The organism is Hyalangium ruber (assembly GCF_034259325.1).
Taxonomy (GTDB): domain Bacteria; phylum Myxococcota; class Myxococcia; order Myxococcales; family Myxococcaceae; genus Hyalangium_A; species Hyalangium_A rubrum.
In genome coordinates this window covers 113,971-170,516 of the sequence record NZ_JAXIVS010000009.1, presented here as the reverse complement: position 1 = coordinate 170,516, position 56,546 = coordinate 113,971, and the positions used below count along the sequence as shown (strand labels likewise).

Annotated in this window: 50 protein-coding genes and 1 tRNA gene (2 of these 51 only partly in view); 30 read left to right on the top strand and 21 right to left on the bottom strand. The window is 67.8% G+C overall.

Features of this window, described 5'->3' with window-relative positions; all coding sequences use genetic code 11:
* On the bottom strand, positions 1 to 492 hold the 5' portion of the coding sequence (locus tag SYV04_RS25580; protein WP_321548511.1) for a hypothetical protein. Its footprint begins 105 nt before the window's first position; the window shows 492 of its 597 coding nt (coding positions 1-492); the start codon lies at positions 490 to 492; the stop codon falls past the left edge of the window.
* A gap of 398 nt (positions 493 to 890) precedes the next feature.
* Between SYV04_RS25580 and groES the strand changes: the two genes are divergently transcribed.
* From groES to SYV04_RS25530, 10 genes are all read left to right on the top strand, one after another.
* The gene (groES, locus tag SYV04_RS25575) at positions 891 to 1,181 is read left to right on the top strand and encodes a co-chaperone GroES (RefSeq protein WP_321548510.1); all 291 of its coding nucleotides are present in this window, start codon (positions 891 to 893) and stop codon (positions 1,179 to 1,181) included.
* Between the two features lie 39 nt (positions 1,182 to 1,220).
* Entirely contained in the window at positions 1,221 to 2,870 is a 1,650-nt protein-coding gene (gene groL, locus SYV04_RS25570) for a chaperonin GroEL (RefSeq protein ID WP_321548509.1), read from the top strand.
* A gap of 151 nt (positions 2,871 to 3,021) precedes the next feature.
* Positions 3,022 to 3,279, top strand: coding sequence for a glutaredoxin 3 (gene grxC, locus SYV04_RS25565; RefSeq protein WP_321548508.1), 258 nt, complete (start codon positions 3,022 to 3,024; stop codon positions 3,277 to 3,279).
* A 91-nt stretch (positions 3,280 to 3,370) separates the two neighbouring features.
* Complete coding sequence (locus SYV04_RS25560) at positions 3,371 to 3,775, top strand: hypothetical protein (RefSeq protein ID WP_321548507.1); 405 nt, start codon at positions 3,371 to 3,373, stop codon at positions 3,773 to 3,775.
* Between the two features lie 66 nt (positions 3,776 to 3,841).
* A complete protein-coding gene (locus tag SYV04_RS25555) occupies positions 3,842 to 4,873 on the top strand; it encodes a PDZ domain-containing protein (RefSeq protein ID WP_321548506.1) in 1,032 nt (343 codons plus the stop codon).
* Positions 4,874 to 4,973: 100 nt separating this feature from the next.
* Positions 4,974 to 6,362, top strand: coding sequence for a sigma 54-interacting transcriptional regulator (locus tag SYV04_RS25550; protein ID WP_321548505.1), 1,389 nt, complete (start codon positions 4,974 to 4,976; stop codon positions 6,360 to 6,362).
* 36 nt (positions 6,363 to 6,398) lie between these two features.
* A complete protein-coding gene (locus tag SYV04_RS25545; RefSeq protein WP_321548504.1) occupies positions 6,399 to 7,589 on the top strand; it encodes a hypothetical protein in 1,191 nt (396 codons plus the stop codon).
* A 204-nt stretch (positions 7,590 to 7,793) separates the two neighbouring features.
* Positions 7,794 to 9,935 (top strand): cation:proton antiporter domain-containing protein, encoded by a 2,142-nt coding sequence (locus tag SYV04_RS25540; protein WP_321548503.1) that lies wholly within the window; start codon positions 7,794 to 7,796, stop codon positions 9,933 to 9,935.
* A gap of 7 nt (positions 9,936 to 9,942) precedes the next feature.
* Positions 9,943 to 10,761 carry a helix-turn-helix domain-containing protein gene (locus tag SYV04_RS25535; protein ID WP_321548502.1) on the top strand — a complete coding sequence of 273 codons (819 nt, stop codon included), beginning with the start codon at positions 9,943 to 9,945 and terminating at the stop codon, positions 10,759 to 10,761.
* Between the two features lie 117 nt (positions 10,762 to 10,878).
* Positions 10,879 to 11,670, top strand: a complete 792-nt coding sequence (locus tag SYV04_RS25530) for a peptidoglycan-binding protein (RefSeq protein WP_321548501.1) — start codon at positions 10,879 to 10,881, stop codon at positions 11,668 to 11,670.
* A 7-nt stretch (positions 11,671 to 11,677) separates the two neighbouring features.
* Here the strand turns inward: SYV04_RS25530 and smc are convergent, their stop codons facing one another.
* Positions 11,678 to 15,277 carry a chromosome segregation protein SMC gene (smc, locus tag SYV04_RS25525; protein WP_321548500.1) on the bottom strand — a complete coding sequence of 1,200 codons (3,600 nt, stop codon included), beginning with the start codon at positions 15,275 to 15,277 and terminating at the stop codon, positions 11,678 to 11,680.
* Positions 15,278 to 15,583: 306 nt separating this feature from the next.
* Between smc and SYV04_RS25520 the strand changes: the two genes are divergently transcribed.
* Positions 15,584 to 16,261, top strand: a complete 678-nt coding sequence (locus SYV04_RS25520; protein ID WP_321548499.1) for a TapB family protein — start codon at positions 15,584 to 15,586, stop codon at positions 16,259 to 16,261.
* 99 nt (positions 16,262 to 16,360) lie between these two features.
* Entirely contained in the window at positions 16,361 to 18,028 is a 1,668-nt protein-coding gene (locus tag SYV04_RS25515) for a LysM peptidoglycan-binding domain-containing protein (RefSeq protein ID WP_321548498.1), read from the top strand.
* A gap of 24 nt (positions 18,029 to 18,052) precedes the next feature.
* Here SYV04_RS25515 and SYV04_RS25510 read toward each other — a convergent pair whose 3' ends face one another.
* The 7 genes from SYV04_RS25510 to SYV04_RS25480 form a co-directional block, all read right to left on the bottom strand.
* On the bottom strand, positions 18,053 to 20,101 hold the full coding sequence (locus tag SYV04_RS25510; RefSeq protein ID WP_321548497.1) for a radical SAM protein: 2,049 nt from the start codon (positions 20,099 to 20,101) through the stop codon (positions 18,053 to 18,055).
* Positions 20,102 to 20,149: 48 nt separating this feature from the next.
* Positions 20,150 to 20,836, bottom strand: coding sequence for an SDR family NAD(P)-dependent oxidoreductase (locus SYV04_RS25505; RefSeq protein WP_321548496.1), 687 nt, complete (start codon positions 20,834 to 20,836; stop codon positions 20,150 to 20,152).
* Between the two features lie 62 nt (positions 20,837 to 20,898).
* Entirely contained in the window at positions 20,899 to 22,164 is a 1,266-nt protein-coding gene (locus tag SYV04_RS25500; RefSeq protein WP_321548495.1) for a hypothetical protein, read from the bottom strand.
* A 46-nt stretch (positions 22,165 to 22,210) separates the two neighbouring features.
* Positions 22,211 to 22,831: an FMN-binding negative transcriptional regulator gene (locus SYV04_RS25495; protein WP_321548494.1), complete on the bottom strand. Its 621-nt coding sequence runs from the start codon at positions 22,829 to 22,831 to the stop codon at positions 22,211 to 22,213.
* A gap of 27 nt (positions 22,832 to 22,858) precedes the next feature.
* Positions 22,859 to 23,860: an ADP-ribosylglycohydrolase family protein gene (locus tag SYV04_RS25490; RefSeq protein ID WP_321548493.1), complete on the bottom strand. Its 1,002-nt coding sequence runs from the start codon at positions 23,858 to 23,860 to the stop codon at positions 22,859 to 22,861.
* A gap of 4 nt (positions 23,861 to 23,864) precedes the next feature.
* Positions 23,865 to 24,479 (bottom strand): PH domain-containing protein, encoded by a 615-nt coding sequence (locus SYV04_RS25485; protein ID WP_321548492.1) that lies wholly within the window; start codon positions 24,477 to 24,479, stop codon positions 23,865 to 23,867.
* Between the two features lie 65 nt (positions 24,480 to 24,544).
* On the bottom strand, positions 24,545 to 26,422 hold the full coding sequence (locus SYV04_RS25480) for a Vps62-related protein (protein ID WP_321548491.1): 1,878 nt from the start codon (positions 26,420 to 26,422) through the stop codon (positions 24,545 to 24,547).
* Between the two features lie 162 nt (positions 26,423 to 26,584).
* Between SYV04_RS25480 and SYV04_RS25475 the strand changes: the two genes are divergently transcribed.
* Positions 26,585 to 28,069, top strand: coding sequence for a hypothetical protein (locus SYV04_RS25475; RefSeq protein ID WP_321548490.1), 1,485 nt, complete (start codon positions 26,585 to 26,587; stop codon positions 28,067 to 28,069).
* 25 nt (positions 28,070 to 28,094) lie between these two features.
* Here the strand turns inward: SYV04_RS25475 and SYV04_RS25470 are convergent, their stop codons facing one another.
* Complete coding sequence (locus SYV04_RS25470) at positions 28,095 to 29,477, bottom strand: hemolysin family protein (protein ID WP_321548489.1); 1,383 nt, start codon at positions 29,475 to 29,477, stop codon at positions 28,095 to 28,097.
* Positions 29,478 to 29,481: 4 nt separating this feature from the next.
* A complete protein-coding gene (locus SYV04_RS25465) occupies positions 29,482 to 30,297 on the bottom strand; it encodes a tetratricopeptide repeat protein (protein ID WP_321548488.1) in 816 nt (271 codons plus the stop codon).
* Positions 30,298 to 30,359: 62 nt separating this feature from the next.
* Between SYV04_RS25465 and SYV04_RS25460 the strand changes: the two genes are divergently transcribed.
* Positions 30,360 to 31,568: a CapA family protein gene (locus SYV04_RS25460; protein WP_321548487.1), complete on the top strand. Its 1,209-nt coding sequence runs from the start codon at positions 30,360 to 30,362 to the stop codon at positions 31,566 to 31,568.
* A 30-nt stretch (positions 31,569 to 31,598) separates the two neighbouring features.
* On the opposite strand, the gene SYV04_RS25455 is transcribed toward SYV04_RS25460, so the two are convergent.
* Positions 31,599 to 31,724, bottom strand: a complete 126-nt coding sequence (locus SYV04_RS25455; protein WP_321548486.1) for a hypothetical protein — start codon at positions 31,722 to 31,724, stop codon at positions 31,599 to 31,601.
* 152 nt (positions 31,725 to 31,876) lie between these two features.
* Between SYV04_RS25455 and prfA the strand changes: the two genes are divergently transcribed.
* The 4 genes from prfA (at position 31,877) to SYV04_RS25435 (ending at position 35,629) form a co-directional block, all read left to right on the top strand.
* Entirely contained in the window at positions 31,877 to 32,974 is a 1,098-nt protein-coding gene (prfA, locus tag SYV04_RS25450; RefSeq protein ID WP_321548485.1) for a peptide chain release factor 1, read from the top strand.
* Positions 32,971 to 33,849: a peptide chain release factor N(5)-glutamine methyltransferase gene (gene prmC, locus SYV04_RS25445; protein WP_321548484.1), complete on the top strand. Its 879-nt coding sequence runs from the start codon at positions 32,971 to 32,973 to the stop codon at positions 33,847 to 33,849. The genes prfA and prmC overlap by 4 nt, the downstream gene beginning before the upstream one ends.
* 10 nt (positions 33,850 to 33,859) lie before the next feature.
* Positions 33,860 to 35,125: a UDP-N-acetylglucosamine 1-carboxyvinyltransferase gene (murA, locus tag SYV04_RS25440; protein ID WP_321548483.1), complete on the top strand. Its 1,266-nt coding sequence runs from the start codon at positions 33,860 to 33,862 to the stop codon at positions 35,123 to 35,125.
* 114 nt (positions 35,126 to 35,239) lie between these two features.
* Positions 35,240 to 35,629 (top strand): zf-TFIIB domain-containing protein, encoded by a 390-nt coding sequence (locus SYV04_RS25435; protein WP_321548482.1) that lies wholly within the window; start codon positions 35,240 to 35,242, stop codon positions 35,627 to 35,629.
* Between the two features lie 54 nt (positions 35,630 to 35,683).
* On the opposite strand, the gene SYV04_RS25430 is transcribed toward SYV04_RS25435, so the two are convergent.
* Positions 35,684 to 36,532: a discoidin domain-containing protein gene (locus SYV04_RS25430; protein WP_321548481.1), complete on the bottom strand. Its 849-nt coding sequence runs from the start codon at positions 36,530 to 36,532 to the stop codon at positions 35,684 to 35,686.
* A 137-nt stretch (positions 36,533 to 36,669) separates the two neighbouring features.
* Here SYV04_RS25430 and SYV04_RS25425 point away from each other — a divergent pair, with 137 nt between their 5' ends.
* The 3 genes from SYV04_RS25425 (at position 36,670) to SYV04_RS25415 (ending at position 39,120) form a co-directional block, all read left to right on the top strand.
* Positions 36,670 to 38,589: an ABC transporter substrate-binding protein gene (locus SYV04_RS25425; RefSeq protein WP_321548480.1), complete on the top strand. Its 1,920-nt coding sequence runs from the start codon at positions 36,670 to 36,672 to the stop codon at positions 38,587 to 38,589.
* A 90-nt stretch (positions 38,590 to 38,679) separates the two neighbouring features.
* Positions 38,680 to 38,991 carry a hypothetical protein gene (locus tag SYV04_RS25420; protein ID WP_321548479.1) on the top strand — a complete coding sequence of 104 codons (312 nt, stop codon included), beginning with the start codon at positions 38,680 to 38,682 and terminating at the stop codon, positions 38,989 to 38,991.
* A gap of 56 nt (positions 38,992 to 39,047) precedes the next feature.
* Positions 39,048 to 39,120 (top strand) — tRNA-Gly (locus tag SYV04_RS25415).
* A gap of 532 nt (positions 39,121 to 39,652) precedes the next feature.
* Here the strand turns inward: SYV04_RS25415 and SYV04_RS25410 are convergent.
* Positions 39,653 to 40,117, bottom strand: a complete 465-nt coding sequence (locus tag SYV04_RS25410) for a DUF4145 domain-containing protein (RefSeq protein ID WP_321548478.1) — start codon at positions 40,115 to 40,117, stop codon at positions 39,653 to 39,655.
* Positions 40,118 to 40,624: 507 nt separating this feature from the next.
* On the opposite strand from SYV04_RS25410, the gene SYV04_RS25405 reads away from it, so the two are divergent.
* The 5 genes from SYV04_RS25405 (at position 40,625) to SYV04_RS43790 (ending at position 46,842) form a co-directional block, all read left to right on the top strand.
* A complete protein-coding gene (locus SYV04_RS25405) occupies positions 40,625 to 41,500 on the top strand; it encodes a DUF2381 family protein (RefSeq protein ID WP_321548477.1) in 876 nt (291 codons plus the stop codon).
* The gene (locus SYV04_RS25400) at positions 41,497 to 43,296 is read left to right on the top strand and encodes a serine/threonine-protein kinase (RefSeq protein ID WP_321548476.1); all 1,800 of its coding nucleotides are present in this window, start codon (positions 41,497 to 41,499) and stop codon (positions 43,294 to 43,296) included. The genes SYV04_RS25405 and SYV04_RS25400 overlap by 4 nt, the downstream gene beginning before the upstream one ends.
* Positions 43,297 to 43,465: 169 nt before the next feature.
* Entirely contained in the window at positions 43,466 to 44,623 is a 1,158-nt protein-coding gene (locus SYV04_RS25395; protein ID WP_321548475.1) for a serine/threonine protein kinase, read from the top strand.
* Between the two features lie 181 nt (positions 44,624 to 44,804).
* Positions 44,805 to 45,833, top strand: coding sequence for a PA0069 family radical SAM protein (locus SYV04_RS25390; RefSeq protein WP_321548474.1), 1,029 nt, complete (start codon positions 44,805 to 44,807; stop codon positions 45,831 to 45,833).
* Between the two features lie 37 nt (positions 45,834 to 45,870).
* Complete coding sequence (locus SYV04_RS43790) at positions 45,871 to 46,842, top strand: trypsin-like serine peptidase (protein ID WP_422723971.1); 972 nt, start codon at positions 45,871 to 45,873, stop codon at positions 46,840 to 46,842.
* Between the two features lie 91 nt (positions 46,843 to 46,933).
* Here the strand turns inward: SYV04_RS43790 and SYV04_RS25385 are convergent, their stop codons facing one another.
* Together SYV04_RS25385 and serC are read right to left on the bottom strand one after the other, a co-directional pair.
* Positions 46,934 to 47,500: a chalcone isomerase family protein gene (locus SYV04_RS25385; RefSeq protein WP_321548473.1), complete on the bottom strand. Its 567-nt coding sequence runs from the start codon at positions 47,498 to 47,500 to the stop codon at positions 46,934 to 46,936.
* A gap of 36 nt (positions 47,501 to 47,536) precedes the next feature.
* Positions 47,537 to 48,625: a 3-phosphoserine/phosphohydroxythreonine transaminase gene (serC, locus tag SYV04_RS25380; RefSeq protein ID WP_321548472.1), complete on the bottom strand. Its 1,089-nt coding sequence runs from the start codon at positions 48,623 to 48,625 to the stop codon at positions 47,537 to 47,539.
* Positions 48,626 to 48,756: 131 nt separating this feature from the next.
* Here serC and SYV04_RS25375 point away from each other — a divergent pair, with 131 nt between their 5' ends.
* From SYV04_RS25375 to SYV04_RS25360, 4 genes are read left to right on the top strand one after another with little or no spacing between them, the layout of a single operon-like run.
* Positions 48,757 to 49,332 (top strand): RNA polymerase sigma factor, encoded by a 576-nt coding sequence (locus SYV04_RS25375; RefSeq protein WP_321548471.1) that lies wholly within the window; start codon positions 48,757 to 48,759, stop codon positions 49,330 to 49,332.
* Between the two features lie 4 nt (positions 49,333 to 49,336).
* Positions 49,337 to 50,122 (top strand): hypothetical protein, encoded by a 786-nt coding sequence (locus SYV04_RS25370; protein ID WP_321548470.1) that lies wholly within the window; start codon positions 49,337 to 49,339, stop codon positions 50,120 to 50,122.
* Positions 50,123 to 50,143: 21 nt separating this feature from the next.
* On the top strand, positions 50,144 to 51,766 hold the full coding sequence (locus tag SYV04_RS25365; RefSeq protein WP_422723977.1) for a caspase family protein: 1,623 nt from the start codon (positions 50,144 to 50,146) through the stop codon (positions 51,764 to 51,766).
* Positions 51,766 to 52,845 carry a carboxypeptidase regulatory-like domain-containing protein gene (locus SYV04_RS25360; RefSeq protein WP_321548468.1) on the top strand — a complete coding sequence of 360 codons (1,080 nt, stop codon included), beginning with the start codon at positions 51,766 to 51,768 and terminating at the stop codon, positions 52,843 to 52,845. Before SYV04_RS25365 ends, SYV04_RS25360 begins: the two co-directional genes overlap by 1 nt.
* A 28-nt stretch (positions 52,846 to 52,873) precedes the next feature.
* On the opposite strand, the gene SYV04_RS25355 is transcribed toward SYV04_RS25360, so the two are convergent.
* From SYV04_RS25355 to SYV04_RS25335, 5 genes are all read right to left on the bottom strand, one after another.
* Complete coding sequence (locus SYV04_RS25355) at positions 52,874 to 53,587, bottom strand: HvfC/BufC N-terminal domain-containing protein (protein WP_321548467.1); 714 nt, start codon at positions 53,585 to 53,587, stop codon at positions 52,874 to 52,876.
* Positions 53,584 to 54,429 (bottom strand): MNIO family bufferin maturase, encoded by an 846-nt coding sequence (gene bufB / locus SYV04_RS25350; RefSeq protein WP_321548466.1) that lies wholly within the window; start codon positions 54,427 to 54,429, stop codon positions 53,584 to 53,586. The genes SYV04_RS25355 and bufB overlap by 4 nt, the downstream gene beginning before the upstream one ends.
* A 77-nt stretch (positions 54,430 to 54,506) precedes the next feature.
* Positions 54,507 to 54,755, bottom strand: a complete 249-nt coding sequence (locus SYV04_RS25345) for a hypothetical protein (protein WP_321548465.1) — start codon at positions 54,753 to 54,755, stop codon at positions 54,507 to 54,509.
* Positions 54,756 to 54,802: 47 nt separating this feature from the next.
* Positions 54,803 to 55,438 carry a YceI family protein gene (locus SYV04_RS25340; protein WP_321548464.1) on the bottom strand — a complete coding sequence of 212 codons (636 nt, stop codon included), beginning with the start codon at positions 55,436 to 55,438 and terminating at the stop codon, positions 54,803 to 54,805.
* A gap of 94 nt (positions 55,439 to 55,532) precedes the next feature.
* Positions 55,533 to 56,546 carry the 3' portion of a M61 metallopeptidase family protein gene (locus SYV04_RS25335; protein ID WP_321548463.1) on the bottom strand. It continues 405 nt past the right edge of the window, so only the last 1,014 of its 1,419 coding nucleotides appear in the window; the start codon falls outside the window, past its right edge — the gene reads right to left on this strand; the stop codon is at positions 55,533 to 55,535.

Below are 56,546 nucleotides of genomic sequence, written 5' to 3'. Positions count from 1 at the left end.
GCCGCTGGGCCCGCCCTGCACCATGCCGCGCGCGGCGATCTCCTCCAGCACCTCCACCAGCGCCCGGAACTTCGCGCACAGCTCGCGGTACACATCCGCGAAGCCCGCGGCGGGTGAGAGGTCGGCCACGTGCCCGTAGGCCGTGCCACCCATCTGGATGTAGTAGTCCGCGCCCACCGCGCTGGCCTGCAGCGAGCCGGCGAAGAAGCCCGCCTTGTACAGCGACACGTCCCCCAGGCGGCGGAGCGTCCGGATGCGCGCCTCGCGCTCCTGCAGCAGGGCCTGGTGGTAGAGCACCGCCAGTGGCTCGTGGTCCTTGCGGCCTTCCTGCTCCTGGCTGAACAGCTTGTCCGTGGTGGCGAAGTCGGCCAGCAGGTTGACGAGGTAGAACTCCGTCAGCTCGGCAATCACTACGCGCTGCCGCCGGATGACCTCTTCCAGGATCGATTTGAAGAACTCCTTCAGTGAAGAGCTGGTCACCAGTTCACTCATTCGCATCGACCTCCCACCCCCAGCCTCGTTCACGGGGGGCTGAGGAAAAGGGTACCAACGGACACTGACCGTCGCAAAAGCGGACCCCAGTCTTTCCGGGCACTTACGCTGGCACTCTCGCCATGAGAGTGCCAATTCCCTATGTGGATCGTGCCGCGGGGCGAGATGTGTGACAGACGGCCAACAGCGGAAAAAAGGGCTGTCGGCACGGGTGTTTAGCGGGACACAAGGACCTGCACCCGGCTCGCTTGACGGGGTGACTTCCCTGGTTATTATCCGCCGCGCTGAGGCGTTAGCACTCCCGACCCGAGAGTGCTAATGCCCCCCGGGCCGGCAGGCCCAACCTACACCCCGAGCGCACGGCTCCATGCCGGGCGCGTAACTGAAGGAGACCCACCATGAAGATTCGTCCCCTGCAGGATCGCCTCATCGTCAAGCGCGTCGCCGAGGAGAACAAGACCAAGGGCGGTCTGTTCATCCCCGACACCGCCAAGGAGAAGCCGCTGGAGGGCAAGGTGGTCGCCGTCGGCAACGGCAAGGTCCTCGAGGACGGCAAGGTCCGCCCGATGGACATCAAGGCCGGTGACACCATCCTCTTCAGCAAGTACGCGGGCACCGAGATCAAGATCGACGGTGAGGAGCACCTGATCCTCCGTGAGGAGGATGTGCTCGGCGTGATCGAGAAGTAATCCACCCCGCTCTCCCACCTTTCATCCGAGGAATTCCAAATGGCGAAGGACATCATTTTCGACGTACGCGCGCGTGAGGCGATCCTCCGCGGCGTGAACATCCTGGCCGATGCGGTCAAGGTCACCCTGGGGCCCAAGGGCCGCAACGTCGTCATCGAGAAGAGCTTCGGCTCGCCTACCATCACCAAGGACGGCGTCACCGTCGCCAAGGAGATCGAGCTCGAGAACAAGTTCGAGAACATGGGCGCGCAGATGGTGAAGGAGGTTGCCTCGAAGACCTCCGACGTGGCCGGTGACGGCACCACCACCGCCACGGTGCTGGCGCAGGCGATCTTCCGCGAGGGCGCCAAGCTGGTGGCCGCCGGGCACAACCCGATGGACATCAAGCGTGGCATCGACAAGGCCGTCGCCACGGTGGTGGCCGAGCTGAAGAAGATGGCCAAGCCCACCAAGGACAAGAAGGAGATCGCCCAGGTCGGCACCATCTCCGCCAACGGTGACACCACCATCGGCCAGATCATCGCGGACGCGATGGAGAAGGTCGGCAAGGAGGGCGTCATCACCGTCGAGGAGGCCAAGGGCCTGGAGACCACCCTCGACGTGGTGGAGGGCATGCAGTTCGACCGCGGCTACCTGTCTCCGTACTTCGTGACGGACCCGGACCGCATGGAGGCGGTGCTCAACGACCCCTACATCCTCATCAACGAGAAGAAGATCTCGTCGATGAAGGACCTGCTGCCGGTGCTGGAGCAGGTGGCGCGCTCGGGCAAGCCCCTGCTGATCATCGCCGAGGAGGTCGAGGGCGAGGCCCTGGCCACCCTGGTGGTGAACAAGATCCGTGGCGTGCTGAGCGTGGCGGCCGTGAAGGCGCCGGGCTTCGGTGACCGCCGCAAGGCCATGCTCGAGGACATCGCCACCCTGACGGGCGGCAAGATGATCGCCGAGGACCTGGGCATCAAGCTGGACAGCCTGACGCTGGCCGACCTGGGCCGCGCCAAGCGCGTCACCATCGACAAGGACAACACCACCATCGTCGACGGTGCCGGTGCGCAGAAGGAGATCGAGGCGCGCGTGAAGCAGATCCGCGCCCAGATCGAGGAGACCACCAGCGACTACGACCGCGAGAAGCTCCAGGAGCGTCTGGCCAAGCTCGTGGGCGGCGTGGCCGTCATCAACGTGGGCGCTGCCACCGAGACCGAGATGAAGGAGAAGAAGGCTCGCGTGGAGGACGCGCTCAACGCGACCCGCGCGGCCGTCGAGGAGGGCATCGTCCCTGGCGGCGGCGTGGCCTTCATCCGCTGCGTCAAGGCGCTCGAGGGCGTGCAGGCCGTCGAGGGCGAGAAGTTCGGCGTGGAGATCATCCGCCGCTCGCTCGAGGAGCCCCTGCGCCAGATCGTCGGCAACGGCGGCCTGGAGGGCAGCGTGGTGGTGAACAAGGTCAAGGAGGGTGGCACCGGCGCGTACGGCTTCAACGCCGCCACCGGCACCTACGAGGACCTGCTGGCCGCGGGCGTGATCGACCCGGCCAAGGTGAGCCGCACGGCGCTGCAGAACGCGGCCTCCGTGTCCTCGCTCATGCTCACCACCGAGGCGATGGTGGCCGACCGTCCGAAGGCCGATGACGACAAGATGCCGGCCGGCGCTGGCGGCATGGGCGGCATGGGCGGCATGGGCGGCATGGGCATGTAGTTGCCCGCCTCCCCGGCGCCCTGAGCGCCGAGGTGGACACGGCCTCCGGTTCCTTCGCGGAACTGGGGGCCGTCGTCTTTTTCGGGGAAGGTGGCGCGCGGCCACCCTGCCCCTTAGTTTTGGACGGAGGGGGTTGCTCCAGGAGGATTTTGTGAAGCCCGTGAAGATCTACACCACCCAGTTCTGCGGCTACTGCGTCCGGGCGAAGGATCTGCTCAAGCGCAAGGGCGTGGACTACGAGGAGGTGGATGTCAGCGGAAACGACGAGATGCGCGAGCAGTTGGTGGAGATGAGCGGCGGGCAGCGCACCGTGCCGCAGATCTTCATCGGCGACACGCACGTGGGCGGCTACACCGACCTGGCTCAGCTCGACCGGGATGGCAAGCTCCAGCCCCTGCTGCAGGGGTAGAGCAGGCAGGGGAGCAGGCCTCCCCGTGGGCCCCACTGGCGTGAATAGCTTCCTGGCATTGGCAGGAATCCCACCAGCGGAGGGCACCCATATGGCCGGTGAAGAGCAACAGACGGGGACTCGGGACGAGCACTACAACCTGATCAGCTCGCTGTACCACCTGCTCGAAGGGGCGGCGACGTGTGAGCAGTACATCCGCGACGCCCAGGAGGCAGGCGATCAGGAGCTGGTCCAGTTCTTCAAGGACTTGCAGGACGAGCACCGCAACCTCTCCGAGAGGGCCAAGAACCTCCTCGGCAGCCGCATCACCCACGCGAGCGCGGGGGGCATCGGGCGCTCCCAGCAGGCCTCCTCCGGCAAGGGCTCTCGTGGCAAGCGGGACATGAAGGACGTCACCAACGCCAACGTGAGGTCCGGCGGCAACGCGAAGGACGACATCGTGGACGAGGAGTCCAAGGAGTCCTTCCCCGCCAGCGACTCACCCGCCCGTTACTAGCGCTCGTGCCTCGCCCCGCGGCGTCCAACTGGATTCCGCGGGGCTGATGGTCTTGACTCACCGGCCGTGAAACGTGCCGGCCTGTCCTTCGTTGGCGCCGTCCTGCTGCTGGCCCTGGCGGGCCCCGCGTGCCGGTCGACGGCGTACCAGACTCGCGGTGACATCCCCTCGGAGCTGTCCGCCTCCGCAGTGATGGTCTACCCCTTCCTCTTCCGCTGGCCCGAGCCGGCCTTTCGCTCCTTCGAGCTGTCCCAGCGGCTCATCGACGTAGCGCTCGCCGAGGCTGGGGAGAGCGCCCTCTTCTTCGGCCCCTCCGAGTTCAAGGTGTACCGGCCGGAGGATGACAACGCCTGGGCCGCGAGCAACGCGGTCACCCGGCTCGTCCCCTACGGCGTGCGGCCCGAGCAGGCGCTGGTGCTGCGCGCCTGGGCCGAGCGCCGCACCCAGTCCGGCCAGGGTGAGCTGCTCGACGCCCAGGGCCGCACCGTGGGCCAGAGCACGGTGGAGGAGACGACCTATCTGGGCCACGTGGAGGTGCTCCACCCCTCCACCCGCCAGCGCGTGCTGGAGGTGTCCGGCGAGGCCCAGGCGGACCCCTTCGCCGAGCGCACCGATGATGGCGCCGACCCCGCTCCGGAGCTCACCCGCCTCATGGAGGGGCTGACCCGCGAGGCGCTCCACAAGCTGGAGGACCACCTGCATGCCCCACGCGAGCCCTCCCCCGCGCTGGCCACTGTGGCGTTCGTGCCCTGGGGAGCCTTCGAGTACACCGATGAGGCGCGCCCCTCTCACGTGGGCGCCTTGGCCCTGATGGATCCGCTGGATGCCGAGCTCCTGCGCCAGCAGCGCCTGCGCTTCGCCAACCCCACGCTGGAGCCCGCTGTGCTGGACCGGATGATCCGCTTCCCCGCGGGGCTGTACGTCCTGTCCGTACCCCCGGAGGGCGCGCTGACGCCCGGCGACGTCATCCTCCAGGTGGAGGGAGAGCCCGCCCTGCCCCAAGTTCTGGCCCGAGTGCGGCTGGCACCTGCCCCCGTCCAGGCCCAGGTCCAACGCCCAGGTACAACGCGCGGTAGCTCTCGGATCCTCCTGCCGTGAGATTGTTTGTCTTGCTCCCTGCGTCCTAATCCCCGTAAAGAGGGCGAATCCAGTGTGCGCCGGGCTCCAGCCGCGGCCCGGGCGCGGAAGGCGAACAGCCATGACCGACAAGCCCGAAGTCACCCAGTCCGTAATGACGGAAGTCGAAGGCCGCCCCGTGCGCATCCAAGTGCGCGAGTGGACGGTCGAGGTCTCGGCCGGGCCGGACAAAGGCAAGAAGATCTCCACCCAGGACTCGCTGGTGCGCGTGGGCTCGGATCCGGCGAGTGATCTCGTCCTCACGGATCCGACCGTCAGCCGCCGGCACCTGGAGATCGAACGCACCTCGAAGGGGCTGCTGCTGAGGGATCTCGGCAGCCGCAACGGCACCTACCTGGACGGGCGGCAGGTGCTCCAGGTGGTGCTGCAGTCCGGCGACAAGGTGCAGCTGGGCAAGACGAAGCTGTCCATCAAGCCCGATACGCGCACCACCGAGGTGGAGGTGCCCTCGGGCGCCGACTCCTTCGGCTCGCTGGTGGGCGCCTCGGAGCGCATGCGGCTGGTGTTCGCGGATCTGCGCCGCATCTCCCGCGAGGACATGAACCTGCTCATCGAAGGGGAGACGGGTACGGGCAAGGAGCTGGCCGCGCGCGCGGTCCACCAGCACTCGGCCCGCCGGCACGGCCCCTTCAAGGTGGTGGACTGCAACCTCATCACCGAGGAGAAGGCCGAGCGCGAGCTGTTCGGCTCCATGCGCGCCGCGGACGATGAGGACAAGGGCGTGCGCGGCGTGTTCGAGGCGGCCCAGGGCGGCACGCTCTTCCTGGACGAGGTGGGCGAGCTGCCGCTGGCGCTGCAGCCCAAGCTCCTGCGCGTGCTGGAGACGCGCGAGGTGCCCACGCTGGATGGGGGCGCGGTGCCGGTGAACGTGCGGGTGATTGCCTCCACCCACCGCAACCTCGAGGAGGACGTGCGCCAGAACCGCTTCCGCGCCGACCTGTACTTCCGGCTGGCGGTGGCGCGTGTGCGGCTGCCGCCCCTGCGCACCCGGCGCGAGGACATTCCGGTGCTGTCGCACTCGCTGCTCCAGGCGCTGAAGGCCAACTTCGAGCTCACCCCGCAGACGCTGTCGCTCTTCGAGGGCTACGAGTGGCCGGGCAACGTGCGCGAGCTGCGCAACGTGCTGGAGCGCGGCGCCCTGATGCAGGAGACGGGCAACACGAGCTGGCTGGACTTCATGGCCCAGCCGCAGCGCAAGACCGAGAGCGCCGCCGAGCCCAACACCAGCGTGGGCGAGCTCGTGGTGGGCATGAACTACCACGAGGCCAAGGACCGGGTGCTCGCCGACTTCGAGCGCTTCTACTTCGCCGAGGTGATGAAGGAGGTGGCCTTCGACATGAAGGCCGCCGAGCAGCGCACGGGCCTGTCCATGCAGAGCCTCTACCGCCTGCTGAAGAAGAACGGGCTGCGCCTGAAGGATCTCAAGAACGCCGAGGGGCTTGATAAGTAGCCGCTCGCACCTAGCCGTCCGGAGGGGAACCCACCCATGTCGTTGCGCCGTCTCGCCGTAGCGTCCTTCCTCGTCACCGCCGCCTGCGCGGGTCCGCAGAAGACCGATGGCTCGCAGGCCACCACCGTTCAAGAGCGGATGCGCATCACCAACCAGCCCGCCTTCGACGTGGCCACCTGCCAGTCGCGCCCGCTCACCCTGCCCCCGCCCGCCAACCAGGGCCTCCTGGTGGGCGCGCTCGTCTCCATCCGCCCCCAGGTGATGGAGTGCCTGGTGGATCCGAAGAGCCGCGCGGGCGGCGCCACCACCAAGGTCACGGTGAAGACGAGCGTCACCGCCGCGGCCGCCACCCACTCGGTGTCCGGGGACAACCTCACCCCCGAGGGCCAGAAGTGCGTGCAGGACGCGGTGAACGCGCTGGTGCCGATCCAGCCGCTGGCCCAGGGCGCCCAGCCGGTGGAGTCCCAGACGGAGTTCATCCACGAGAAGGCCAACAGCCCTTCCGTCACCTTCGGCACCAACGAGGGCTCGGACTTCTCGGGCACCGTGCGGCTCGCGCAGGCGAAGTGGTGCGAGTGCTACGCGCCCTACACCACCCAGGCGCCGCCGTCTCTCAGCGCGAAGCTCACCCTGCGGAAGACCGCCTCCACCCCGGCCGAGGTCACCTTCGAGCCCAGCGGCAGCACCGAGGGCGACCAGCTGGCCGCCTGCCTGAAGGAGAAGATCGCCGCCCTGCCGGCGAAGCTCAGCTCGGACGAGCTCTCGTTCCCCTACCGCTTCGTCCACTTCCACTCGCTGGCCACCCAGCCCGCGGCCAACCTGGCCCCGGAGCTGCTCTTCTACCAGCTGGAGCTGGTGCGCAATCAGAGCGCGGGCGCGGCCGCCATCGCCTACGGCAACCGGGACAACGCGGCGGACGTCTATGACGCGCTGGTGAAGGAGTACCAGAAGGACCCCAAGAAGAACTTTGGCCTGGTGCCCCAGCTCCGCGAGAAGTGCGCCACGCTGGTGCAGACCTCCGACGCGTGGATCGCCTCCCTCGAGGCACAGCAGTCCGTGGAGCAGCAGACCGTGGCGCTCGTCCAGCAGCTCAAGGCCAAGGACGCCGCTTGGAGCGAGGTGGAGACGGCGAGCCAGGGTTCGCTGGACACCACCCAGAAGGACCTGGCGGGAGCCCGCGCGCGCCGCCAGGCCGACGCGGACGCCTGCCCCAAGGAGCGCAAGTAGTCGAACCTCAAAGTGCTGAACCCATGAAGGCGCGGGCCCCCACGCGGAGCCCGCGCTTTTTTCATTCAGGGCCCGGAGTTCGTGGAGACGAGCGCCCGAGACTACCCATGGAGTTGGCAGACGGGTGCCGCTCATGCCAACCTCCTGGGTTGACGCGCTGCAAGGCCCGTTGATAAGGGAGAACTTAACAAGCAAAGGAGAGCCATGCACGCCCTCATCCACAGCCCGCTCACCCTGCTCATCGTGCAGCTGATCGTCATCATCAGCGCCTCGCGCCTCATCGGAAAGGTGGCGCGGTGGATGGGCCAGCCGCTGGTCATCGCCGAGGTGGTGGCGGGCATCGTCCTGGGGCCCTCGCTGCTGGGGTGGCTGGCGCCTGACTTCATGCAGTCGCTGTTCCCCGCCACCGCCATGCCGACGCTGAAGATGCTGGCCGACGTGGGCCTCATCCTCTTCATGTTCCTCATCGGCCTGGAGCTGGATCCGAAGCTGCTCAAGGGGCGCGGCCACAGCTCGGTGGCCATCAGCCACACGAGCATCATCGTTCCCTTCGCGCTGGGCTCGGTGGCGGCACTGTGGCTCTACCCGCGGCTGTCGAGCCCGGAGGTGGCCTTCAGCTCCTTCGTGCTCTTCATGGGCGTGGCGATGAGCATCACCGCCTTCCCGGTGCTGGCGCGCATCCTCACCGAGCGCGGGCTGATGCAATCGAAGGTGGGCGTCATCGCCATCACCTGCGCCGCGGTGGACGACGTGACGGCGTGGTGTCTGCTGGCCTTCGTGGTGTCCATCGTCCGGGCCACGGACCTGAGCCACGCGGCGATCACGACGGTGATGGCGCTCGGCTACATCTTCTTCATGCTGATGGCGGTGCGTCCCTTCCTGCATCGGCTGGGCGCACGCGTGGCCAACAAGGAAGGGCTCACCCAGAACGTCGTCGCCGCCACGCTGGTGCTGCTGCTGGCCTCGACCTGGGCCACGGAGCTCATCGGCATCCACGCGCTCTTTGGCGCCTTCATGCTGGGCGCCGTCATCCCCAAGGAGGGCGGGCTGGCTCAGGCGCTGGCGGAGAAGCTGGAGGACGTGGCGGTGGTGCTGCTACTGCCCGTGTTCTTCGCCTACAGCGGCCTGCGCACCCAGCTGGGGCTGCTCAACAGCCCCGAGGCGTGGACGATCTGCGGGCTCATCATCGTCCTGGCCTGCCTGGGCAAGTTCGGCGGCAGCGCGGTGGCGGCCCGGCTGACGGGCCTGCGCTGGCGCGAGGCGGGCGCGGTGGGAATCCTCATGAACACCCGAGGCCTGATGGAGCTCATCGTCCTCAACCTCGGCCTCGACCTGGGCGTCATCTCCCCCACCCTGTTCACGATGATGGTCATCATGGCCCTGGTGACGACCTTCATGACCACGCCGCTCTTGAAGTGGATCTACCCGCCCGCGGAGTTGGCGCGAGACCGCGTGGGCATCGCCCCGGTGGTGAGCGGCGCACCGCCCTTCACCGTGCTGATGTGCGTCTCTCACGGCCAAACGGGGCCGGGCATGGTGGCGCTGGGACAGGCGCTCACGCGAGGAAGCACGGACAGCTCCCAGCTCTACGCCCTCCACCTCAGCTCTCCGACGGAGCGGGCGCTCTTCCCGGCCCGGCAGAGTCCGAAGCCCTCCGAGGAAGGCGCCCTGTCGCCGCTGATGAGCAGCGCCAGCAAGCTGGGCCTGACGGTGAATCCCCTCTCCTTCGTCTCCATGGAGCCGGCGCTGGACATCTGCCGCACCGCCGAGGCCAAGCGCGCGGATCTCGTCCTGCTCGGCTGGCACAAGCCGCTGTTCAGCCAGACCATGCTGGGCGGCACTGTCCACGAGGTGATGAAGGACGCCAGCACGAACGTGGCCGTGCTGGTGGACCGAGGCCTGTCCGAGATCCGCCGGGTGCTGGTGCCCTTCATCGGCAGCCGGCATGACCGCGCGGCGCTCGACCTGGCGCGGCGACTGCTCCAGCACACGGGCGCGGAGGTGACAGTGCTGCACGTCACCCAACCCGAGCGGGATACGGCCAGCACGGTCGGTCGCTCCCTGGTGGATGAGCTCTTCCCCGAGCAGTCCGGCCGGGTGCGCTTCAAGGCCGTGGCGCACGCGACTCCCGAGGAGGCGGCGCTGCAGGAGGCGACACAGGGCTATGAGCTCATCGTGATCGGTGTCGGCGCGGAGTGGGGCCTCGAGGACCGGCTCTTCGGTCTGCACCGCGAGCGCCTCATCGGAGAGTCCTCTTGCTCCCTGCTCATCGTCCGCCAGCCGGAGCCGCTGGCCGAGAAGGCCTCGGCGTCCTCTTCGGTCGAAGCACTTCCCGTAGCGAGGTGAATCCCCGATGCACCTGGGAGCCACACTGCGTTTGTTGCGAGTGGATGCGGGCCTCTCTCTGAGAGACCTGGCCCGCCGCATTGGCGTCTCCAGCGCGTACCTCAGCCGGGTGGAGCACGGCCTGGACGCGGTGCCCACGCCCGAGCGGCTCGCCGCCATCGCCCGGGAACTGGACGTGCCCCCCACGCTGCTGATGGACGTGGCGCACCGGGTGAGCCCCTTCGTCTCCAGCTACCTGGAGCAGGAGCCCGGGGCCGGACAGCTCTTCCTGGACATCGCGCGGCGGCGGCTGACCGGGCCGCAGCTTGCCCGCGTGCGGCGGCTCCTCGACGAGGAGTTTCCCCTGCGAGAGGCCCGCCGCGACGAGCCCGTGCCCACGCTGGCGAACCTGCTGGCTCCCGAGCGGCTGGTCGTCCAGCTCTCCTGTGCGAGGCTGGAGGATGCGCTGGATGTGGCCGCGGGGCGTCTGACCTCGGCCTGCCCCGGAGTCGGAGCCGCGCAACTGGTGGCGGCGCTGCGGCAGCGCGAGAGCGAGGTCTCCAGCGCGGTGGGCAATGGCGTCGCCGTACCCCACGCCCTCATCGCCGGCACCCATCCCACGGCGGCGCTGGTGACCCTGGCCAGCCCGCTGAGTGTGGACACGCCGGATGGGCTGCCACTGCGGTTGTTGGTGGTCCTCGTGAGCGCCGAGCGGGGGCGTTCCCACCTCGTCCGGCTGGCCCATGTGGCGCGGCTGGCGAGCCATGGCCTGGCGGATCGCCTCTTCGAGGCCCAGCACCCCCAGGAGCTGCTCGAGCAGCTGGGCGCCATGGAGACCCTGTGCTGAGCGCCGCGCGGGGCTGAGGAGAGGCAGGCGGGAGAGCAGGGAGCGCTCGCACCGGGGGGCTTCTCACAAGTCCGGCGAGCCCGCTCCACCTTGAGGCGTACGCACCCGGAGGTTTCCATGCCCTCGCCCTCGCTCCACCCTTCGCTCGCCTCCAGCACCCTGAGCCTGAACTCGCGCGGCCCGGAGGTCGCCGAGCTCCAACGCAGGCTCGCGGCGGCGGGCTTCGCTCCCGGCGCGGCGGATGGCCAATTCGGCGCGAGGACCGAGGCGGCGGTCCGGGACTTCCAGCGGGCCCACGGCCTCACCGTGGACGGCGCGGTGGGCCCTCGGACCTGGGCGGCGCTCGGAGTCCAGGCCGAGCCGCCCACGGCCGCCACGGGCGGGGGCATCTCCCTGCAACAGCTTCAGGACCTCATGCCCAGGCTGTCGGACAGCCGTGCCGCCGCGTGCCTGCCCCACCTCAACGCCGCGATGGCCGAGGCGGACATCACCACCCCTCAGCGCCAGGCGGCCTTCCTCGCGCAGCTGGCCCACGAGAGCGGCGAGCTGCGCTTCTTCGAGGAGATCGCCTCCGGAGAGGCGTACGAGGGACGCAAGGACCTGGGCAACACCGAGCCGGGGGATGGCCCTCGCTACAAGGGCCGGGGCCCGATCCAGCTCACGGGCCGATCCAACTACCGGACCGCCGGTCGGGCGCTGGGCATCGACCTGGAGGGCAATCCTACCCGCGCCGCGGACCTGGACATCGGCTTCCGCGTGGCGGGCTGGTACTGGAAGGGCCGGGGGCTCAACGCGCTCGCGGACGCGGGCGACTTCCGGGAAATCACCCGCCGCATCAACGGGGGCTTCAACGGGCTGGCCCAGCGCGAGGCCTACCACCGACTCGCGCTGGAGCTCCTCTCCGTGTAGCCGTGACTCAGGCCGCCGAGATGTTGTCGTTGGCGGCCTTGGCCTCGCGCAGCTTCACGCTCACCAGCTTGGAGATGCCCGGCTCCTCCATGGTCACGCCGTAGAGCGTGTCGGCCACTTCCATGGTCCGCTTGTTGTGGGTGATGAGGATGAACTGCGACTGGCTGCTCATCTCCTTCACCATGTCGTTGTAGCGGCCCACGTTGCCCTCATCCAGCGGCGCGTCGACCTCGTCCAGGAGGCAGAAGGGCGTCGGCTTGATGAGGAAGATGCCGAAGATGAGCGCCACGGCCGTCAGCGCCTTCTCGCCACCGGACAGCAGGTTCACGCTCTGCAGCTTCTTGCCCGGCGGCTGGGCGACGATCTCCACGCCCGGCTCGGCGCCCGGCCCCTCGTTGGTGAGCACCAGGCTGGCCCGCCCGCCGCCGAACAGCCGCGGGAACACCGCCTGGAACTTCTCGTTCACCACGTCGAAGGTCTGCTTGAACCGCTCGCGGCTCGTCGCATCGATGCGGGTGATGGCCTCCTTGAGCTGCTCCAGCGAGGCCGTCAGGTCCTTCTTCTGCGCCGCCAGGAAGTCGTAGCGCTTGGACAGCTCCGCGTGCTCGTCGATGGCGGTGAGGTTGATCTCCCCCATCTTCTCCACCTGGGAGCGCAGGTCCTTCAGCTCGGCCTCGGCCTCGGGAGGCAGCGGCGCCAGCAGGTGGTAGCGGTGCAGCTCCAGCTCCAGCTCCACCTGGTGCCGCTCGCGGATGCCGGCCGACAGGTGCTCCACCTCCAGGGCGATCTCCCGCTCCTTGAGGGAGATCTGCGACAGGCCCTGCATCAGCTCGTCCACCCGGCCGCGCAGCTCGCGGAACTGGGTGTCCTGCTCGCGCACCTCGGCCGAGACGGCGGCGTGGGTGGTGCGGCGCCCCTCGAGCGTCTCGGCGGCCAGGCGGTGCTCCTCGGCCCGCTTCGAGCGGCCCCCGTCCGTCTCCTCGATGCGGTGCTTGAGCTCGTCCGTGCGCGCGGTGCCCTCCCCCACCACCACCCGCAGGCGGTGGACGCGGTCTTCCATCTCCCGCTTCTGGGTGAGCAAGCTCTCCAGCTCCTTGCGAGCCGCCTCGCCGCGCTCGCTGCCCGCGGCCACCTTGATGCGCAGCCCCATCAGGTCCGAGGACGCCGTCTCCGCCCGCTGCTTGAGGTTCTCCATCTCCCCGGAGAGCTGCCGCACGCGCTCCTCGCGCCCCTCGCGGTCCGCCTGTCCGTGGGCCACCTCGCCTCGGCTGTTCTCCTCCTCATGCACCAGCGCCCCGTGGGAGTGCGCCAGCTGCCCTTCCTCCTGGTCCAACGTGGCCAGCCGCTCGCGCACCCGTGCCAGGTCCTCGCTGGCCTTGTGCAGGTCCTTCTCCTGGCTGGCGAGGTTCAGCTCTTCGGCGTGCTGGTTCTTCGCCAGCCCCTTGAGCACCGTCTCCGTCTGCCCCATCTGCTTCTGGAGCGTGTAGTGCCGGGTGAGGATCTCGTTGTAGCGCTCCTCCACCCGGGCCACCTCGGAGGCCAGCTCAGCGATCTCGCGCTTCTTCTGCAGCGCGCCCACTGCCGCGCCCTCGCGCTCACCGCCGGTGAGGGTGCCATCCGCCCGCACCACCTCGCCCTCCAGCGTGACGAGGGTACACACCGGGCCCCCCGCCGCCGCGTACGCGCGCGCAGAGGCCATGTCCTGGACGATGACGACGTCCCCGAGCAGCAGCCGAACCACCGGCCGCAGCACCTCCTCGTACTTCACCTCCGCGAAGGCGCTGCCGAGCACCCCGGGCCGGCTGTAGTCCGGCTCCACCAGGGGCGCCTGCGCCTCGTCCAGGGGCACGGGCAGGAAGCTGCCCCGGCCCTCGGAGGCGGACTTCAGGTAGTCCACCAGCTCGAAGCCCTTCTCCCGGCTCTCGACGATGACGTGCTGCAGCCGCTCGCCCAGCGCCGCCTCCACCGCGCGCTCGAAGCGCGGCGGCGCGGTGAGCACATCCGCCACCAGGCCGAAGATGCCCTGCTCGCGGAACTGCTGCCCGGCGCGCACCATCACCGCGCGCACACCGCGGTCGAAGCCCTCGTAGTTCTTCTGCAGCTCCTCCAGCGAGGATAGCCGGCTGCGCTTGTCGGCCAGCTCCTCGCGAAGGCTGATGACCTGGATCTCGCTCTCGGCGAAGGCGGCGCGGGTGCTCGCCAGCGCCTCCTCCTCCTGCGTCTTGCGCGCGGCCAGCTCGATCGCGTTGTGGCGGCTCTCCTCCACCATCTGGAGCACCTGGGTGCGCGCCCCATCCAGCGCCTGCTCCTGCGCGCGCAGCCCTTCCGTCTCCACGCGCAGCTTCTCGCGGCGGGCCTCCAGATCCGTGCGCTGGCGGGCGAGGTTCACCAGGTTGGACTCGTGGTTGGCCAGGCGCGCCGCCACGGCCACCAGCCCCGCGCGCTCCTGCTCCAGGCGCAGCGCCACCTCCGTCTGCAGGTGCGTCACCCGGCGCAGCTCCTCCTGCGCCACCTGCATGGCGACCTCGTCCTCCTTCCACGCCCCGGCGATGCCCGTCAGCTCCGCCTCGCGCGCCGCCATGGTCTCGGCCATCTCGGCCTGCCGGGCCAGCAGCGGGCTCAGCTCGCCCTCGGCCTGGGCCACGCGGGCGCTCGTCTCCTCCAGATCCTTGCGCCAGTAGGCCAGGTCCTGGTCATCGCGCTGCACCGCGCGCTCCAGCGCGTGGACCTCGCTGGCGAGCTTCTGCAGGGCCTCGGCCTCCGCCTCCAGCTCCGCGCGGCGCCGGGTGATGGCCTCCTCCAGCTCGCGCACCCGGTCCAGGTTCTCGCGCTCCTCGGAGCCCAGGCTCTCCAGCCGCATCCCGAGCACCTTCTTCTCGGCCTGCAGCTCCAGGTAGCGGTGGCTGGCGGCGTGCAGATCGATGTCCCGCATGCGCGCCTTGAGCTTCTTGTACTTCTCGGCCTTCTTCGCCTGGCGCGACAGCGTGTCGAGCCGCTTCTCCAGCTCGTTGGTGATGTCCGTGACGCGCAGCAGGTTGGCCTCGGTGGCCTCCATCTTGCGCTCGGCCGCCTTGCGCCGGGCCTTGTACTTGGTGACGCCGGCCGCCTCTTCGATGATCGACCGGCGGTCCTCCGGCTTGCTGGAGACGATCAGACCCACGCGGCCCTGCTCGATGATGGAGTAGGCCTTGGTGCCGACGCCCGTGCCCAGCAGCAGCTCGGTGATGTCGAGAAGCCGGCACGTCGTCTTGTTGATGAGGTACTCGGACTCGCCGTTACGGAACAGGCGGCGGGTGACGGTGATCTCCGGCAGGCCCTGGTACTGCGGAGCCAGCCCGTCCGTCTCCTCCATGGCGAAGGTGAGCGACACCTCGGCCATGGACAGCGGCGGCTTGGACTCCGAGCCGTTGAAGATGACGTCCTCCATGCCGCGGCCGCGCAGGTTCTTGGCGCTCTGCTCGCCCATGGCCCAGCGGATGGCGTCCACCACGTTGGACTTGCCACAGCCGTTGGGGCCGACGATGCCGGTGACGCCTTCGCCGAAGCTGAAGACGCTGCGCTCCATGAATGACTTGAAGCCAGTGATGTCCAGGCGCTTGATACGCATCCAGCGGTGCTCCTGTGCGGCGTGGTGCGCGGGTGTGGAAATCGCTCCAGGGCCGAAAAATCGGCCTCCGCGTGTGGTCAGCTGTACCAGCCGAGTATGAGGGGATCAAGCGTGACCATGCAACGTGTGACCCTACATTTCGGATGACGCCCTGTACCGTCGCCGGTGAACGGTAAGGGGTTGAAAAGTGAGAGACGCACCCTACCTTCCCGGTGATCCTTCTGGAGGCGTCCTACGTACCAGCCCTTGCTAGCCCTCTCGCTCCTCCTCGGGGCGAGCCCGGAACCACTACCTCAGCGGTCTGACATGGCCGTGGCCGAGGCCCCCTGCCCCAACCCGTACTTCCCGCTGGAGAACGGGCTGAAGCTGACCTACCGGGCGGGTCGATCTTCGGAGCTGACGCTTTCGACCCAGGGAGTGACCGCCGTGCCGGAGGGGGTGAAGGGACTCCTGGCGGTGGAACTCAAGGGAAAGCGCGGCGAAACCGAGGCCTTCTGTACCTCGGAGGGCGTGCGCACGGGGCTTGGCGGCCTGGAGGGCACGCTGCTGTCGGCCTCGGGGATGCAGGTGGAGGTGGTTTCCTCCGAGGGGGTGGTCGTCCCACCGTCGGTGAACATGGTGCCGGGCTCGGTGTGGCGCAATTCGCTGTCGGTGAAGATGCAGCCGCCCGAGTCGGCGAAGATGCCGGGCATGGTGATCGCCACGACCTTCGACAAGGAGGCCACCGTCGTCGGGGAGGAAGAAGTGACGGTCGGCGCGGGCACCTTCAAGGCGGTGAAGGTGAAGAACACGACCACGGCGCGGGCCAGCCGCCCGGGGGCGAAGGGTCGGCAGATCGACAGCTTCATCTGGTTCGCGCCCGGGGTGGGCATCATCAAGGTGTCCACCGGGGACTCCACGGACCTGGAGCTGCTCAAGGTGGACCGGCCCGTGGCGGCTCAGAAGGCGCCGGTGGCGAACAAGAAGGCCACGAAGAAGCTCTAGAAAAATTTAGCGCGAAATCTTTTTCGGAAACTCCGCCGGATTAGGCCCGAGAACTGCTGTGTAAGCCGCACGCTTCCACAGCCCTCCCGAGAGCCCATCATGCGTATCGCCACGAACGAGATTCCCAAGTCTTTCCAGAAGGTTAACTCGCCCATTTCGACTGCCGCCGCGACTGCTCCCCTCGCCTCCCGGAGCAGCCTGCCCGCGGACGGCTTCGAAGCATCCCAATCAATTGGTACGCGTTCCACGGCACGCGTTGACGCGTTCCAGGCCACGGGCACGGTCTACACGGTGCGCGCGGGAGACACGCTCTCGGGCATTGCCCAGCGCTTCGGCACCACGGTGGACGCGCTCTCTCGGGCCAACAGCATCACCAACCCCGACCGCATCTACGTGGGCCAGCAGCTCAGCATCCCGAGCGGCACGCCGACGACGCCCACCCCGCCTCCGAGCACGCCTTCCACGTACACGGTGCGCGCCGGAGACACGCTCTCGGGCATCGCCCAGCGCTTCGGCACCACGGTGGATGCGCTGATGCGCACCAACGGGCTGTCCAACCCCGACCGCATCTACGTGGGCCAGACGCTCACCCTGCCGGGCGGCACCTCGGCGCCGACTCCACCCACGACGCCGACGACGCCGGGCACGCCCAGCACGGGGCCGCTCTCCAACGCGCCCAACCACACGTTCACGCTCCAGGAGCTGTGGCCGACGATCGAGCGCTACGGCACCCAGTACGGCTTTGATCCGAAGATCCTGGCCGGCATGGTCTTCCAGGAGTCGAGCTTCAAGAACCACATCGTCCACCTGGATGGCACGGGCCATGGCCTGCTGGGCTACGACGACAACGGCCTGCTGGGAGAGTTCGAGGCGTGGGTGCGCACCACGCAGCCGGGCCAGCAGAACTTCTACGCCGGGCGCGGCGCCAACGCGGTGAGCATCCCGCCCGAGTGGCAGCTGGAGTTCGCCGCCAAGAAGCTGGCCGACTTCTCGCGGGCCTACGGCGGCCCGCACGCCGCGGCGCGCGCGTGGCACCGAGGCCCGGGAGGCATGAACGACTGGCGCGGCCAGCAGTACGAGCAGCTCATCCGCAGCCACGTGCAGACGCTCTTCCCGGGCGGCCAGACTCCGACCGTGCCCAGCACGCCCACCTCGCCCCCCGCAGGCGCGGGCCTGCCCACCACGCTCCAGGAGGCCAACCGCTTCTTCCTCACCCAGTGGGGCCCCACTGCCTCCAACAGCGGAGGCAACCCCTACGGATTCAATGACTGTGGCCCGACCTCCGGGGTGATGGCGCTGGCGGCGCTGGGGCTGATGACTCCGGCCACGGCGCAGACGGCCTCCTCCTCCATCGACCGAGTGCGCGACGCGGTGCTCGGCTACGACAGCACGTACTCCACGCGCATGGGCACCTCGCAGCTCGCCCAGGGCCTGCGGGCGCTCGGGGCGCGGACGACGACGCTGTCTGGTCCGGTGGTGAGCGCGGTGGATCAGGCGCTCGCGCGCGGCAACCCGGTCATCCTCGGCGGCTACGGCGCCTGGAGCGCCTGGGGCTCCAGCCAGCTCGAAGTCGGCAACTACCTCAACGGGCGCGACCCGGGCGGCCACTTCATCACCGTGCTCGGCAAGACGCCCGAGGGCCAGTACCTCGTCGGGGATCCGCTGGTGCGCGGCGGCACCCTCACCGTGAGCGCCCAGCAGCTCGCCACCTTCTACGGCGGCAACGGCTTCGGCATCCTCGAGGTGTCCCGCCCCGCGGCGGCCTGAAGTACGCCCGGAAGCGCGTACGACTCAGGGCGACGAGCCACCCGCACGGGACGCCAGGTCCCTGCGGATACGGTGCAGCGCCTCCGCCAGTGGATTGTCCGGCTGCACCCGGACCCAGGCCCGCGCTCCCAGGAGCGCCTCCAGCTCGATGAGCGCCTTCAACACACGCCCTGGCTCCAGGGTGTTGACCTCCACGGAGATCCACCGCGCCTGCTGGCCGACCTCGAGTCGGTCGTCTGGCGTCAGGTACGGACGCAGGTGCGGAACGATGTCGGGCGGCCCGGCCTGTGTCTCAGAGAAGCTGCCCGTCACGAGGACACGCTTGCTGGTGAGCACCTGCGCCGTGCCACCCTGACGCTGGGCGAGAAATCCCAGCCGTGGCCCAAAGTGGTCCTCCTCGAACAGGACATGCGGGCCAGCAACGGTGAACGTGCCACTGAGGTCACGCGCGTAGCGGGAGGCGGCCTGTGCCGACTCGAATCGGGCCCACATGCGCTCCCGACCGGCCTTGGGGACGCGGGACGCCAGGTGCCGCTCGAGCCGTTGCTCCTCGGGAACCCTCACCAGTTCCGCCGAGACGACCGCGCCACACTCCCGAGCGATGGCCTTGAGCCTCTCGACTCGGACCTCCAGGGACTCGGCACCGCGCGGGGTCCCCCCGAAAGAGACGAGTCCATACAGCTGATTCGCGTGACGAACGAAGGGCTCGAACTGCTCCTGGCTCAGCGCCTGCTCCAGCTCGCCGAGCGCGCGCCCCTCTTTCGCGCCGAACCCGATGGCCAGCGCCAGCGGGTCGTGTCCGTGAATCTCGGAGTGGACCGCGCGCCCCTTTCGCTTCCACAGCAGTGCCCGCAGCGAAGGGAAGTCGTCCCCCAGTGTCATGTCCGTATGGAGCAGGACGGTGCTGCCAATGGACGTCATCACCTCCGGCGAGTACTCGCCCTCCCCCGCCGAAATGCCCTCCGCGGCCAGCAGTTCCTTCCAGCGCTCCGGGTAGAGACTTCCGGGCTTCCAGTCGGGAAGGAGCGCATCGATATAAGTGCTGGCCTCCTCGGAGGTCTCGAAGCGGCCCACCAGCACGCAATCCCCGCTGTTGTTTCCCGAGAAGCCGCGCCAGATGCGGACACCCTCGGGAAGCGACTCCGCCCGCGGGGTGCTCGCCCGCGCACAGCCCTGCAGTGGCGAAGGAGCCGACAGCCGCTCCCGCCGCCCGGTCCACGCCGCGAGCACCTCCTCCGCGGAAGAGACCTGAAAGCCCGAGCCATGGAAGGAGCAGGCCTTCAGCCGCCGGTCGGAGGTGAGGGTGACGAAGTCCAGACCCGCGCCACAGTCGCCCCCAAAGAGCCGAGGAACCTCCACCAGGGTATCGCCGAAACAAACGGACAGCCGCGCGCGGAGGGGACTCTCGGCGATCACGGCCGTGAGCCGGGCCTCGTCCGCCGCGCTCAGCCGCAGTCGCGGGTCGTTCCCGACGTAGCGCAACACGGCGGCATCGCGACAGCCTCGCTGGTGAAGCATCCGGAGTTGTGCCGGCAGTTCGGACACCCGGTCCGGCGTGGCGAGGAGGTTCGCGCCAAACCGCTGCCCCGCGTGGGCGAGGCGCTGGATGCACCCTTCCCAGTCATTGTCCTCGTAGAGCGACACGCGGACCTCGCCAAGGTACGGAGACAGCCGCGCCAGGCGCTCTTCGGAGAGCAGCGTCCCGTTGGTGGTGAAATGGACCGCGAGCGGCGTTTCGGTTGCGAGCCGGCGAACCAGCTCATCGAAGCCCCGGAAGGCCAGGGGCTCACCTCCACCGAAGGCAACTTCGAGGGTGCCCGCACGGGAAAGGCCCTCCAACACCTCGAAGGCCGAATCCACCGTCCATTCGCTCCGGGCCTCCCGGTCTCGTGAGCAGAAGGTGCAGGCGAGATTGCAGGCATTGGTGATGCCGAACAGCACCAGCCGGGGCGCCCTGCGCTTCAGGTGGCGGGTGTGCGGGCCATCCAGTCGGAGATTCGTGCCCGTCTTCCGGTGGAACCAGAGGAGCGCGCCATCGAGGGCGTGGGGGCGCCAGTCCGGGAAGGGCTGCATGCGGAACCTCGGTGTGGGGGAGCAGTGGCTCCCCTCGGAGCGGGTTCGCTACGGAAAGTTGATGGTGGCTTCCGTGCGGCCCTGATGCAGCTGCCAGAACTTCTCGGCGATGTCCGACGCCTCGAGCGTGGCCTGGCCGGAGTCGAACGCGGTGCCCTTGACCTGCCCGAGGACGACGATCTCGCCCACGTAGACACCGTCGCCCGCGAGCTTCTGATGGAGCAGCCCGGCGGTCTTGTGTTGCGCGGCCTTCGCCACCGCCAGCCCCATGGCCCCCCAAGAGACCGCCAGCGCATCCACCTTCGGGTTGTAGGACGAGAGCCCGCCACCCGTGATGAGCACCGCGCCCTTCTCTTTCTTGAGATCGGGCAGCGCTTCCTGCACACCGGCCACCAGCCCGGTCACCGCGACGTCGAGGGGCGTGCGCAGCTCCTCGGCGGGCGCGGTCGTCAGATCGCCGGCCCCGCCGGTGTACGCGTTCCAGTGGAGCACCGCGACGGGCCCGAGCGACGCGCGGACATCGCGGATGAGCGCACGCACGGCCTGGGGATCACCCAGCTGGCAGGAGAAAGCCTTCGCGGTGATGCCAGCGGCGGAGAGCGCCTCGGCCGAGGCCTTCAGACGCTCCGCGTTGCGAGCGACGATCGCGACCGCGAACCCTTCCTTGCCAAACCTGCGCGCCACCGCATCGGAGATTCCAGGCCCGTGGCCACACACGACGATGGTCCGTTTCATGGGCTCGATATAGCACGCCCCCCACGGGCGGAACGCCGGCGCGAGCCAACCCTGAATACAACTCAACCGATCCGAATCACCGAGTCCCCGAGGTCTCGCAGATCCGGCACCTGCGCCCTGTGGATGGGCAGATGCTCGTAGGCGGGCAGGCGCGGGTAGAACTTGCTGAGCCGCAGCAGCCGGGACGTGGCGTAGCGAACGCCATGGGCGTCCGTGAAATTGATGGTGGCGTTCTCCTGCAAGTAGAAGCTCCAGTGTCCGAGTCCGCTGCGGACTCCGAACACCGAGCCCCAGGCCGCACAGCTGGTGACGACGAGGTTATGCGGTGGCAAGGCCCAGGCAGCGGTGATCTGCTGGCGGAACTGATCGACGCGTCGGGTCGTCTTCGCACCCTGGGGGTCGAGCGTCCCATCCGCGATGTAGTGCGCCTTGTTCACCTCGCCAAAGTTGTCGCTGGCGCGCCGCGTGAACTGGGAGCGGAGGAAGAACAGGTACCGCCAGACCGCTGCGGCGTCATCGCGGAGCCGAGCGAAGCGCACGGCCCCAGGTAGCGCGGCGTCCATGTCCGGCCAGGGCGGAGTGATACCTGCGTGATAGACGATGGGGTTGTTGGTGGGCCCCTCCACGAAGACGGAGCAGCCGTTGATCCCGGCCGTGAAGAACAGGTTCGGGCCCCCCGCTGCCGGCAGTGTCATTCCGGTGATGCGCGCGGAGCGCCACGGCAGGAAGTACATGTTCAAGCCCTGTGCCCGCTTCGTGACGGGAGCGTACGTGAGCTTGAAGGCATAGAAGGGCATCCCGCTGGGAGTCAGCACCATCGGTGACACCATCGGATCCACGCCAGCGCCATCCACGGTGACGAGCCCATAGTCGACGTGGTGGGGCTGCCTCAGCAGCCCATCGCAGGGCAGGACGGGACAGGCCCGCAGGAAGTTCAGCGAGTAGTCCCGCAGCTGCGCCAGGCGTGGACGCAGCGTGTCGATGTCCACGGTCCCGTCATAGGCACGCCAGCGGCCTTGGAGCGCGCCATCAATGGTTCCGCGGACGGCGGCATTGGCCAGCAGGTTCTGGACCGTGACGGCGTTGACGTTGTTCAGCACGATGGCGGCGAGCGCCGTGGCGCGCAGTGCGCGCCGCCGTGACGTCTCCGTGGGGTTGTGGAACCAGCCGCGATCACCGCCGACGCTGATCTGCGCGGAGAGCTGGTCCGCCGGAACAGTGCCGATCGCCGGCATCCGCCCTTCGATGTGCGTGCGTGCCTCGCGCCCCAGGAGTTGCTCGAGGTAGTTGAGCGTGTCGCGGAGCCTGTCGTCCGAATCCTTCGCCATACCCGTCCGCACCCGAGGGTAACACCCGGGGCAGGCAAGGCACGTTTTAGGGAGAAGCGTGACGAGCCATCAGCTCCGCGAGTTCCCGGTCCAGGGCATCCTCACTCCGGCGCAGTGCCGCGATGACACCCGCCCGGTCCTCGCTGCTCTTGTTCTGGCTCAGCTTGAGCTTGCCTTCCAACCGGGTGATCGACAGCTCGAAGGCGACGATTCCCCCCTGCAACCCTTTCACGTACGCCTCCGCGGACTCCATCCGCCAGGGCTGCTCGAAGCGGGACTCGTGAAGGTTCGTCAGCTCGCGGAGCACATCCACCACCGCCGCGGGCTCCTCGATCAGGCGAGCGCTCCCGTAGGCATGGACGACCGCATAGTTCCAAGTGGGCACATTCGGTGCCTTCGCGTACCAGGAGGGCGAGACATAGGCATGCGGGCCCTCGAAGATGACCAGCACCTCACGCGTGGTGCTCAGCCCCTTCCACTGAGGATTGGCCCGAGCCACATGGCCCAGCAACCGGTCCCCTTCCGGTTCCCGCCGGACGATGACCGGCAGGTGTGTCGCGACGGGGACGCCCTCTTCCACGGTGACGAGCGTCGCGAAGCTGTAGCGCCGCATCAGCTCGAAGAGAACGTTCGGATCATCGACCTTGAAGTGGCGGGGCGTGTACATGGCCGTCCTTGGAGGCGTTACGGCATCCTACCCCTCCGCGAGCAGCAAGCGGGCGTCCGCCAGGAGCTCGCCCAGTCGCAGCAACCTGGCGCGCTGCTCGACTCCCTCCACCCACTCGGAGGGAATGCCTTCCAGCCCCACGCGCGCCCCACAGAGGGAGCCGGTGATGGTGGCGAGGCTGTCGGAGTCCCCGTCGGTGTTGACGGCCTCGAGCACCGCCGTGCGGTAATCGTCCGGGTGCCGCCAGAAGCAGTAGAGCGCGCAGGCCACGGCCTCCTCCGCCACCCAACCCTCGCCGAGCGCGTGTGGCCCCCGCTCCCGGTCGATGAGGACCTGCTCCGGAGGAAGCTCGATGAGCGCGGGGACGCGGGAGAAGCACGCGTCGAAGTCAGGACTCCTGCCGCCACAGCGGCGCATGACCTCGGCGTGCATGTGCGCGGGCGAGGCGCCCTGGAGCGCGAGCGCCACGAGCAGCGCGGCGGCGGCGCTGCCCTCGAGCGCCGCGGGGTGGCCATGGGTGAGGCGAGACGCGTCGCGTGCCACCTCGGCCACCGTGTCCAGGTCCTCGTAGTAGAGGCCAATGGGGGCCACGCGCATGTTGGCGCCGCAGCCCTTGGAGTGGGCGACGCCCGACTCTCGCCAGGACACGCCGGAGGCCAGCCGCTCGCAGGCGATGCCGGTGGTCTCCCCCGGGGCGCGGTTGTTGTCCTCGGAGCGGTGCCACTGGACGAAGCGGCTCGCCAGCTCCCGCATCAGCGTGTCACGGTCCGCGCGGCCGGCGGCGAGCAGGGCCTCGGCCACGCAGAGGCTCATCTGGGTGTCGTCGGTGAAGGTGCCCGGCGGATGATCGGGCCCGGTGAAGAAGGGGCGCGAGAAGCGGGGATCCTTCAGGCGGATGAATCCGGTGATGCCCTCGGGCGCCAGCTCCTCCTGGAGCTGGCGCCGAGTACGGAACTCGGCCGGGTAGCCGAGCGCGTCTCCCACAGCGAGGCCGACGATGGCGCCCTTTATGTGAGAGAGGGACTTCACGGCATTACAACTTGATGTACCGCTCGAACACGGTGCCGAAGTCCTTCACCCAGTACTTCTGCTGAGCGCCGGCCAGCCACGAGAAGGCGGCCTGGTTGAGCTCCTTGAAGGCCTCCACGATCGGCTGCTGGCCCGCCTGGCCACGGCCGAGCGTGGTGGAAGCGACCTCGACGCTCGCCTTGGCGTGGCCGAGCGCCATCTCGTTCTCGTACATCATCTCGGAGATGCGAAACAGCGCCTTGTAGAGGTCCTTCACCTGCTCGATGTGCTTCTTGTGTACGTCGATCGAGAAGTCCTTCGAGCCGAGGCGGAACTTGATCTCCACGTCCATGTCGATGGTGCCAGCCGTCTCGAGCATCACGTTCGAGACAGGGTGGGTGCCATAGGTGTAGCGACGCAGCATGCGCTTCTTGCTGGCGGCGCTGGTGCCGTCGAGGTGGACGAGCGCCTTGTTGGTGAAACAGTACTCATCGGACTTGGACTTGATCAGGAAGTAAATCTTCTCCTGATCCTCGTGCATCACATAGTCGTCAGCGTCCACCTTGTCGTAGTCGGCCGGCGCAATGACCGAGCCGATGTCGCTGAGACCGAGGGCATCCGCGGCGAGTTTTCCGAACATGTCTGTTCTCCGGCTGAAGGGGAAATAGGGGCGTACGGCCCGGCGGGAGCATAGGCGAAGCGGGGTCAATCCAGGGGCAGGAAGTCTGGCTGCGACGCGCTCTTGGACATGGGTCCTGTCGGCCCGTCATTGAGCACGCACTCCCCCGCCACCGGCTCCGAGAACTCGCAGCCCGACTTCGGGTTGCCCCAACGGCTGGAGAGGTTGAGCCAGGACAGGCTCCCCCCGAACGACCCTTGCGGCTGCCAGGCGAAGGGAACCAGGGAGTTCCACGTGTCCCATGCGATGCCGCGTCCGGTGTCGTCCGCCAGGAAGTCGCCGTTGGGCAGGTTCTTGTAGATGTGCCGCGCCGCGTCCGGGTACACGCCGTGGGAGCCCTGCGCCGAGTAGATCTCCGGGCGCCACCCCACCAGGCTCAGGCTCTTGTCGCCGAAGTTGAACGTCTGCCCGCTGGCATGCTGACTCAGGTACACCTGCGATGGGCGGCCATCCACGAAGCGCACCGTCGCGTGCTCCCAGTCACCCACGTGGTTGCCGAAGGTGGAGTAGCCCCCCGCGCACCCCCAGGGCGAGTACCACCCGATGCACACCCGCTTGCCGTTGTTGTACGGGTAGAACATCCAATAGATCACGTCGGTGACGTTCGTCGGCACGCCCCCCTGCGTTCGGGTGATGAGCTCCGCGTACACCGGCACTGGCGTCTGATCCGGCCGCTGGCCATCCAGGAACTGGGGATCCGTGCAGGAGTCGCACCCCAACGACTGGTTCGTCACGAGGAAGCCGCCCGCCTCATGCACGTTGGCCAGGTGGAACTCCGTGGATGAGGGGAAGTAGGACTCGTCCGGGTGCATCCACACACGCGGGGCAAAGGCCACCGCCGTGGCCGCATCCACCGGCAGCCCCGTCAACTCCGGGTTCGCCGTGGCGCTCTTGTTGAGGGCCCAGTAGCGGCTGCCGCCCGTGTCCGAGTGGCTGGGCCGGGCGATGAAGGTAGACGCATGCAGGCCGCGATGATCCGCCGGCACGGCCTGCCACAGCGCCACGTCATGGTCCGCGCCAGAGCCACTGTCGTTCCACACCCAGTTCGGGTTGGCCGGCAGCACGTACTCGCTCTTCACGCAACGGATCAGGTCCGTCGAGGGCTTGTTGTAGCCCAGCACTCCCACCGAGCCGAGGCAGGTGTAGCCCGCGGGCGCGACTGGCTCCCAGAAGGAGCCATCGTACGTCCCGCCCGAGCCCCAGTCGCTCCACACCCAGGTGTAGTCCACGGGCCTGGCGAGCAGATCCCCCTCGCCCTGCACCACGAACGTCATCCTTGGGGAGGGCCCTCCCGCGCCGTCGGGCATGGCCACGTCGCCCAGCGAGTAGAAACCCGGGTGCTGGCTGAGGTTCGGGCGCCAGATGGAGACATCGTCCGAGGCGCCCGTGCCGCGATCGTCGTAGACCCAGAGGAACTGCGTCGCCGCCTTGAGGGTGAGCCGCTGGGAGAAGCGCAGGGGCGCCTTGTCCGAGCTCAGCGTGAACTCGGCGCTCTGGCCCGCCGCGTAGGTCGCCGCCACCAGTTTGTACGTCCCCGGAGCCAGCGTGGCGGACAACCGCGAGTTGTAGCCGCCCCCGCTGTCGTCATCCTGGCCGAGCACGTTGCCGCTCGCGTCCAGGAGGTAGAGGTACGTGTCCGCCGCCGAGGTGAGCGTGAACGTCACCGTGGCCGTCGGGCCCGCATGGTCCAGGATGAACACCCGGTTGCTCGGGCTGGAGGGGTTCCGCCCGCCCGAGCCGAGCCAGCGACCGTAGATGGTGTTCCCCCGCAGGCTTCCGCTCAGCGCCTGCTCCTCCTGCCCCGGTTCGGGAACCTCTTCCTCCAACATGCCGCCGCAACCCAGAGCGGTCAGCAGCGGCAGCACGACGAACGGGATGCGTGCATCGAAGCAGCGGATCTTCATGCGGACCCTCGGGTTGGAATTCCAGGGAGCGCATGTTTCACCCACAGTGCGGCTTTTAGCAAGCCGGGGCTTCCACCGCGCGGCTCACACCGTGGAGGGGCAACACGCACGCGCGCCGGGCCGATAATCCATATCGAAGAGAATTTTAAGAGAGGACTCACCGTGAGCACGGGCGGAATCCAGCGGTCGGGAGTGCAGCAGTCCATCGCGAAGGCCTTGGAGACGAAGGCGCCCGCGGGTGTCGGCACCGGTGCGGCCCGTCCCGCGTCGGGCGTTCAGTTCCGTGATGGCTTCGAAGCGCCGCGGGCCGCGCTGGCGAACCTGACTGGCAACCCCGTCGCGGCGAGTGCGGCCAGCACAAGCGCGCTGGTCCAGTCCGACACGTCAGGCACCGGCGCCCTGCTCACCGAAGCGCGGCAGCAAGAACTCCGCGATCGGGTCGACGCGGAGCTGGGCAAGCCCTGGTTCTACTCAGAGGTCCTGGCCGATCCGACCCTCTCCCAGGCGGAGCGCGACTTCCTCTATGCGCACGTCGCCTCGAACCCAGGGAACGCATGGATGTTCACCGGGGGCCAGATGCCCCCTGTGCCGCTCGAGCAATCCCTGGAGATGGCCAACGGCGTCGCGCGCGCCTACGAGCAGGGCCTCATCACCGACGCGCAGATGTCGGCGTTCCTCGATGCCATGTCGCCCGAAGAGGCGGCCAGTTTCATCCAGCAGCTCTCGCTCAATCCGGACAACTGCCGCCCTGGCGGCTCGGTCGATCGGGTAGCGCAGATGCTGCTGGCCAACGCGCCCGCCGGCCCGAAAGGAGATGGGATGCGCGCGGCGGCATACTTCGCGCTCTCCTCGACCCCGGAGCTCGCCGCCACCATTCCCGAGGACAAGCGCGCCGAGGCGTTCACGCTGATGACGAACTTCCTCGAGTCCGGCGGGCTCTTCGAGGCGTTGGCTGGGGTGAACCCGCAGCTCACCGAGCGGCTGAACGCGCAGCGGTACCAGGCGCTCGCGGGGTTCTACGGCACCTACGGCGAGCAGCTCGTGCGGGAGGCCTCGGTCCCCCAGGCGGACCGCTCACAGGTAAACCTGCAGGTGGCGCTGGCGGACTTCTTCTCCAAGATGGTGTTCGCGCCGGAGGCCTCGAACATCCAGATGCCGAATGGGGGCACCGTCGCTGATCACGTGGTGGCGTCCACCGATCGCATCGGCGCGGCCATCATCGACCAGGTGACCAACGCCGCGCCTGGCGACGAGCGCGCCGCCGCGCTCACGCTGCTGGCGACGCTGTCAGGCACGGTGGGCGCGGGTGCGGACATCGCCCTGCGGACCTACAAGGACGAGCTCGAAGCGACGCGCGAGTCCCGGGAGCGGTTCGCCGGGTTGCTGGGTGGGCTCGCCCAGGCGATCACCCCGCCCACGGTACCGGGCGCGAAGGCCGTGGCCAGTAAGTCGGTGGAATGGGTCGCCAGCGCCGCGCTCCAGCGCTGGATCGAGGATCCCGAGGCTCCCGACTTCTCCGCCAGCGGCGCCTTGATGGGTCCGTGGGAGGCCGCGCTCTACGAGGCGTCTCCGGAGGCCTACAACGACTACAGCGGCGTCTACGCGAAGGTCCGCCAGGACATCGAAGACGAGATCAACCGGCGCTAGGGAGAGCCCGTCTCTCCAGGAGGGGCTATCCCGTCCCTCGTCCCGACGGCGCCGAGGCATTCGCGGTGCCATCCGTGGGCGGCGGCGCCGTGGGCTTGGGCGCGTTCTGCGGCTCCACCGTCACCCGCACCACCCGGGGCCCATCCACCTCCTCCACGAGGATGCGCCACATGTCGAGCTTGAGGTTGTCCCCCTTCTCGGGAACCCGCCCCAGCTTCGTCATCAGGTAGCCGGCGATCGTCGTCACCTCGCCCTTCTCGTCCTCCTTCAGGTCGAAGGTGACGTCCAGCCGCTCCTCCAGATCGTCCAGCTGCGCCGAGCCTGGCAGCTCGAAGCGGCCCCCCGGCAACGAGCGCACCTCGTCCATCCGCCGGCCCAGCTCCGCCACATCGCCCACCACCTCGGCCACCACGTCCGCGATGCTCACCAGCCCCGACGTGCCGCCGTGCTCATCCACCACCAGCGCCATCTGCCGGCGTCGGCGGCGGAACTCCGCCAGGAGCTGCTCCAGCGTCACGTTCTCCGGCACGAAGAGCACCGGCCGCTGCACCTGCGCCAGGGCCCGCAGCTCCCCTTTCGACAGCAGGAAGAACAGGTCCTTGGCGTTCACCACGCCCTCCACCTCGTCCAGGCTCCCTCGGCACACCGGCAGCCACGTGTGGCCGGCCGCGCGCGCATCCAGGATGTTCTTCTCCAGCGACTCCTCCACATCCAGGTACTTCAGCTGGTTGCGGGGCACCATCACCTGGCGCGCCGTCTTCTGCGCCATCTCCAGCGCCCGCTCGAGCAGCTCCGCCCGAGAGGTGGTGATGGAACCCGCCTCCGCGGAGCTGTGGAGGATGACGCGCAGCTCGTCCTCGCTGTGCGCCTCGTGCGCCTCGCTCGCCGACTCCAACCCGAAGGCGTGCAGCAGCCGCCGGGCGATGCCGTTGAGCAACCAGATGGCCGGGTAGAAGACGACGTAGAAGGCGCGCATCGGCAGCGCCACCGCGAGCGTGGTGGCCTCCGCGCGCTGGATGGCCAGGCTCTTGGGCGCCAGCTCTCCCACGACGATGTGCAGGAAGGTGATGATCGCGAAGGCGACCGCCACCGACGCGCTGTGCGCCACCGTGGCCCGTGCCTCCTCCGGCACCACCTGGGCGATCAGCGGCTCCAGCAGGTGCGCGAACGCCGGCTCACCCAGCCAGCCCAGCCCCAGCGAAGCCAGCGTGATTCCGAACTGCGTGGCGGAGAGGTACGCGTCCAGCTTCTCCACCATCTTCAGCGCGTTGCCCGCGCCGGGGCGCCCCTCGTCCGCCAGCGCCTGCAGGCGCGTGGCGCGGATCTTCACGATGGCGAACTCCGTCGCCACGAAGAAGCCGTTGGCGAACACCAGCAGGATCGCCAATCCGAGGAAGACCCATTCCATCGCGTTAGAACAACGCTTCGAAGTCCGCCTCGCCCTTGAGCGAGTCGAACATGGGGTCGGTGGACAGCCAGCCCATCACCTTGTTGCGGTCCGCCGCCAGCGCCTTCTGGAGGAAGGTGACGGCATCCTTGGGCCGCCCCCACAGCGCGTAGAGCGCCGCGAGGTTGTAGTTGAGCAGCAGGTCCTCGGCGTTGAGCGCCCGGGCCTTCTCGTAGGCGCGCTCGGCCTCGGCGTAGAAGCCCTTCTGCGCGTAGCAGATGCCCAGGTCCAGCTGCGCCTCGAAGTTGTCCGCCTCCAGCCGCACCACTTCCTTCAGCTGGTTGATGGCCGAGCGGTAGTCCCCCTCGTCCATCTGCAGCGCGGCCAGCTCATGGCGGGGGAACGGATCCTGCGGATCCAGCTCGATGGCCGTCTGAAGCTCGCGCATGGCCTCTTCCAGCCGCCCCTGGTCCGCATAGGTGAGACCCAGGTTGAGGTGCGCGTCCGGGTACTCCGGGTCCAGCTCGATGGCCTCCCGGTACTCCTCCACCGCCATCTCGGCGGCGTGGGTGGAGAGGAAGCAAGCGAGGTTGTAGTGGGCGGTAGCGCTCTCCGGCTCCAGCTTCAGGGCCAGCAGGTACTCGGCCAGGGCCTCGCGGAACAGCTTCTTCTCCGCGTAGACGGTGGCCAGGTTGTCGTGGGCGTGGGCGGAGTTCGGATCCAGCTCGATGGCCTTCTTGAACTCCTTGATTGCCTCGTCCAACCACCCGCGGTCCGCCAGCTCGATGCCGCGTGTGTTGTGCTCGTCGGAGAGCGCGATGTTGTCCTTTTCGCGGGCCATGAAATCGCGGGCAATCTACGCGTCGCCAACTGAAGGGCGCAAGGTAGAGTTTCCCAAGACTTATGCGCCACGCCGCCCTCTTGCTGCTCCTCGCCGCCGCCTGCGCTCGCAGGCCCGTGCCCTCCTCCGAGCCCTCGCCGGTAGAGGGCGCGTCCACCTCCACCGCGAGCGCCTCACCTACGCCGCAGGCCGCTGTCACCCAGCCGACACCCCCGCCGCCCCCCGTACAGGTGAGCGAGCCGCCTCGCCCGGTCACCCTGCTGGTGGGCGGAGACGTGACGGTGGGCCAGCACTACCAGACCTACTTCGACGAGCAGGTGGGCAAGGGCCGCTCGCGCGAGGAGATGTTCGCCCACGGCTTTAAAGAGGTGAAGGCGGTGGCGGACACCGCGGACCTCTTCCTCGTCAACCTCGAGTGCCCCTTCACCGAGCGCGGGGAGAAGCTGCCCAAGAACTTCAACTTCCGCGCGCGCCCCGAGTTCGTGAACACCCTGCTCTCCGGTGGCGTGGACGTGGTGAGCCTGGCCAACAACCACCTGATGGACTACGGCGCGCAGGGGCTCATCGACACGCTGATGACGCTGGAGCAGGCGCGCATCCCCTACTTCGGCGCGGGGCGCACCCTGGCCGAGGCGCGCCGGCCCGCCACCGTCACCGTGGGCGGCGTGCGCTTCGCCTTCCTGGGCTACTTCTTCCTCGGAGACCGCAACATCGAGCCGCCCCAGGTGTACGCCACGGAGACGACGCCGGGCGTGGCGGGCCACTTCTCGGACGTGGAGGTGATGGAGCGCATGCTGCGCGAGGACATCCTCGCCGCCAAGGCGCAGGCGGACGTGGTGCTGCCCTTCTTCCACTGGGGCCGCGAGAGCACCTACGAGCCGCTGCCGTACCAGGTGCGGCTGGCGCGCGCGGCCATCGAGGCGGGCGCTGGCGGGGTGCTCGGCAGCCACCCGCACGTGCTGCAGGCCATGGAGCTGCACCAGGGCGCTCCGGCCGTCTACTCGCTGGGCAACTTCGTCTTCGGGGGCCACTGGAACCCGAAGGACAAGCGCAGCGCGCTCTACAAGGCGCGCTTCTCCCCGGGGGGTTACCTCTCCAGCGAGATCATCCCGCTGCGAACGGACCGCTACCCGGACTTTCCCTTCCAGCCCATCGTCGTCACCGGCGCGGAGGCGGAGGACGTGATGCGCCTGCTGGTGAAGAGCTCGGCCAAGCTCCCCCGGCTTCTGCCGGAGTTGGAGCCCTACCGCTCGCCGGGCCCCCTCCCCTGAACGGACAGGAGAGGAGGCGGCCGGGGATGGCTAGCGACGGGGCTTGTTGTTCTGCCCGCGCTTGGCGCGCACGCGGCGGCGCTTGAGGACCGCCTTCTTGGTCTTGGCGCGGTTGGACAGCTTCTTCTTAGAGCGATTTCCCTTTTGGGCGGGCATGTAGAAGGACTCCAGTGCAGATGTTGAGCCGCAGTGTAGAAGCGGCAGCGGGCGCCCTTCTTTCACGCTCCCGCCCGTGCCACCAAGGAATTTCTTGATGCCCTCCGCCCTTGCCAGCGGCCGGCCAACGGGGCAATACCCCTGGAACGACGATGATTGACAAGCTTGAAGAGGTCGAGCGCCGGTTCGAGCGCCTCACCGCCGACCTGTCCAACCCCGAGGTACTCTCCGACACCAGTCGGCTCCAGAAGGTCTCCAAGGAGCGTGCCGGCCTGGAGAAGCTTGTCGAGGCCTTCCGCGCCTACCGCAAGGTGCTGGACGACCTCAAGGAGGTCGAGGCCTGGCTGGATGGCGGGGATGCGGACGAGAAGGCGTACGCCCGCGAGGCCCTGCCCGGGCTGAAGCAGCAGCGCGACGAGATGGAGGCGCAGCTGAAGATCCTCCTGCTGCCCAAGGACCCGAATGACGAGAAGGACGTCATCCTGGAGATCCGCGCGGGCGCCGGTGGAGACGAGGCAGGCCTGTTCGCCGAGGAGGTCATGCAGATGTACCTCCGCTACGCCCAGAGAAAGGGCTGGTCGGCGGAGATCGTCGACATGAGCCCCGGTGCGGTGGGCGGCGTGAAGGACGTCACCATCACCCTGTCGGGTCCGGCCGTCTACAGCCACATGAAGTACGAGTCGGGCGTGCATCGCGTGCAGCGCGTGCCAGCCACGGAGACGCAGGGCCGCATCCACACCTCCACCATCACCGTGTCGGTCATGCCCGAGGCGGAGGACGTGGACGTGCAGATCAACCCGGCCGACATCGAGATGCAGGTGATGCGCTCGACGGGCTCGGGTGGCCAGAGCGTGAACACCACGGACTCGGCGGTGCGCCTCATCCACAAGCCCTCGGGCATCGTGGTGAAGTGCCAGCAGGAGAAGAGCCAGACGAAGAACCGCGCCCAGGCCATGCGCATGCTGCGCGCCAAGCTCTATGAGATCGAGCAGGAGCGCATCAACTCCGAGCGCGACTCCATGCGCCGCGGCCAGGTGGGCACCGGCGACCGGAGCGAGAAGATCCGCACCTACAACTTCCCGCAGGATCGGCTCACCGACCACCGCATCAGCCTCACGGTCCACAACCTGCCGGGCATCATGGCCGGAGGCATCGAGGACGTGATGACCGCCTGCCGGACCTACTATCAGGCCGAGGCGCTCAAGCAGCAGACCGGTGCGTCCGCGCCGCCGCCCAGCCCCCGCGCATGAGCGACACCTGGACCATCCGCAAGGTCCTCACCTGGACGACCCAGCACTTCGAGAAGCGCGAGGTGGATGCGCCTCGGCTCACCGCCGAGGTGCTGCTCTCGCACGTGCTGAAGATGAGCCGGGTGCGGCTGTACGTGGACCTGGACCGACCGCTCTCCAAGGAGGAGCTGGGCTCCTACCGCGCCCTCATCGAGCGGCGCATGGCGGGCGAGCCCACCCAGTACCTGACGGGCGTGAAGGAGTTCTACAACCGCCCCTTCAAGGTGGACGCGCGGGTGCTCATCCCCCGCCCCGAGACGGAGTTGCTGGTCGAGGCCGCCCTGCGGGCCCTGCCCAAGGACGCGCCCTCCCAGGCCCTGGATGTGTGCACCGGCTCCGGGTGCATCGCCATCAGCCTGGCCGCCGAGCGCCCCCAGGCCTCCGTGCTGGCCGTGGACGTGTCGCCGGACGCCTGTGCGCTGGCCCGGGAGAACGCCGAGGCGCTCGGAGTGGCCGCCCGCGTCTCCATCCTCCAGGGCAACCTCTTCGAGCCGGTGCCCGCCGACGCCCGCTTCGCGCTGGTGGTCTCCAACCCGCCCTACATCGCCTCGGGGGAGATTCCGGAGCTGTCGGCGGAGGTGCGCCGCGAGCCGCACCTGGCGCTGGACGGGGGTGCGGACGGACTGGCGCTCATCCGCCGCGTCATTGAAGGGGCCCGCCGCTGCCTCCAGGCTGGCGGCCTCCTTGCAATGGAGATTGGGGAGACCCAGGGAGAGGCCGTCCGGGAGCTGCTCCAGGCCGCGGGATTCATGGACGCGCGCGTGGAGAAGGACCTGGAGCGGCGAGATCGCCTGGCATTTGGGACACAGCCTGCGGCCCACGGGCCACAGTCGTGAGACGGGACAGATGGACAAGATCGTCGTGAAGGGAGGCCCCGCGCTGCACGGGGAGGTGAAGGCTTCGGGGGCCAAGAACGCCGCGCTCCCCATCCTCGCCTCCTCGCTGCTGGCCGACGGGACGAGCACCTACCGCAACGTGCCGGACCTGGTGGACGTGGCGACCATGCTCAAGGTGCTGCGCACCATGGGCTGCGGCGCCGAGCGGCTCACCGGGCGCCGCAAGGACGTGTGCGAGGTGACCGTGGGGGCGAACATCGTCCCCGAGGCCCCGTACGAGCTGGTGAAGACGATGCGCGCCTCGGTGCTGGTGCTGGGCCCCCTGGTGGCCCGCTATGGCCGGGCCCGCGTGTCCATGCCGGGCGGCTGTGCCATCGGCGCGCGGCCCATCGACCAGCACCTCAAGGGCCTGAAGGCACTGGGAGCGGAGATCACCCTCACCGAGGGTTACGTGGAGGCCCGCGCCAAGCAGCTCAAGGGCGGCACCGTCAACTTCGACGTCATCACCGTCACCGGGACGGAGAACGTGATGATGGCGGCGGTGCTGGCCAAGGGCCGCAGCGTGCTGGAGAACTGCGCCCGCGAGCCCGAGGTGGAGGAGCTCGCCCGGGTGCTCAACAAGATGGGGGCCCGGATTGAAGGCGCGGGCACCTCCATCATCACCATCGACGGGGTGGACAGCCTGCGTCCGGTGGAGCACACCATCCTCCCGGACCGCATCGAGGCGGGCACCCTGCTGGTGGCCGCGGCCATCAGCGGCGGGGACGTGCTCGTCAAGCACGCCCAGCCCGAGAACATGGAGGCCGTGGTCCTCAAGCTGCGCGAGGCTGGCTGCACGCTCACCACGGAGAACGGCGGCATCCGCTGCAAGGCGCCCAAGGCCATCCAGCCGGTGAACGTGACCACCACGGAGCACCCCGGCTTCCCCACGGACATGCAGGCCCAGCTCATGGTGCTGATGTGTGTGGCCAGCGGCACCTCTGTCATCTCGGAGAACATCTTCGAGAACCGCTTCATGCACGTGGCGGAGCTGCACCGCATGGGCGCCGACATCACCATCCAGGGCCCCACGGCGGTGGTGAAGGGCGTGAAAAAGCTGTCCGGAGCGCCCGTCATGGCCACGGACCTGCGAGCCAGCGCCTCCCTCATCCTGGCGGGCCTGAGGGCCGAGGGGAAGACCGAGGTGGCCCGCGTGTACCACCTGGATCGGGGCTACGAGCGCCTCGAACGCAAGCTGCGGAGCCTGGGGGCGGACATCCGCCGGATGAAGGCCTGAAGGTTCGCTGGCAACAGAACGCTCGGCGTGGGTTGCATCCGAAATTTCGGGCGCCCTATCATTCTCCTATCCACGGGGAGCAAGCCTCCCCCTTTCAGGAGAACGAACCGCCCCATGAATTGCCCCACGTGCAACGTCGAGATGGCCGATCTCGAAGGGGATGATTTGACGTTGCGGAAGTGTGGAGATTGCGGCGGCCTCTGGATCGACGTCGCGGACCTCAACCGGGTCCTGCTCCACAACAACCTCCCCGGGCTGGAGAGTCAGGGCGGGAAGGTCGACGCGGAAGCCCTCACCGGCCAATGTCCCGAGTGTCAGGTGGACCTGGTCCGGGTGATGGGGGGAGACCGTGCCCACCCGCTCCAGTACGACACCTGCGAATCCTGCGGTGGCATCTTCCTGGAGTCGGAGTTCGCGGACGCGACCGATGTGAAGGTGGCCGTCGAGGAAATCGTCGCCTTCTTCAAGACCTTCAGCGTGAAGAAGAAGCTCTCCGCGGGCTAGTCCGGCCCCTGGTGGGGCGCTCGGGCCCCACCCCGCCTCTCCAGGGCCTCCCGCTCAGGGACGGCTCCGGAAGGGCTCTTTCCACTCCTCGGGCAGATCGCCCTCCAGGGTGAGCGTGTGTCCGTCCGCTGCCCCCTCGGCCTCCTGCCGGTCGTAGCGCAGCGCCACCTTGCCCTTCTTCGGCACATCCAGGCTCAGCCGTGAGCTGGAGAGAGTGTACGTCCCGGTGAAGGAGGTGCGCTCCTCTCCCTCCAACGGCTCGTGGACGAAGCTGTAGGTGCCGTCCACATAGAAGGAGAGGAACCGGTCGGGCGCCTTCTCCAGGCCCCCGAACCAGGTGCCCAGCAGCGGCTCGATGCGCGCGTCGTACTTCAGCTTGGGCGCCAGCTTGGTGCCGTTGAGCGCCTTGCCCTCCGAGTAGAAGACGATGTCCGTGAGGCACACTGGGGCGCTCGCCTCGGAGCCCGGGAAGGTCGCGTTCACCTGCAGGGTGAACCAGCCGCCGGAGATGGGCGGGTTGAGCGGCACCGTCTGCGAGCCCCGCTTGTCCTCCACCGTGAAGCTGCGAGCGCTGTCCTTGCCCTGCAGGGTGAGCTTCTTGGCGCGGGCGTAGGCCTTGAAGGCCGTGCGCTCCGAGCCATTGCCCGTATAGAGGCGCACCTCGTCCACGGTGGCCACCCCCTTGAAGCCGATGGTGAGCGGGCTGGTGCCCTGCCCCTCGGCGGCGCACCACACGGTGGTGTCGCGCCCGTCCAGCGCGTTCACGGGGTGGTAGCGCTCGGGGTGGGAGTCCTTCTCGAGGTAGTCGGCCGCCTGGGCGTAGCCGACGGAGGGAGGCGCCGCGAAGGCCCGAGGCGCGGAAGCGAACAGGAGCAGGGTGAGCAAAACCAGGAGGCGTCGCATGCCCCGCATCTTGGATCGGACGCCAAGTCGCGCTCCAGTCCACGCCCGGTCCGGATGAAAACGGGCACTGCCGTGTTTGCGATGCTTGACACCCTGCCCCCAGGGACAAGAGTAGGCGGCCGATGCGAGGGAACGCGATGCGACGTCTGTGCTGGATTGCCATGTGCGCCGTGCTGGCCGGCTGCCCCAAGGGCAAGGAGGAAGCGCCCGATGCGGGGCCGGTGGATGCGGGCCCGGACGTCCTGAGCGAGAAGGAGCCCAACGAGCGGCCGGATCAGGCGCTGGCGTTGGCGCGGGACGCGGTGGTGACCGCCGCCCTCTCGGCGGACCCGGCCAAGGCGGACGAGGACTGGTACCGGCTGGCGCCCGGCAGCGCGCGCGCCGCGGACATCAGCGTCACGGGCATTCCGGGCGGGGACGTGGTGCTCGAGGTGTACGACCGGGACCGCAACCGGCTGGGCAGCGTGAACAGCGAGGGAGAGGGCAAGCCGGAGCGCTTCCCCAACCTCTTCGTCGAGGGCGAGCGCTTCGTGCGCGTGGCCTCGGCGCGCAAGGGCAGCGGCGGGGCGTACACCCTCACGCTGAGCTACCGGCGGCCCAATGACGGCGAGGAGCGCGAGCCCAATGACCGGGCCGTGGACGCGCACCCGCTGGCGCTCGGACAGACCGTGGCGGCCTACATCGGCCACGCGGGGGACGAGGACTGGTACCGCGTCGAGCTGCCCGCGCCCGAGCCGGGCACCGCGCCGGTCCCGACGGAGGCGACGCCTCCCACCCCGGCTCCGACGCCAGCGCCCACCGGAGAGACGCCTCCCCCGCCCCCCGAGGGCACTCCTCCGCCGGCGGAAGGCACCAACCCGGCCCCCGAGGGCACTCCTCCCTCCTCGGAGGGCACGCCGCCCGCGCCCCCTCCCGAGGGTTCCCCGAGCACGCCTCCGGAGACGGGCGGAGCGGTGGCCCAGGCGACGGACGCCGGACTGGCGGCGCCCCCGCCCGTGGAGCCTCCGGGCCTGGCCCTGAAGATCGAGCTGTCCGCCATCGAGGGCGTGCGGCCGGAGCTGGCGGTGCTCTCGGCCGCGGAGGCCCCGCTGTTCTCGCTGCGAGGCAAGGACGGCGAGCCGCTGGCGCTGCGCAACATCGGCGTGCGCGCCACCGACAACGTGGTCTACGTGGTGGTGAAGAGCAGCTGGGTGGGCACGGGCAAGGAGGCCAAGCGCGCCTACAACGCCACCACGGCGTACACGCTCACCGTCTCGCTGGAGGAGGCCGGCGCCAACGCGGAGCTGGAGCCCAACGACGAGCTGTACAAGGCCACGCCGCTGCCGCTCTCGGGCTTCAAGGAGGGCTTCCTGGCGCCCAAGAGCGACGTGGACCACTACGTGCTGCGCACGAGCGAGCCGATGCTGGCCAAGGTGGAGCTGTCGGGGGTGGAGCGGCTGGATCTGATCCTGTCGGCGGTGGAGCCGCCCGCGGGTGACGGGGCCCAGCCGACGGTGACGCTGAAGGCCAATGACGGCGCGGTGAAGGAGCCCGAGCGCCTCAACAACGTCTCCTGCAAGGACACCTGCTACTTCCGGGTGGAGGGGGCCTCGCGGAAGATCGACGGCAAGTGGGTGAAGGACTTCGAGAACCCGGACCTGCCCTACCGCATCACCATCACCGCGGTGCCGGACAACGGCAGCGAGGAGCGCGAGCCGAACAACACGGCGGACCGGGGCATGGACATCATCTTCGGCAAGGCGGTGCGCGGCACCGTGTACCCGGCCAAGGACGTGGACTACTACCGGCTGGACCTGAGCGAGCGCCCGGTGCGCACGCCGATCCGGGCCACGCTGCTGGGCATCCTGAAGGTGGACGTGGGACTGTACCTCCACCGGGTGGGAGAGGACGGCAAGCTGGCCCTCGTGCAGACCGCGGACCGGGCCAAGGGGGATCAGCCGGAGACGATCCGCTACAGCGCCGAGCCCGGCGTCTACGTGCTGGAGGTGCGTGACTCGAAGAACCGGGAGTCCAACTTCCAGGACCCGTACCAGCTCAACGTGGAGGAAGGAGAGTAAGCCACCGTGACATCGCCCGGTCCCCTGCCCGCTCCACCGAGCCTCCCGCCCGTTGGCCCGTGCCTAACCTTCTCTCCGAGAGGTCAGGCCATGGGGCATGAACGGATGATGTACACGCGGTCCGCGAAGTCGCGGCTCCGGACACTGCCAGTGGAGGTGCGCGTGCATCTGGAAACCCACCTGGCCAACCTCGCCCTCCTGGTCGAGGCGATGCCGCCCGAGCGGCTGCCGGAGCTACTGCCCCGGACGGAGGAGGGCTTCGTCACCACCATGCAGGAGACGCGTGTCCTCTTCACGGTGAACACCGCGGGCCGCACCATGCTCGTCCACCGCATTGAGCTGCTCACGGAGGCCCAGCGGGGGTTGGCCACGGACTACTCGCTGGCCGAGACCGAGGCCTGAGCGCACTTCTCGTTGACAAGGCGGGGCGGTACTCCTACCTTGGGAACGCTTCGGTCGCGGTGGTAGCTCAGTTGGTAGAGCACGAGCTTCCCAAGCTCGGGGTCGCGGGTTCGAATCCCGTCCGCCGCTCAGTCGCAAAGGCCGGTAGTTCCTGGGGAAACTTGGGACTACCGGCCTTCGTGTTTCCGGGGCCCGGGGTACCTTGCCTCTATACCCGACCTGCTCCCCCCTCCCGCGACGGCTCGCAGGGGGTCGGATGCCTGCCCGGCACGACACCGAAGGACAGCCAGTTGATCTACTGGGCGTAGATAGCCCGGGCCCATGGGGGAGTACCGCCGCATGGTGAGGTTCGGGGCCGTATGACGGAGAACGGCGGCAACAGCGCCAGGGCTCGCCCAAGACTGGATACGAAGCGAGGCACAGGTCCCCCGCAGGTTGTGAAACCGGAGTCTACGAGGCTGGGCCTTCGGCCACAGGAGCATGGTGAAGCCCCGCCTCCGTTGCCAGCCTTCCGGGGCCGAAGTCCCACCTCCGCTGCCAACCTTCCGGGCTCGGAAAGACCAGTTCGGACGGTGATGCTGCTATGGCCTGCTGGAAGCACGGCACGGCCTCTTCCGCGATCGAGGGCCATGGGCGACAGGGCCCAGCCCGAGGGCTTTCGCTACTTCATCTTGCTCGCAGCCTCCGTCAGAATCCTCTGGCGAGCGGCACGAGCAGCAGGTTGCTCGTAGACCACCTCAAGCAACTCTTCAAAGGTAACCATGATGGCCTGGACGAGTTCTGGCGTGGCGTTCTCCTGCTTCGTGATGTCGCCGCCATTTGTGTGCAGAACCCCATTGCCAAGATGCGAGAGGACACGCATCACTTGTGGATCCAAATCCTTGGCCCACGCCGGTGCGTTGCTGTCTTTGATGGCCTTCTCCAACTTACTGACCTTCTGACCGCACATGCCATCCTTGAACCCTTGATCCTCAAGCAGATGCTCAAGAGCCGACCGGTACATGGCGATAGCCGCACTCCTTGCGCCAGCGCTTTGAGCGCGGGCGGCTTGGTCGAGGTAATAGGCCACAGCCTTCGGGGTATGCTGTGTGGAGAGTCCGCCCATAACGTTCGGGAAGACAGCCACGTTCTCCCTGTCCTCTCTGTGATAAACCACGAGGGTGAATCGAGATTGACAATGTACGCAAGTATGTCTCGTTGGTTGGAACTTCGGTACCACGGAGTTCGATCGGTCCCCAGCCCCGAGTAACAGTGCCTTTTGCTTGGTGCGCGCGACCTGGCATGAAGAGTTCCTGGATACGCATGCGCATCTGCCGAGTACAGCGTGGGCAGTAAAGGCCATCCTCCTCCACAAGCGCCCCATCCCCGAGCATGCGATAATTCCCGGCGACGACCTGTCGCAGACGTTCAATGCTTTCAAGAGAACTCAACTCGATGCCTCCTCATCTAACGGCCTGAAGATACGTAGGGCGAACCTTCGGCTGACGAGGCACTGTCGGTCAATCTGACGAATACTCTTCTGGTTGATCCCGCAGCACCCACCATCGCGGAGTAGGCGTGTGGGACCGTCGCTCCGACCGTGATTCGCCGAGCAACTGGGATCTGGTAGGTTGACCCTGGAGGTCATCCCGCAGTGGTCCAACCTACTACACTGGTCCTCGCTCTCGTTCTCATCTTGGGAACGACGGCGCGGGCTCAACCGAGAGCACCCCGAGAGCAACGGCAGCGCCACGTCTCCGTGACCGGCAACCCTGCTGATCCGCCGCACGAGATCCACGTAGCCAAGGGCGTCGCCACGTTGCTCCGCTTCAAGTCCCAGATCAACCGGGATGCCGTCGATGTAGAGGGGCACGGCACTCGAATCACGCTCGACGCAGGCGATAGCTCCATCATTCTTGAGCCACTGGTCGACCTTGGCTCCGCCGAGCGCCTGGCTCTCAGCGTACTGTTTGCCGATGGGCAACGTGCCGTCTTTGTTCTCGTGTCGCACGTCTCCGAGGTGGACACTCGGATCGACGTGATACGGCGCGAACAGACCGTCGAGTCGTGTCTGGCCGACTTGGCCGAGTCTCAAGCGCGCTGCTCGAAGCTCAGTCCTATGAACTTCGCGCGTGCTGGGTTGCTGACACCCATAGGCGTGATCACCCGTGCGCTCACCAACTGTATTGGTGCGCCCCATACTGCTAGCGGGCTAGTCTGCGAGAACGGTACAGCCCACCGCGCCGAGAGATGGGCACTCGTGGACCTGCAGATCCGCAACGCTCCGGACCAGACACCTTGGGTTCCAAGCGAAGTCACCATCAAAAGCATGCAATCGGGAGTGCCTTTGACGGTTCGCGCAGTGGAAATGGACGCAGCGCATATTGCGTCCGGGGAAGTGGGCCGTCTGTTCGTGGAGATTGCGCCCCCTGACGCTGGTGAGCCGTTCGTCATGGAACTGAGAGATGCAACGGGGCGCGGCATCTCGATCCCCGAAGTGAGATTCAGAGCGAAGGAGAGCACGCAATGATCGCGTTTCTCGGCTCCCAAGGGTTGCCCACCGGGACGATGATCGACAGCTGGAAGGTGGTCGCGTCACTCGGCTCTGGCGGCTTTGGCGCCGTCCAGAAGGTGGAGAAGAACGGTCGGCTCTATGCGCTCAAGATCGCCCTGTTGCCCGAGGGCTCTCCCGACGAGAAGAAGACGCATGCACGAACATTGCGCGAACTTCTCTGCTTGCTCCTGATGGACCACCCGAACATCGTGCGCGTAGTTGCGCATGGGAGGTGGCCCGACGAGACAGGCGGGCACTTGTACTTGGTGCTCGAATACGTCGAAGGCTGGACTCTCGCACACTGGATCGAGCGTATCCATCCCACTGCACTGGAGATCATCCGAGTCTTCGTGAAGACCGCTGCGGCTATCTCATACATGCACTCGCGAGGAGTGTTCCACCGGGACCTGAAGCTGACCAACGTTCTGATCCGTAAGTCAAACGGTGAGCCCGTCATCATCGACTTCGGAGCAGCCGATTTCGCCCAGGCTCCGGAACTTACGGACGCTGGACTCCCCCCAGGAACAGAGCGGTATCGCGCGCCCGAGGCAAACCGTTGGTGGTACGCGAACAAGAAGAAGCCAAAGGCGCGGTACGACTTCCGAGTGACCGACGAACTCTTCGCCTTCGGCGTCATGCTGCACGACGCGCTCACAGATCCGCGCCCGACCGAGGATCGCCAGCGTAGTGCGATCAACAGCATCCTTGTCGCCCCTCGAGATCCTCAAGCTCGTAACCCACGGATCCCAGATGCATTGGCGAGCTTGGTACGGCGACTTCTGGCCAAGGATCCAGCGAAGAGGTCGGAGAACTTCGAGGCCGTTCGCCGTGAACTGGCCGAGTTGTTGGAGCATCAAGGCGCGGAGTACCGCGTTTCAATCCATTCGCCTTCAGCTCAGGTGTCAGAATCAGAGCGCGCAGAAGGTTCACCAAGGCCACTTCCATCCGTCGATTCTTCTGCAAAGCTCCGGTGGCGTTGGCGGAAGTGGCTGGTCGTTGGTGGTGCGGTTGGCGCTGCTGCACTTGCCGCTGTTGCAGCCTCCACGTTGGGCTGGGATCGACCGGAAGAGTTCGCAGCTGCTGCTCCACCCGCTCATAGCCCCAGTTCGACGAATCCCGAGAGCCCGCCTCCAGCATCCGTTCCAGCCAAAGCACCCGCCACAGAGACGGCCCCAGGCGCTACTGTGACCGTCTCCATCCAGAAGGAGTCCAACGTGAAGATGCAGAAGGGAGCGCTCACTCCGCAGAAGCCGCCCAAGTTCGCCAATGAGGCCGAACGCCTGAAGTGGTGCAAAGCCATCGGATTGGGGACGGTGCTCGCCGTGAATGCAGGTTGCCCCGGCGCTCAGGTAAAACCGGAACGAGGAGACTGCCCGGCAGACGCCGTAAAGGCGATGGAGGAGCACGGGCTCAGATGGAGGGATCAGGTCGTCTTCACTCTTGGAAGTGACATCAAGAAGGGCATGCTTTCGCCTCCTCTCAAGAGTGGGCGCGTTGAAGCTACCGTGGTTCAGCGTGGATCTGGCTCAATGGGTACCCCCAACCTCCCCCTGGGCACGCGGCTCTTCGGTGAGCTCTGGATACTTAAAGAGGACCCGGCGAGTGCCAGGTTGCGCTTCTATCGCGCACAACTGCCGAACGGCCCTGAATTCCCCGTCTGCATCGTCTCCGGTAGCCACGGACACCTAGCTATTATGGAGAGAGAACCCAACGGCGCTATTCGCACGGGGCCCGCTCCAACTGGAACTGTCATCCTCGACAGCTGGCCGTGACTCGTCTCGTGTCAAGCGCCTTTACGTTTTGAGACACCTTTTCAGATCTCACTGAGCGACTGCCTTCCAACCTGCCATGTCGTTCACTTCGGCCTCATGTGCTGGGTAGGCTCTGCTCTTGTCTCTCGCGGCGTTCCCTACTGCCGCGAGCGCGACGGAGAGACACGACATGAGCACACCAAAGAGGTTTCCGGTGAAGAAGGGACAGATCCTCTTCTCCGCTGGACAAGCTGCCTACGAGTTCGTGATGACGTTGGAGGGGAGCAACCACGGCGAGACCGTGTTGCTCGCGCGCAAGAGAACGGTTGAGGGACCCGGCGCGGATGTGATCCTCAAGTGCGTCGGCCTTCCAGACCGGCCAGCGCTCGACGCGGAGAAGACGCGGACTCGGCTCGAAGAGGAGGTCAGGCTCGCCACGTATTTGCGGCATCCCGGGATTGCTCGTGTCCACGGCATCAAGCGGATGGAGGGCGCGCTCTACCTCATCGCCGAATGCGTCGATGGTAACTCGCTCAACACTCTGTCAAACGTCGTGCCCGAGCACATCACGAAATTCTCGGACGCCTTCGTTCTGTACTTGGGTGCTGAAGTCGCGGGAGCGCTTCTCTATGCCCACACGCGCACAGACGAGCACGGGAAGCCGCTGGGCATCGTTCATCGTGCCGTGGACCTGGAGCGGATCTGGGTCACCTGGGAAGGGCAGGTGAAGCTCACGGACTTTGGCTTGGCACTCTCGAAGCTGCCCGGACGGATCGCTTCGACCGTTCAGCGCCCACACGGCAATGCCTACTACTCTTCGCCAGAAGCGCTGCTCGGCAAGCCTGTTGATGCTCGTTCGGATCTCTTCCAGCTTGGACTCGCTCTCTATGAGGTCGCGACGGGTTCTCACCCATTGGATCCGCCTGAGGGGCTGCCGGAAGAGACGGAGGAGATGCTTTCCGCAACCGAGCGCGCCAGGGTCGAGCAGGCAATCCTCGACGCGAAGGAGACGGGGCTTGATGACGCAGCCGTGGAGGATCTCATCGTCCGTGCTGCGACGTACACCCCGAAGGATCTGGAGCGACTGGTGGCGAAGCTCTCCGAACCCTTGAGAGCGCCGCTCCGTAAGTTGCTCCAGCGCAACCCTACCGAGCGCTACCAGACGGCTGAAGAACTGGAGGCCGATCTTCGGGCTCATCTGGATCGGCTCGGGTCCTACGGAGCCAAGGAGGCTGCAGCTGAGATCGGCAAGGTGCTTACGGAGGTCGGAGAGCAGTTGGTGGGCCTGGAAGGCTGCGCCTCTCCTCCGCGTCGTCAGCGCTCCCAGGACGACATCACGACGGGCTGAGCGCGTCGTGGAGTGCCCGCTTCCGAAAGTGGTGCGCTTCCCAAGCACTGGTTCGCATCCCGTCCGCCTCTCCGTCGCAAAGGCCGGTAGTTCGTGGGGAAACTTGGGGCTACCGGCCTTCGTGGTTCCGGGACCTTGGCCGGCGCTTGACTGAACGTGCTTTCAGGTTCACCTTGAGCCGGTGAAGCCGCGTCCCGTCTCCAATCCTCCCAACCCCTGGGCGAGCACCGAGGTGGAGTACCTCGACGAGGTTCCACCCTCTCGGCTGGAGGTGCTGGAGGACCACAGCCGCGAGGTGCTGGCGCGCAACAGCAGCCCGGACGTGTGCTTCTCCTGGAGCATCAACCCGTACCGAGGCTGCATGCATGCCTGCGCGTACTGCTACGCGCGCCCCACCCACGAGTACCTGAGCCTGGGGGCGGGCACGGACTTCGAGACGCGCATCGTGGTGAAGCCCCACGCCCCGGAACTCTTGCGCGAAGCCTTCGAACGCCCGCGCTGGCAGGGGGAAACGCTGGTCTTCAGTGGCGTCACCGACTGCTTTCAGCCGTTGGAGGCCTCACTGAAGCTCACTCGCCGGTGCCTGGAGGTTTGCGCCGAGTACCGCAACCCGGTGGGCATCATCACCAAGGCACCGTTAATCGAGCGGGACATCGATGTGCTGCAGACGCTGGCGCGCGAGGCTCGGCTCTGGGTGAGCATCAGCCTGCCCTTCCACAACCCGGAGCTGGCACGAGCAATGGAGCCCTATGTGGCCACGCCGAAGCGGCGCCTGCTCACCATCGAGCGGCTGGCGGCAGCGGGCATCTCCGTGGCGGTGTCAGTAGCGCCCATCATCCCAGGACTCAATGACGAGGACATCGCCAAGGTGCTGGCCTCGGCGCGGGAGGCGGGAGCTACCCGAACGCACTACACTCTGCTGCGCCTACCCGGCCCGGTAAAGGAGGTATTCGAGGAGCGGCTGCGGGCGAAGCTGCCCCTGCGTGCGGAGCGGGTGCTGCATCGAATCCGTGAGACGCGTGGCGGGGAACTCTCCGACGCGCGGTTCAAGCACCGCATGCGGGGTGAGGGGATTTACGCGGAGACCATCCACCGCCTCTTCGACACAGCGGCGCGCAAGGTGGGCATGCGCATGTCCTCGGTGACCGAGGCCGAGCCGAGCACCTTCCGGCGGCCGACACGGCCCTCTGCCCAGCTCAGCCTCTTCTGAGGCTCAGGGGAGGGAGAACGCATATCGTGCCTGACGGATGCTTTTCCTCCGGACATCCCCCCTGGCTGCATGCTCACTGTGGGCACTGCTACTCCTGAGCGGGAGTTGCACAAAGCGAGGAGACGAGCCCAAACCGGCCCCTCCTCTCCCAGAATCCAGTTCACCAGGTGACGGTAGGGCCAGTTCGTCCGCGGAAGCACAGGGGCTGCGGCGCCCCGCCGGAGGACTCGCCCTGCTCGCAGGTGAGATCGACATCGAGAACCGCTTCCAGTCGACGGTCTCCGTCATCACCCAAGTTCCGAATGGGCGCGGAAGCGGCACGCAGTGCAGTGGTGTCCTCGTTGCTCCTCGACTGGTGTTGACCGCTGGCCATTGTGTCTGCAAGAGCCAGGAGATTCATGAATCTGGGCAAGGTAATACGACCTTGATCGACGGCTCATCCTGCGTCCCCAGCGCTTCCGTGAGCACGGTCATCTACGAGCCGCCCACTCCGGAAGCCGAGCTGAACCTCTCCCGTAGAACTTACAATGGGAGGATTCAGCCCCATCCCGACTTCAAACTCCTGCTCGACGCCCAAGGTAACGTCGTCTCCACCAAGGCCGACCTGGCTTTCGTCCGTCTTGAGTTCCCCGTCAGAGGGGAACTCATCCCCGTCACTCTTGCAGAGACAGGGATAGAGGCCGGCGAGTCCATCCTCATGGTCAGCTACGGTTACGACTTGGATCTGGGAACACTGGGTGGCGATCGCCGGATCAAGGAGTACCCGGTGACTCGACTTCCAGCGGCAGGGGAAGATCGATTCCTGTTTCACCAGCCTCAGCGACACGCCTATACGGGAGACAGCGGCGGTCCTTGCTTTCGACAAAGCACGCAGGGCCTCTCACTCGTGGGAATCTCAAGCAGAAGCCTGGGCAAGGAACCTGCTTTCACAGGCCTCCAGCCTTATCGAGCTTGGCTCAGCAGTGAAGTTCAACGAGTGGCTCAGACCGACTCAGGTCCTCTGCCATGATGCTTCGAGTCAGTTCCCTAATGGGTTGGATGCGCTCCAACTGGAGAAGCCCTGCCCGTTCGCTTCCAGGCAGGGCTTCGCGCAGCGTGACTCAGTCTTCCTTGCCGAGCATCCCGTCCTTGAGGTCGCCGTCCACGGGGTTCTTGCCCAGCCACACCCCGAAGAGCGCGTCCGCGAAGTCCTTGCCCTCCACGGAGATCTTCTGGCCCGCCTTGCTCTCCACCGTGGTGCCCTGGCCCGGTACGTAGGTGAGCAGCAGCTCATCACCCTTCTTCAGGTCCGGGATGGCCGCGTTGAAGGTGTCCAGTCGCTGCTTCAACGCCGCCATCTGCGCCTTGTTGTTCTTTTCGATGCCATCGCTGATGGCGTCGGTGATCTTCGACTTCTCGAGGTCGCGCAGCATCGTCATGCGCACGCGCTTGACCTGGTCCGAGCTGATGAGCTGCTGGGAGTCCTTGCTGGTCGTCTCCACATAGAGCCCTGCGGTGTAGACCTTGAAGATGGCCTTGGTGCGTAGGCCGGCACCATTGAGCTTCAGCTCCTTGCCCTCGACCGAGATGGTCTCGGGGAACTTCACTCCCGCGACTTCCTTCTCCTTGGCCAAGGCCGGCAGCGCGAGGGTGAGGGACAGCACGAGGGCAGATAGTGTCACTTTCATGGATTCCTCCCTATGGGTCAGGCGTGCAGGCCTGGCTTAACCGCGAGTCTTGACGAACTGGTCCATGAAGGACACCAGCGTCTTCACGTTCTCCACCGACACCGCGTTGTAGAGCGAGACGCGGATGCCTCCCGCGCTGCGGTGCCCCTTGAGCCCCACCATCCCCGCCTTCTTCGCCTCCGCCACGAACGTGTCCTCCAACGCCTCGCTCGGCAGCCGGAACACCACGTTCATGTACGAGCGCGACTCCTTCTCCACCGGCGCCCGATAGAAGTCCGGGTGCCGATCGATCGCCGCGTACAACGTCTCGCCCTTCTCCCGGTTCCACTTCTCCAGCTGCGTCAGCCCTCCCACGCTCTTGATCCACGCCAGCACGTTGCGGCACAGGTAGATCGAGAACGTCGGCGGCGTGTTGTACAGCGAGTTGTTCTCCGCGTACGTGCTGTAGCGGAAGATCTTCGGGATGTTCTGGCTCCCCTTCGCCATGAACTCCTTGTCCACCACCACCAGGACAATCCCCGAGGGCCCGATGTTCTTCTGCGCCCCCGCGTAGATGAACGCGAACCGGCTCACGTCGATCGGCTTCCACAGGATGTCCGAGCTCATGTCCGCGACCAGCGGCACGCCTCCCACCTCCGGGAACGTGTGCCACTGCGTCCCGTAGATGGTGTTGTTGGTCGTCATGTGGACGTAGGCCGCCTTCGGATCCAGCTGCAGCTCGGCCTGCTTCGGCACCCGCGTGTAGCGCTTGTCCGCCATCACCGTCGTCGCCGCGATGCGCGGCTTGCCGTAGTACTTCGCCTCGTCCAGCGCCTTCTCGCTCCACACCCCCGTCATCAGGAAGTCCGCGCTCTTCTCCGGGGTGAGGAAGTTCATCGGAATCTGGGCGAACTGCTGCGAGGCCCCGCCCTGCAGGAACAGCACCTGGTGCGTGGCCGGGATGCCTAGCAGCCCGGTAAGCAGGGAGATGGCCTCGTCGTGGACGGCCTCGTAGTCCTTGCCCCGGTGGCTGTGCTCCATGATGGACATTCCCGTGCCCTGGAAGTCGAGCAGCTCCTCCCGGGCCCGCTCCAACGCGGGCTGGGGGAGACCCGCGGGACCGGCATTGAAGTTGATGACGCGCATGGCTGTGTCCTTTAGGAAGTGAACGGCGCCGCCATTCTCTCCCACATGCTTCCAAGGGCCAGTAGGAAGCGAAGACGGTGTCCAGCAGGTAGCGTGTGGCCGGCAGGCAGGTACGGAGGTCAGGAGGACAGGTGGGTTCCTCGGAGGAACTGGCGCAGTGGGTGCGGCGGGCCGCGCGTGGGGAGGAGTCCGCCTATGGAGAGCTGTATCGGCGCACCCGGCCCCTCGTGGCCCGTCTCACCGCCGGATTCGCCACGCTGGACGCCGACGAGGTGGAAGACGTGATCCAGGAGACATACGTCCGGGCATTCAAGGCCCTGCCCCGCCTCAAGGAGCCCGGAGCCTTCGAGGCCTGGCTGCTGTCCATCGCCCGCAACCGGGCCCGCACCCGCTTGGAGCGCAAGAGCCACCTGCGGCGCATGGAGGACGAAGCGGCGGACCCCGAGCCCGAGGCCGTGCCTCCGCTGCCCGAGGCGCTCCAGGTGGAGCGGGACATCGCCGTGGTGCGTCAACTCATCGCCGAGCTGCCCGAGGGCGAGGAGAAGAAGACCGTGCAGCTCTTCTACCTGGAGGGAGAGCTGTCCGCGCGCGAGATCGCCGAGAAGCTCGGTGTGGGCAAGAGCGCGGTGACCATGCGGCTCGAGCGGTTCCGGGCACGCATCAAGCGGGAGCTGCTCCGGCGTGTCCTCGCCGGACGCTGGGAGTAAGGCCATGAAGCACCTCGATGCCAACGCGATGCGCGCCCTCTCCGCCCGGGAACCCGAGGCGGTGGCCTACTTCCGCGAGCACCTCGCCGCCCCGTGCGACACCTGCGAGGAGTTCCTCGCCCAGAGCGCCGACACGGACGGGCTCGATGGCCAGGTGGACGCGCTCCTGCTCGGGTTGGCCCCGCGTCCGGAGGCCCCTCGGAATGAAGTGGGTTGGATGCGGCTGCGACGCCACCTGCGCGCGCCCTCCCGTACGGGGCGCTGGGCTGGAGCCGCCGCGGCGCTGGCCGCATGCCTGCTGGCGGTCGTCTTCGTCCCCCGCCTGATCGCCTCTCCACCAAGGGAGGCTGCGTGGGATGGGGTGAAGGGCTCGAACCGCATCGCGCTGGAGCTGGCCGTGGTGGCTCGAAGCGCCCAGGGAGAGCTCCGCCGCCTGGACTTTGGCGCCTCGGTGCTGCCGGACGAGGTGCTGCTGCTGCGCTACCACGCCACCGAGGCGGGCAGCGCCCTGCTCTTCCAGCAGCAGGAAGGGGGCACGCCCGAGCTGCTCGGCGCCTTCTCCCTGCAGGCCGGGACGCATGATCTCCAAGGCCCCCAGGGGCTCGCGGGCGTGAGCCTCACTGGGGAGTCCGGCGCGATGACGCTGTGGCTGGTGGCCTCCGCGCCCGGTGTGGAACTGTCGGAGGAGCAGGTCCGGGCGGCGCTGGGGAACGGAACAGCCCAGGGCCAGAATCCGCTCGCCATCGCGCAGTTCGACGTCTTCGTTCAGACCGGTCACAATCCGCGCTGACCCGTGAAGCGCCTCGTCCTCATGCTGCTGGGCACCCTCGTGGCCTGTGCGGGCCCCGCCTCCCAGGAGAAGGGCGGGCTGGTGCCGCTCAAGCTCGACGAGACGGCCCTGTCCAACGCCTATGCCCCCCGGCGCCTCGCGCTGCTCGTGGGCATCTCCCAGTTCCAGGATCCGCAGTGGCGCAACCTGCGCTACTCGGGGAAGGACGCGACCGACCTCGCCGCCGCCCTGAAGGACCCGGCGCGGGGGCGCTTCGATCAGGTGCGCCTGCTCTCCCGCCCGGAGGAGACGACGCGCACGGCGATCCTCGCGGCGCTGCGCGAGCTGCGGCGAGAGGCCACCCGGCCGGATGACGTGGTGGTGGTGTACTTCTCCGCGCACGGCACGCTGGCCCGAGATGGCCGGGGCGAGCTCAAGCGCTACCTCGTCACCCGGGACGCCGCCTACCGCGACATCCCGCAGACGGCACTTGGCATGGACGAACTCAAGGCCGAGTTCGACCAACTGCCCAGCCGGCGCCGGCTGCTGGTGCTGGCCACCTGTCACAGCGGCAGCGGCAAGTCGCTGCTCCCCAAGGAACTCGAGGCCGAGCTGACGGGCATCAAGTCCGGCTTCTACGCGCGCCCCCTGGAGGAGTCGAGCCGTGCCTCCATGGTGTTCGCCGCGTGCGACTGGGGCGAGACGGCGCGCGAGGACGAGGGGCTGCGCAACGACATCTATACCCACTTCCTCATCGAGGGACTCAACGGCGCGGCGGACCGGAACGCGGACGGCGCCGTCACCGCCACCGAGGCGCATGACCATGCGCGCCGCCGCACCTTCGCCTTCACCGAGGGCCGGCAGCGCCCCTCCGCGGAGATTCTGGAGGTGGGCGCGGACCCCGTGGTGCTCTCCGGCAGCATCAACCGCGTGGGCCGGCCCGAGCTGTTCTCCTACAACCCGCGCCTGGACGGCTTCACCCTCAAGGTGGATGGAGAGCCGCGCACGGAGCTGCCCGGAGGCGCGGCCGTGCCCGCTGGGCGCCGCACCGTGGAGCTGACCAAGGGAGACTCGGTGCTGGTGCGCCGCGAGGTGGAGGTGGCCCAGGGCGATCGGCTGCCTCTGGAGCGGCTGCTGGCGGAGACCTTCCCGAGCCGCTCCCTGTCGCTGCTGGGCGGCATGTTCTCGTTCGTGGACGCCAGCAGCCGCAAGGAGCTGCTGCCGGCCTCCCCGGAGGTGGCGGTGGCGCTGCGGCTGGAGGACCGGCCGCTGCAGGACTTCAGCCTGCTGCTGGACCTGAGCGGGAGCATGGGACGGCGCAACCTCCAGCTCGTGCCGGGCACCTCGGTGCCCTTCGGCTACACCCGCCTCTCCCTGGGTGTGGGGATGCCCTACCTGTGGCGCTGGGAGCGGCTGTCCCTCTACGCCGGGCCCCGTGTGGCCGCTCTGTACCTGAGGCGGTCCTTTGATGTGGAGGCCTTCGTGGGCGGGCAGCAGTACTTCACCCTGAGTCCCGGCGTGGTGGGCGGCGTGGTGTGGCGCCTGGGTGAACGGCTGGAGCTCACCTCGCAGATGCAGCTCATGCTCACGTACGTGGTCGTGGATGGGCAGGGACAGGCGGTGGGCTTCACCAGCGGCTGGGCCGGAATGGGGTATCGCTTCTGATGCGCCACACACTGCACATCTCTATGGTCGCCCTGCTCGCCCTGATCGCGAGCGGGTGTGGCGGGCTGGACAACGCGCCCTTCCTCGTGGGCTCGGTGCATGGCCGGCTCACCGAGAGTGACTCGGCCATGGCGCTCGTGTCCGTGGTGGGAGCCCCAGAGCTGCGCAGCAGCGTGGCACCGGATGGCCAGTTCACCCTGGAGAACATCCCCGCGGGCAGGACCGAGCTGTTCATCGTCGCCTCGGCGCAACGCGCCCTGCGCGTCCCCCTCACCGTCCCGAGCGGACAGTCCCTCTCGCTGGGCGAGCTGCAGCCCCAGGCGGCCAGCTTCCTGGAGGTGCGGGTAAAGTCCCCGGACAAGCAGCTCGTGGGCGCGGCGAAGCTGTCCGTGCTGGGCACGCCCCTTCAGGAGCTGGACATGGATGAGCAGGGGCGCGTGAGCGTGGGCCCCCTGCCCGATGGCTGCTTCATGCTGAGCATCACCCTCCCCGGCTTCCCGGACGTCTCCTCCGAGACGTGCGTGAGCGCCGGCGAGACCAAGGAGGTGAAGGTGAACCTCCCCAAGCCGGATGGCGGCAACGGCCACCACGGCTGCATGGAGACGGGGTGCGAGGAAGCGCTGCAGTGCGCGCAGGATGGCCGGTGCGTCGAGTGCCTCGAGGACGCGCATTGCGGCTCCGGCCTCAGCTGCCGAGGCTTCCGCTGCGAGGGCTCGGGGCCGCTATGCGCGCCGTGCGCCGGGAACTGGCAGTGCCGCTCCGGCGCGAGCTGTCAGTCGTTGCCCGAGGGGAGCTCGGCCTGCGTGGAGCGTTGTACCGACAGCGAGGATTGCGCGCGGGGTTTCACGTGTCAGGGCGACCGCTGCCTGCCCGATGCGGCCCAGTTCTCGGGCTGCGGCGCCTACCGCCAGGTGGGGGCGGCCTGCACCGGCGACGCGAGCTGCCGCGAGCGGGGCCTCCCCAATGGGCTGTGCATCGAGGGGGCCTGCACCTACCGCTGCACCTCCGACTCGCAGTGCCCGGACTCCCTCGTCTGCGAGGAAGCCCCGGGCGGCCGCGTGTGCCAATCGGACGACTGAGGCGTAACGGCCGAAGCCGTCCGCTGACTCAGGGCGCGAGGACCAGACCGTCGCGGGTACACTCCTCCACGGCCCGCCGCACGTGGTCCTCCGCCACACCCGTCGCCGCCGCCACGTCCTGCGCGGACAGCCCCTCCAGCGCCATCTTGAGCACCAGCAGGGCCTGCTCGTGCGCCGCCAGGAACCACGTGCGGTGATGCTGGGGGTGGCGCCACAGCAGCAACATCTCATCCCCCGGCGCCGGGGCCGGGCCTGTCGCCTTCGCGTGGATGTAGGGCGCGAGGCGGAACGGGTGCTGCAACACCGTGAGCGTCGGGTTCACCGTGAGCCGCTCCACCCGCTCCGGCACCTGCTCCTCCGAGGCGTACACCGCCCAGTCGGCCCACTCGAAGCGCACCAGCGCGGGGACGAACTCCGGCAGCCCCCGGGCCGCCGCCACGTCCGCGACGAAGGCGGGGAAGCCCTCGCCCAGCCGGTTCACCTCGAAGTGCCGCGCTGGCCGCGTGGCGTCATACGCCCGCACGAGCTCCGCCCAGCGCTCCGGCCCCAGGCACGCGAGCGTCAGCGGGTAGAGCTTCTCCACCGTCGCGCTGACATGGTGGCGAACGAACTCCTCATAGAGCGCCACCCGCGAGTCCTTCGCGTCCCAGCCCGGGTGCGCCGCGCGCAGCCGCTCCAGCCCTCCGGGCGCCGCGAGGTAGCCGTCCATCGTGTCGAAGAAGTGCCGCAGTCCGGGCTTCATGGCGCCACCTCGCCCAGGGCCCCGCGCGCTGTGTCCGCCTGCTCCAGCACGGCCTCCAGGGAGGGAATGTCCTGGTCCCATTCGATCAGCGTGGACACCGGCCCGGTGCGCTTCAGCACGTAGCGGTAGAGCTCCCACACCTCGTCGCAGACGGCGGCGCCGTGCGTGTCGATGATGACGTCCGGCCGGCGGTGGTGCCCGGCCAGGTGGATCTGCACCACCCGCTCCAGCGGCAGCGCGTCGATGAAGGCCCGCGGGTCATACGCGTGGTTCTGCGCGTTGACGTAGACGTTGTTCACGTCCAGCAGCAGGCCACAGTCGGCCTGCTCGGCCACGTGGCGCAGGAAGTCCGCCTCGGCCAGCGTGCCCCCTGGCATGCGCGCGTAATAGCTGGGGTTCTCCAGCAGGAAGGGCCGACCTACCCGCGCCATCACCTCGCGCACGCGGGGCACCACGTGCTCCACCGCCTCGTCGTTGAAGGGCAGCGGCAGCAGGTCGTGCAGGTACACCCCGCCGAGCCGCGAGTAGCACAGGTGATCCGAGAAGAAGGGCGCCTTCAGCCGCTTCACCAGCGCCGCAAGCCGGGTGAGGTAGTCCTCATCCACCGGATCCGGTCCGCCGATGTTGAGCCCCACGCCGTGCGGCAACAGCGTCCAGCGCTCGGCGCAGACGTCCAGGGTGCGCTGGGCGCGACCGCCCATGCTCAGGAAGTTCTCCGGGACGATCTCCAACCAGTCGAGCGTCCGCTCGGTGAGCGGCAGCGAATCATAGAACTCGCGCCGCAGTCCGATGCCGGCTCCGAGCGGCTTCAACCCATGTCTCTGCGCGTAGCTCTCGGACACCGGGAACTCCTTGGGTGAAAACAACACGGGCGGCGGGAAGTTCCCTTCCCACCGCCCGAATTCGCTACGGCAGAAGACTACTTCTTGCCGCCACAGGAACCCTCACCGCACGAGCCCTGCTCACCCTTCTCGGGGGTGGCGGCGGGCTTCGCGCCACAGGAGCCCTCGGCGCCCTTGGCGTCGGTGGCAGCGCCCTCCTTGGCGCCACAAGAAGCCTGGGCGCCCTTCTCGGCGTCCGTGGTGGCGGCCTTGTTGGACGCGCAGCCGGTGGCCAGCGCGCCGAGGGACAGGGTACCAACGATAGCGGCCAGAGCCTTGACGTTCATGGATGCTTCCTTTCAGGACTGCATTGGGGGGAGTACTGCATGTGTTACTACAGCTTGAACTGCGTCGAGCCCCAGGCGTCGACCGTGACCTCGGCGACTTCACCTACCTTGAGCAGCAACGCCTCCGTCCGCTTGATGCCGTAGGCCTCCAGCGGGATGCGGAACTTGGCACGCAGCCGCAGCAGATCACCCGTCGCGCGATTCTTGGTCTCGGCGCTCTCCTTGAAGAGCATGGCGGTGACCTCCACGGGCTCCTCCCGCGTCACGCCGCGGATGGTGAACTTGCCCTTGGTCTGCAGCTTCAACGGCTTGCCCGGCTCGAGCGCGGCGGGCAGCGCGATGTCCTTGAACTCGAAGATGATGTCCGGGTGCTTCGCCGCGTCCAGCCACCGGTCGTTCTGCAGGTGGCCATCCCGCGTCTCGTTGCCCGTCTTGAGGGTGTTCACCGGCACGGTGAGCCGCCCGGTCGCCTTGGTGCCCTGCACCACCACCGTGCCCTTGAGCGCGTTGGACAGCCCGTTGATGACCTCCAGCGGCGCGTCCAGCATCAGCGCGACGGTGTCGCGGCTGCCCGGATCATTGAAGGTGAACGTCTGGGCGGCTGCTGCGGGCGGCGGCTGCTGGGCGCTCACGGACAGGGCCAGGAGCAAGGCAGCCATCAAGACAGCGCGACGGGCGAACATGTGAACCTCTTTACGAAGCCAATGGAGAGATGGATGCATGTTCTACGCGGAGGCAGCCCTTCCGGTTACACGCCGGCGATTCCCCCGGCGTCCGCTATTGGGCGCTGCTGGCGCGCTGTCCGTCCAAAGCTTCACGCAGCAAGCTGTCCCGGGCAAGTTGAAGCTTGACGCCGCCCGGAGTGGTCGTCACGCCCAACTCTTCTAGCAGACGTTCGAGGCCGGAAAAAGCAGGAAGACGTAGTTTCTCTGACAGCAGAGAATTGAAGAGTGGGCGCCCGGCCACCGCGTCCACGGCCGCGCCATACGCACTCACCGTGGACGTGGGTCCCTGTGTGGCCAACAACTCCAGCACATCATCCAACTGGCGCTGGTTGCCCGTGTGCCGGCGCAGCTCCACATCGAGAAGCAAGGCGAAGTAGGCCCCCACCCAGTAGATGCCCGGCGGGGCGTTCTCCTCGAGCATCTCCTCCATCGTCCGCCCGCCGGCCTGCCTCCTGCCGCGCTCGAAGCCGGTGATCAGCTCCTGCCAGCTCTGCTCCGGCGACTGGCGCCCCGAGCGCGACTTCGCCACCTCGGTGAAGTAGGTGGCCAGCCCCTCGGAGATCCACGGCGCGCGCGGGAGGATGGCCGGGTGGGTCAGGTGCAGCATCTCATGGAGGGCGACCCAGTCCTGGACGAGGTCCGAGGGCTCGGCGTCCTGGCCCACCAGCAGCGCGATGCTGGGAGGCGAGCTCCACATCACCATGCCGAACACGTCCGCCGTCTTTCGGTTCGGCACCGGGTAGACGAGCACGGTGATGCGCGGGTGCGGAAAGGCGCGCCGCACCGTGCGCACCTCTTCGGCGGTGCGCCGCAGCCACTCGCAGAGCTCCTTGTCCTTGAGGTGCGTCATGTGCCCGAGGATGGCCACCTGCAGCACCGCGTCCCGCAGCCGCACCTCACAGCGGCGGCCGCCAAAGCCGTGGAAGCCCGAGTCCACAAGGTCCTCGGCGCTCAGGCGGTACACCCCTCCGGGGCCGCGCTGCCAGGGCAGCAGCGCGTTCACTCCTGTCACGGTGAGCTCCACGAGCAGGTCCGGAGGAGCCACCCGAGGGCGGATCAGCCAGGA

Coding starts and splice junctions, on each gene's coding strand:
- groES (WP_321548510.1), top strand. CDS start 891: ATGAAGATTCGTCCCCTGCAGGATCGCCTCATCGTCAAGCGCGTCGCC.
- groL (WP_321548509.1), top strand. CDS start 1,221: ATGGCGAAGGACATCATTTTCGACGTACGCGCGCGTGAGGCGATCCTC.
- SYV04_RS25560 (WP_321548507.1), top strand. CDS start 3,371: ATGGCCGGTGAAGAGCAACAGACGGGGACTCGGGACGAGCACTACAAC.
- SYV04_RS25550 (WP_321548505.1), top strand. CDS start 4,974: ATGACCGACAAGCCCGAAGTCACCCAGTCCGTAATGACGGAAGTCGAA.
- SYV04_RS25545 (WP_321548504.1), top strand. CDS start 6,399: ATGTCGTTGCGCCGTCTCGCCGTAGCGTCCTTCCTCGTCACCGCCGCC.
- SYV04_RS25540 (WP_321548503.1), top strand. CDS start 7,794: ATGCACGCCCTCATCCACAGCCCGCTCACCCTGCTCATCGTGCAGCTG.
- SYV04_RS25535 (WP_321548502.1), top strand. CDS start 9,943: ATGCACCTGGGAGCCACACTGCGTTTGTTGCGAGTGGATGCGGGCCTC.
- SYV04_RS25530 (WP_321548501.1), top strand. CDS start 10,879: ATGCCCTCGCCCTCGCTCCACCCTTCGCTCGCCTCCAGCACCCTGAGC.
- smc (WP_321548500.1), bottom strand. CDS start 15,277: ATGCGTATCAAGCGCCTGGACATCACTGGCTTCAAGTCATTCATGGAG.
- SYV04_RS25520 (WP_321548499.1), top strand. CDS start 15,584: ATGGCCGTGGCCGAGGCCCCCTGCCCCAACCCGTACTTCCCGCTGGAG.
- SYV04_RS25515 (WP_321548498.1), top strand. CDS start 16,361: ATGCGTATCGCCACGAACGAGATTCCCAAGTCTTTCCAGAAGGTTAAC.
- SYV04_RS25510 (WP_321548497.1), bottom strand. CDS start 20,101: ATGCAGCCCTTCCCGGACTGGCGCCCCCACGCCCTCGATGGCGCGCTC.
- SYV04_RS25505 (WP_321548496.1), bottom strand. CDS start 20,836: ATGAAACGGACCATCGTCGTGTGTGGCCACGGGCCTGGAATCTCCGAT.
- SYV04_RS25500 (WP_321548495.1), bottom strand. CDS start 22,164: ATGGCGAAGGATTCGGACGACAGGCTCCGCGACACGCTCAACTACCTC.
- SYV04_RS25495 (WP_321548494.1), bottom strand. CDS start 22,831: ATGTACACGCCCCGCCACTTCAAGGTCGATGATCCGAACGTTCTCTTC.
- SYV04_RS25485 (WP_321548492.1), bottom strand. CDS start 24,479: ATGTTCGGAAAACTCGCCGCGGATGCCCTCGGTCTCAGCGACATCGGC.
- SYV04_RS25480 (WP_321548491.1), bottom strand. CDS start 26,422: ATGAAGATCCGCTGCTTCGATGCACGCATCCCGTTCGTCGTGCTGCCG.
- SYV04_RS25470 (WP_321548489.1), bottom strand. CDS start 29,477: ATGGAATGGGTCTTCCTCGGATTGGCGATCCTGCTGGTGTTCGCCAAC.
- SYV04_RS25465 (WP_321548488.1), bottom strand. CDS start 30,297: ATGGCCCGCGAAAAGGACAACATCGCGCTCTCCGACGAGCACAACACA.
- SYV04_RS25460 (WP_321548487.1), top strand. CDS start 30,360: ATGCGCCACGCCGCCCTCTTGCTGCTCCTCGCCGCCGCCTGCGCTCGC.
- SYV04_RS25455 (WP_321548486.1), bottom strand. CDS start 31,724: ATGCCCGCCCAAAAGGGAAATCGCTCTAAGAAGAAGCTGTCCAACCGC.
- prfA (WP_321548485.1), top strand. CDS start 31,877: ATGATTGACAAGCTTGAAGAGGTCGAGCGCCGGTTCGAGCGCCTCACC.
- prmC (WP_321548484.1), top strand. CDS start 32,971: ATGAGCGACACCTGGACCATCCGCAAGGTCCTCACCTGGACGACCCAG.
- murA (WP_321548483.1), top strand. CDS start 33,860: ATGGACAAGATCGTCGTGAAGGGAGGCCCCGCGCTGCACGGGGAGGTG.
- SYV04_RS25435 (WP_321548482.1), top strand. CDS start 35,240: ATGAATTGCCCCACGTGCAACGTCGAGATGGCCGATCTCGAAGGGGAT.
- SYV04_RS25430 (WP_321548481.1), bottom strand. CDS start 36,532: ATGCGACGCCTCCTGGTTTTGCTCACCCTGCTCCTGTTCGCTTCCGCG.
- SYV04_RS25425 (WP_321548480.1), top strand. CDS start 36,670: ATGCGACGTCTGTGCTGGATTGCCATGTGCGCCGTGCTGGCCGGCTGC.
- SYV04_RS25420 (WP_321548479.1), top strand. CDS start 38,680: ATGGGGCATGAACGGATGATGTACACGCGGTCCGCGAAGTCGCGGCTC.
- SYV04_RS25400 (WP_321548476.1), top strand. CDS start 41,497: ATGATCGCGTTTCTCGGCTCCCAAGGGTTGCCCACCGGGACGATGATC.
- SYV04_RS25395 (WP_321548475.1), top strand. CDS start 43,466: ATGAGCACACCAAAGAGGTTTCCGGTGAAGAAGGGACAGATCCTCTTC.
- SYV04_RS43790 (WP_422723971.1), top strand. CDS start 45,871: ATGCTTTTCCTCCGGACATCCCCCCTGGCTGCATGCTCACTGTGGGCA.
- SYV04_RS25385 (WP_321548473.1), bottom strand. CDS start 47,500: ATGAAAGTGACACTATCTGCCCTCGTGCTGTCCCTCACCCTCGCGCTG.
- serC (WP_321548472.1), bottom strand. CDS start 48,625: ATGCGCGTCATCAACTTCAATGCCGGTCCCGCGGGTCTCCCCCAGCCC.
- SYV04_RS25370 (WP_321548470.1), top strand. CDS start 49,337: ATGAAGCACCTCGATGCCAACGCGATGCGCGCCCTCTCCGCCCGGGAA.
- SYV04_RS25365 (WP_422723977.1), top strand. CDS start 50,144: ATGCTGCTGGGCACCCTCGTGGCCTGTGCGGGCCCCGCCTCCCAGGAG.
- SYV04_RS25360 (WP_321548468.1), top strand. CDS start 51,766: ATGCGCCACACACTGCACATCTCTATGGTCGCCCTGCTCGCCCTGATC.
- SYV04_RS25355 (WP_321548467.1), bottom strand. CDS start 53,587: ATGAAGCCCGGACTGCGGCACTTCTTCGACACGATGGACGGCTACCTC.
- SYV04_RS25345 (WP_321548465.1), bottom strand. CDS start 54,755: ATGAACGTCAAGGCTCTGGCCGCTATCGTTGGTACCCTGTCCCTCGGC.
- SYV04_RS25340 (WP_321548464.1), bottom strand. CDS start 55,438: ATGTTCGCCCGTCGCGCTGTCTTGATGGCTGCCTTGCTCCTGGCCCTG.